The sequence below is a fragment of the Amycolatopsis dongchuanensis genome (assembly GCF_039542405.1).
Lineage (GTDB): Bacteria > Actinomycetota > Actinomycetes > Mycobacteriales > Pseudonocardiaceae > Amycolatopsis_E > Amycolatopsis_E sacchari.
In genome coordinates this window covers 1-54,965 of the sequence record NZ_BAABIB010000036.1, presented here as the reverse complement: position 1 = coordinate 54,965, position 54,965 = coordinate 1, and the positions used below count along the sequence as shown (strand labels likewise).

Sequence of the window (54,965 nt, the reverse complement as noted above, 5' to 3'; positions counted from 1 at the left end):
CGGTCGCGGACCGCTACGAGTTCGCGGTTGCCCCGGAGGCTTCCGCTCGATGTCGAGTTCCGTGCCGTTGGCCCGGAGGCGGGTGGTCATCGGTTCCCCGGGCGCGTGTATTTCCCCCGTTATCCCGGAATGCGTTTCCCGATCGGCGAGCACGCAGAGCAAGAAAGTGCAGACCGGGCGTCGAAATAGCCGTCCGGAAAACTTTCGAGGCGCTGATCGGTCAATTCCGGGTAGCGGACGCCCGGCCGCGCGGAGTTCCGTTCGGTGAGTTCGATCATGTCGGCGGAAATGTCGCAGCCGACGACCTCGCAGGAGAAGTGGTCGGCGATGTGTGAGGCGACCAGGCCGGGGCCGCGCCCGTAGTCGAGCACCGGACTGCGTGTGCGGGCATCGAAACCCAGGTGCCGGAACAGTTCGGGGTAGGCGACGCGCCACTCCAGCGGGTTCCCCAGTGCGGCGTAAACGCTCGCTTCGCTGCGCGAATTCCACCACGACACCTTTGTCATCCAGGCCTCCCCAAGAACGTTTTCACCGGGTTTCCGGTGAACCGATCTGAAGCCATCTCGCAGATGGGCCGGTCGAGGCGCGTCGCGGGAGGGCGATCTAGACTCGCGCGATGGGGACCGGCAGGAGAGCCCGCGTGCAGGACGTGCACGACCTGGCGATGGGGATGCCGCACGTGGAGCGCGTCCCCGGCTCGCAGGGCAGGCCCGTCTACCAGGTCGGGCGCCGGTCCTTCGTGTTCTTCCGCAACCCGCGGCCGGACGCGGTGGATCCGGAGACCGGCGAGCGCTACGACGACGTGATCGTGTTCTGGGTCGGGTCCGAGGCGGACAAGGAAGCCCTGGTCGCCGACGAGCGGACCCCGTTCTTCACCACGCCCCACTTCGACGGGCACCCCTCGGTCCTGCTGCGGGAATCGCGCATCGGCGAGCTCAGCTACGACGAGCTGGCCGAGATCGTGCAGGACGCGTGGCTGGCCCGGGCGTCACCGAGGAGGGCCCAGGCCTGGCTCGAGGCACACGGCCTTTAGTCCACAAAGGACGCCCGTGTCGGCGTTCACCGCCCGGCGGCTGCTTTCGCGGCTCGCTCGACCTCCGCGCGCCGTGCTGCCCAGAAGGCCGCGTCGCGTTGCGTGTTCGGGTAGCCGGCCGCGACTCCCGTCGCGCCGTCGAGCTGTTCGCGCAGGATGTCGGCGTGCCCGGCGTGCCTGCTGGTTTCGGTGAGCATGTGGACCAGGACGTTGAACAGCAGGACGTCCGGGCGTGGCCACCAGGGCACGTGGCCCGGCGCGTCGAGGGCGAGTTCGGTGATCGTCGCGTCGGAGTGCTCCCACACGCGCCGGTAGCGCTCGGTGATCTCCTCGCGCGTCTCGTGCTCGCTCGCCCACAGGTCCCTACCGCGTGCCCCGGTGTCGTCCCACCGGGGGAGGGGTTCGGGGAAAGGACGGCCGAAGACCTCGCCGAAGTACCGGGACTCCCACACCGAAAGGTGCTTGACCAGGCCGAGGAGGTTGGTTCCCGTCGAGGTCAGCGGGCGGCGGATGTCGTACTCGCCGAGCCCGTCGAGCTTCCAGAGCATCGTCTCGCGGATCTCTCGCAGATCACCGTGCAGGTACTCTTTCGCGAAGTCGTCGATCACGGGGCACGAGCCTGGCACGCGCCGGCTGCCGGGCTCAACCCGCGCCCGGGTCCTCCGTGCTCACAGGGCTGTCGCTGCCGGACGGCGGGTTCGCCGAGGACGCTTGGGCGGCCACCAGCGCGGACACGACGGCGACGACACCGGTCAGCACGTAGGCGTTGCCGATCCAGTGCTGGTCCGGGGGCCACTCCTGCCCGGGCCGGTCGAAGGAAGGCAGGTGGCGAAAGGGCGCGAGCACGAACACCGCACCCACCGCGGCCAGCAGGGCGGGGGCGATCCACACCCAGTGGTGCGACCACGAGATGGGGGAGACCAGCACGGCGGCGGTGGCGTTGAGCAGGAGCGCCACCACCGGGTGGGCGCGGCGCACGGTGACCGCGACAGCCGCCACGACGGCGCCGGAGATCCCGAGCCAGGGCGCCGTCGTGAGGCCCGGCGCGGGCCCGAAGCGGGCCAGGGTGGCCAGGACGGTCTGGTTGGTGCGGAACGTGGAACCGCTGAGACCGGAGGCGCCCGCGAGGCCGCCGAGCCAGTAACGCCGACGCGTCCGGGGCCACGAGTCAGGAAAGCCCGGTCACTCCCGCGAACGTGGCGATCGCGGTGCCCAGCGCCCGGTGGTCGCGGCGGACCAGGAAGAACAGCAGGAACGCCAACGGGGTCAGCTTGATCGCGGCCGCCAGTCCGACTCCGGTCCCGCGCGCCCGGCGGCGCGCCAGCAGCACGTCGGCGGTGACCAGGCCCATCAGGAGCAGGTTGACCTGCCCGAAGTCGAACGTGCTGTGCACGGGTTCGAGCCACACCAGTGTCACCGCGGCAGGGCGGGATCGTCCGGCTGTCCCCGTTCGCGCTGCCCGGTGTGGTGGCCGGGGAGCGGCGGGGCATCGGAGGCGTTGTCCGGCCGCAGGGCGGTCAGGATCTCCTGGGGTGAGGTGAGCAGGTGCGGGTGGTGGTCGAGGAGGAGTTGCTGGGCGGCGGTGAGCTGGTGCACGGCGACCGTCCACTCGACCTTCACGATGAGCAGGGCGCCCACCCGGATCACCGCGTCCTTGGTCGTGTGCAGTGCGGCGAGCACCGGCCCGAGGTTCTGCATCATCGTCGCGGTGACGGTGGCGTCCTGGGCGAGCACGAGACGCGAGTCGAGCACGTGCGCGGCGGCGGCCGCGGCTTCCCGGCCGGGGCGGGAGGTGGCGGCGGCGCGTGTCCTGGCGCGCATCCGCCGGAACCACGAGCCCCGCACGGGGTCGTCCCGGTCGGCGATTTCGGCCCCGGCCAGGTCGAGCAGGTCCTCGACAGCGGCCTGGACCCGTTCGTGGCCGGATTCGTCGCCCAGGTAGATCGTGACCGGGAACGTCGTCCCAACCTCGCCCACGGTCTCCGCGGGCGGAGTGGCCTGGAGCCGGTACCCGACCCCGCGCACGCTTTCGATCCGCGCCGGCGGACCGAGCTTCGTGCGGAGCCGGGCGATCACGGCGTCCAGGGCGGGGCCGTCGAACTGGCCGTGCAGCCGTTCCTCCAGAGCGGCGCGCGGCACCACCTGGTCCTGGCTTGCCATCAGCGCTTCGAGAACGGCGAATTCGGTGGAGGTGAGGGTGAGCGGCACACCGTCGCGGTGCACCTGGTACCGGGCCAGGTCGAGTTCGAGGCTCCCGGCTCGCAGCACGTCCGGCGCGAGGAGCGCCGCGCGGCGGCTCAGGCCGTGCAGCCTCGCGATCAGCTCACCGGGGTCGAACGGTTTGACCAGGTAGTCGTACTCTTCGGGGGACCGCAGGACATCCAGGCCGACCGCCTGCCCCTCGACGAGGAACAGCACCGGCATCGGCCACCCCGCCGCCCACCGGGTCCGCACGTGGTCCAGCGCGTCACCGCCGGGCAGGAAGCGCTCGACCACGACGCAGTCGTAGCTCCCGGTGGCCAGCGCCCGGTCGGCCTCCAGCAGGTCGGCGGCGGTGTCCACGTCGATTCCCCTGCGGCGCAGCGCATCCGCCAGGGTCAGGCGGAGTTCGTCATCGTCCTCGACGACCAGGACCCGCATCCGCAACACCTCACCTCACGCCGGGCGGAGTCCCATCATCCACCACGTCCGGGCGCCGGTGATCACCCTGCCGCAGACGGCGGTCGAAAATCCCTGTTGCGGCCGCTTTTTCCGGTTCTCAGCAAGTGCTTGAACGGCGTAAAGCGAGGTGACAGCCGGAAGCCGCCCGCCGTTCCGCGAACGTTCACCGACTGCCCCTCCCCGCATCACTTGCTGTGCCTAAGTTCCTGACAGCTCGAGAAGAGAGGGGCTCATGGACACGACCTCAGCGGTCCGGGCGCGCGGGATCGGCAAGTGGTTCGGGGAGGTCATCGCCCTCGACGGGGTCGACCTCGACGTGGCGCCGGGGCAGATCCACGGGCTGGTCGGCCCCAACGGCGCCGGCAAGACCACCCTGCTGGGCCTGCTGCTGGGCCTGGCCGTCCCCGACGAGGGCGGCCTCGAAGTGCTGGGCACCCCGGTCGGGCGCGCGCTCGCGGCGCCGGAGGGGGTCGCCGGTTTCGTCGACGGCCCCGGCCTCTACCCCTCCCTCACGGCGAGGCAGAACCTCGCCGCACTGGCCGCGTTGCGCGGGACCGGGACGGACGCGATCGACGACGTGCTCGAACAGGTCGGGCTCACCGACGTGGCGGGCGACCGGGTCCGCGGCTTCTCCCTCGGCATGCGCCAGCGGCTCGGGCTCGCGGCGGCGCTGCTGACCCGTCCCCGGCTGCTCGTGCTCGACGAGCCGGCCAACGGCCTGGACCCGGCGGGCAAGAAGCACGTCCACGGGGTGCTCACCCAGCTGGCTGCCGACGGGGCGACCGTCGTGCTGTCCAGCCACCGCATGGACGACCTCGAAGCGCTGTGCTCGGAGGTCACCATCCTCGCCACCGGACGTGTCGTGTTCTCCGGCCCCCTGAGCAAGCTGTCGACCGAAAACCGCGAGCTCGACTACCGGCTGCGCACCTCCGACCCGGAGGCCGCCCGGGAGCTGATCGCCGGAGCACCCGGCGTCCGGCTCCTCGACGAGCCCGGGGCGCGGCAGGACGGCGAGGTGCTCGTGGTGCGCACGCTCGTGCCCGCGCTCGACGAGCTGGTCGCGCGGCTCGTGCGGGCCGGCATCGGGGTGCGCGAGCTCGCCCCCGTGGTGTCACCGCTCGAAGCCGCGTTCCTCGCGCTCACCGAACAGGAAGGCGCCACCCGATGACCGCGACCGTCGCCGACGCGCCCGCCCGCCCCGTTCCCGTCACCCGCGGGTACCGCTTCGAGCTGGTCAAGCTGCTGGCCCAGTGGCGGATCCGGCTGCTGGTCCTCGCCTGCTGGCTCGCCCCCGCCGTCTTCGTCGCGCTGGTGAGCCAGCAGAGCTCGCTGCCCACCGACACCACGTTCGGCCGCTGGATGCACGCCACCGGCTGGGCGGGACCGCTGGTGCTCCTCGGTTTCGCCGGCACCTACGCGCTCCCGCTGCTGACCTCGCTGGTCGCCGGGGACGTCTTCGCCGCCGAGGACCGGCTCGGCACCTGGCGGCACCTGCTGGTGGCCGTCCGCTCGTCCCGGCGGATCTTCGTGGCGAAGTCGCTGGCCAGCCTCACCGTCATCCTGCTGCTCGTGGTGGGGCTGGCGGTGTCCGGGATCGTCGGCGGGCTCGCGGCGGTGGGGAACCAGCCGCTGCCGGGGCTCGACGGCCACCTGCTGGCGCCGGGTGACGCGGCGGGGAAGGTCCTGCTGTCCTGGGTCTGCGTGCTCGCCCCGACGCTGGCGCTGGTGGGGATCGGGCTGCTCGGCTCTGTCGCGTTCGGACGGTCGCCGATGGGGCTGCTGCTGCCCGTGGTCGTCGCGCTCGCGATGGACCTCGCGCAGATGCTGCCGCTGCCCGTCGCGGTGCGCTTCGCCCTGCCCAGCTACGGCTTCATCGCCTGGACCGGCCTGTTCACCGATCCGCCGCCGCTCGGCCCGCTGCTCATCAGCACCGCGGTGAGCCTGGTGTGGGCGGTGGTCGCGACGGCGCTGGCGTACCTGCTGTTCCTGCGCCGCGACTTCACCAGCCACACCTACGACGGCTCCGGCCGCCGCGCGCTGACCGCCGGAGCCCTCCCGCTGGCCGGGCTCCTCGCGGCCACGGTCGGAATCCTCGCGGCTTCGACCCCGTCGCTAGCTTCGGGCATCGAGCAGGACAAGGTGCAGGATTCGGTCTCCACCGCGTTCGCGCACCTCTACCGCCTCCAGACCGAGCAGCTGCACCGGCCCGACATCACCGAGGCGCAGCTGGCGGCGACGACCGCGTGCACCAAGGGCGACGGCCTGGTCGCCCCCGAGGGGCCCGGCAACGACTGGCGCTGCGTCGTCTCGTGGCACCTGCCCGGAGTCACGGCCACCGGCCAGGCCATCTACCAGCTCGACGTGACCCCGGACGGGCGGTACGTCGCCGACGGCGACGGACCGAAGGAAGTGAACGGCTACTTCCAGGTGCGCACCCCCACCGGGGACGAACCGAACCCGCTCTGGCAGTTCGACGGCACCGTCGACCTGCTCCCCACCACACCGAAGGGATGACCCCATGCAGGTAACACGCCGCAGACGGCGTGCCGGGAACGCGAAACCCCGCCTCCTCGCGCACCGCGGCGGTCGCGTGCGCCTCGCGACCGCCGGCACCACCACCCTCGCGCTCGTCGCGGTGGGCGGCGGTGTCGGCGCCGCTTCGACGCAGCAGTTCGGCGACGAGCACGTCGGCCAGCTCACCGACAAGGGCCAGGTCGTCTCCAGCGACCAGTACATCGACCCGATCGGCGACCGCCTCGTCGTGAACAACGGCAAGATCATGGCGTCGGCGGTGAGCCCGGACGGCGGTCACCTCGCCGCGCTGACGACGGACGGCGGGATCGCGCTCACCATCGTCGACCTGAAGAACTGGAAGGTGCAGCAGCTCGTCGGCAACTCCGCGACGGCGAACCTCAAGATCAGCGGGAACGACGTCGGCCAGGAAGGGCCCACGTACTCCCCGGACGGCAAGACGCTGTGGATGGCGCAGACCGACGGCTACACCCGGTTCACGGTGAACCCCGACGGCACCGTCGCCAACCCGACGTCGATCAAGATCCCGGCCGACGGTGACAAGCACGCGCTCGTGGCCCAGGCCCTGTTCTCGCCGGACGGGTCCACTGTGTACTCCGCGGTGAACGGGCAGAACCGCGTGGTCGCCCTCGACGCGGCGACCGGCGCGGTCCAGCGGAGCTGGGCCGTGGGCAACGCCCCGCGTGACCTGGCGCGCGTCGGGAACAAGCTCTACGTCAGCAACGAAGGCGGGCGCCCGGCCGGTCCGGGCGACAGCACGCTGAACTCCTACGGCACGCAGGTCCCCGCCGACCCGTTCACCGGCGCCACCACCACCGGCACGGTCAGCGTCATCGACCTGGCGAACCCCGCGGCCGCACCGAGGAGCATCGACGCCGGCCTGCACCCGACCGCGCTCTACGCCAAGAACGGCGCGTTGTTCGTCGCCAACACCAACAGCAACACCGTGTCCGTCATCGACACCGGCCGCGACAAGGTGGTGCAGACCATCGCGACGCAGCCGTGGCCGGAGGCGACGGTCGGCTACGAACCGGACGCCATCACCCTCACCGACGACGGGCACCTGCTGGTGACGCTCGGGCGCGCCAACGCCGTGGCGGTGTACCGCTACAGCCGTGCGCAGGAGCCGGTGAGCTACGTCGGACTGCTGCCGACGGACTACTTCCCGACGGCGATCACGACCGTCGGCAAGGACGTCGTGGTGTCCAACACCCGCGGGATCGACGCGCTGCGCCCCACGACGGCGGCCGGGCACACGACCCACGACACCACGTCGAGCGTGCAGCGGTTCCGGCTGCCGAACGACGGCGCCATCCACGGCTACACCGCCAAGGTCTTCCAGCAGAACGGGTGGACGCCCAACTCGGTGCGGGTGGCCAACGGCAAGGGCGCCAAGAAGCCGGTTCCGGTGCCGGACAAGCTCGGTGACCCCTCGACCATCAAGCACGTCTTCCTCGTGGTCAAGGAGAACCGGACCTACGACCAGCTCTTCGGCGACGACCCGCGCGGCAACGGCGACGCGGCGCTCGCGCAGTTCGGCGAGAACGTGACCCCGAACCAGCACGCGCTGGAGCGGCAGTTCGGGCTCTACGACAACACCTACGACATCGGCACGAACTCGGCCGAGGGGCACAACTGGCTGATGCAGGCCGACAACCCCGAGTACACCGAGTCCTCGGCCGGTGAGTACCTGCGCAGCTACGACACCGAGGACGACGCGCTCGGCCACCAGAGCTCCGGCTTCCTGTGGACCGGTGCGCAGGCGGCGGGCAAGACCGTGCGGGACTTCGGGGAGTTCCACCAGTTCCTCACCAAGCCCGCGGCCGCGACGTGGCAGAACCTGTACTGCGACACCAAGAACATGGCGGCGACCGGGCAGAACACCGCCTACCCGCTGGTTTCGTCGTCGCCGATCCCGTCGCTGAACTCCGTGTCGGTGCCCGGCTTCCCGAAGTTCGACACGTCGGTGCCGGACATCTACCGGTACCAGATCTGGAAGCAGGACTTCGAGAAGAACGGCCCGGCCGACCTGAACATGTTCTGGCTGTCCAGCGACCACACCGGCGGGCCCGCGAACGCGGCCGCGCAGGTGGCCGACAACGACCTCGCGCTCGGTCAGATCGTCGACACCATCTCGCACAGCCAGTACTGGAAGGACTCGGCGATCTTCGTCGTCGAGGACGACTCGCAGGCCGGTCTGGACCACGTCGACGGGCACCGGGCGCCGGTGCAGATCATCAGCCCGTACGCGCAGCACGGGGTCGTGGACAGCCGGTACTACTCGCAGATCACCATGATCCGCACGATCGAGCAGATCCTCGGCATCAAGCCGATGAACCAGAAGGACAGCGCGGCCACGCCGATGAGCACGGCCTTCACGGCGAAGCCGGACTTCACCCCGTTCACGGCGGTGCCGAACCGGACTTCGCTGACGCTGGGCGTTTCGCCGCAGCCGACGTGCGGCCCGGACGTCGTCGCGCCGCAGGACGCCGCCGTCCAGCCGTCGGCCACGGTGCCGGCGGACAAGCAGCAGGTGGCGGCCCAGTGGCAGGCCTGGCAGGCGCGGCAGCGCCTGACCGGCCCGGACGCCGTGGCCGACTACGCCAACCCCGCGCAGATGGACCACTTCACGTGGTACCAGACGCACGGGTGGGCGCAGCCGTACCCGGGTGAGGACCGGATCTACGCCCCGGAGCAGGTGCCGGGCGCGTACATCCCGTCCTCGGATTCCGACTGACGTCGCTGGTGTGAGCAGGGCCCCGGCCGCCGGCCGGGGCCCCGGCCGCCGGCCGGGGCCCTGTGCCGTGCCACCCTCGGTGTCTGCTGTCCGGGAAGTTCAGCCGCGACGAGGAACGGGTGTGGAACGTGCTGGAAGTGCTGAGGCCGACCGCCGGCGCCCACGGCTGCGGGGATCGCGCCGGCCTGGGGGCCAGGCGGCTCGCCCAGCTCCAGGACAACCTCGCCGCGGTCGACGTCGAGCTGCGGGAGGACGAGATCCGGCGACTGGACGAGGTCAGCGAGCTGCCGCCCGAGTACCCGGGCCGGATGCTCAGCACGCAGGGAGCGGACCGCTGGGGAGTGACGGATCTCTGGCGGGACCGGGTTGCGCCGGTGGCGGGATTGGACCTCGCCCCGGAGGGTGCTCGTCACCGCCGACCGGATTCGCTCCCGTGCCGGGTGATCCGGCGGCGGCAAGCCCTCGCAGGGCGCGCCGCGGATCGGTGATCGATCGGCCGCGGGCGGCGGCCGCCTCGGCGAGCAGTGCGGGCACCGTCGCCGCCGGTGGGAGGCACCGCGCCGCGGCGGCCGTCAGGTAGTCGGCGGCGATGAGGCGCGCCTCCCGGCGGGGGATGCCTTCGAGCGAGGTGAGGCGAAGGGCCAGCGTGGTCTGCCGTTCGGTGGCCTCGCGCAAGCGGTCCGGGTGCAGCCGCAGGTGGTCCAGCAGCCCGGTGAGCAGGTGCAGCGCCTCCGCCGTGTTCCGGTACGCCGTCGTCGCGTCGGTGCCGAGGTCCGCCGAGAGGCGCCGGACCCGGCCCAGCGCCGGGTAGTACCGCTTGCCGGGCAGGGCGGGGGAGGGGGCGGCGAACTCGTCCGGGAGGTCGGCGAACCCGTATCCCGCTTTGGTCCAAGCGTCGAGATCAGCCGCGAACTCGTGCACCGCCGCGACGAGGACCGACAGTTCGGCGGTGTGCGCCGCCTCCCGCGCACGTGCCTCGAGGTACTCCGTGACCGTGACTTCTTCGCCGGTTGCGGCGTAAGCGGGCAGGGGCCAGTCCGCCGAACGCGCCGCGAGGCGGCGAGCGGCAGCGGCGAGTTCGAGCAGGTGCCCGGTCACCGGCTCCGTGGCGAGCGAGAGAGCGCGTCGTCTTCGTCCCGAACTAACTTGCTGCACAGCCAGCAAGTTACCAGGGAAGCCGCCGTCCGTCCACGGCAGGCCGGCGTGGAGGAGTTCGCGTCAGGCACAGCGCCGGGCGGCGGCCATCGAATGGTCCTCGTTCACCGGCTCTCCGGCGGTGTGCGGCGGCGACGGCGGAAGGCGGCGGCGAGCCGGGAGTGGGGCTGCCAGTTGAGCCCGTTGGGCAGGTTCCAGCCGAACTTCAGCGCGGCCAGCCGGAACAGCAGCGCGCCCACGACACCGATCGCGAACCCGGCGACCGGCGCGCCGAGGTAGGTGCAGATGACCATGGTGGCGGCCACGGCCGCCGCGACCGTGCCGTAGAGCGGGGTGCCGCCGAAGACCGCCGGTACCCGCCGCAGGAGCACGTCGCGCAGTGCGCCGCCGCCGACGGCCGTCGTGGTCCCCAGCAGGACCGCGGGCAGCCAGCCCAGCCCGGCGGCGAGCGTCTTCTGCGCGCCGCTGACGGCCCACAGCCCGATGACGGCGGCGTCGAGCGCGGTGAACACGCGGTCCCAGGCCCGGGCGCCGATGGAGACGGCGAACGCGACGAACGCCCCGGCGAGCGCGGTCGGGAGGTAGGCGTAGTCGGTGAGCGCGACGGGTGTTCCGTGCTGCAGGAGCGTGTCCCGGATGACGCCTCCGCCGAGCCCGGAAATACTGCCCACCACGAGGATCCCGAACAGGTCCAGCCGTTCGCTGCGCCCGACCGCCCCGCCCAGGATCGCGGCGGCGAACACCCCGGCGAGGTCCAGGTACCGCGCCGCCTGGTTGATCGCTTCCACAGTGGTGTCACCCGCCATGGTCGAAAACCATAGGACCCGCGAAGACCTGGGGCTCGCCCTACGGCGTGGTGGCGTGGATGCCGGCCAGGACGACGTCGACGATCTTCTCCGCCACCTCACGGGTGAAGGGGCGGCGTCGCCGGTTGATGTAGAGGTACACCGGCCCTGACAGCAGTTCGGTGAGGAAATAGCTGTCCACAGGGGGGATCTCGCCCTTGGCGACGGCGCTGTCGAACCGCTTGCGGACGGTGGAGAGCCGGTGGTCGTAGGCGACCCGGACCGCCTCGTCGAGGTCCGTGTTCCCGGGAGCGGCGACGGCGGCCTGCACCAGGGCACGGTTGATCGGGCTCGACTGGCGCTCGGAGAACGCCATCAGGAAGTCGACCAGATCGCGGCGAAGGTCGCCGGAGTCGTGAAAAGGGGCCGAGTCCTCCGCGTACCGCAGCAAAGCCTCGCTGACGAGTTCGGCGCGGTCCGGCCAGTTGCGGTAGACGGTGTTCTTGTTGACACCGGCGACTTTCGCGACTTCTTCGTAGCGAAGGCCGGCCACGCCGTCCCGGGCGACGAGCTCCGTCGTCGCCGCGAGGATCCGCGACCGCACCCGGGCGTTGCGGCCGCCCGGCCGCGCCGCCGGTCGCGCGCCGGTCGTCTCCCCGTTCTCTGGCACGCCTCCGATCTTCCCATCCACCCGGCCGTGGACACCGAGGTGGAGCGGGGGCAAGTTAAAGAGGCAATTAGCCTCTTTGAGAAGGTGAGCGTTGTGGAGTCCGCCGCGCAGAACCCCGGCGACACCACCGCCACGCACTACATCAGCGAGCGCTCGCCGAGCGAGCACCGCCTGCCGGGGGAGACCAACGGCCGCGGGACGTTCGTCGGCGGGAACGCGGAGGTGCGGGCATGAGCGCCGCGCTGAAGGCGGTGAAGGCGGGCGAGATCGAGATGGCCTACGCGGAGTCCGGGGCCGGTGAACCGGTGGTCCTGCTGCACGGCGGCGAAAGCACCCACATCCAGTACGACACGTTCCGGCCCCTGCTCGGGGACGGGATCCGGGCGATCGCCTACGACCGGCGCGACAGCGGAGCGCCGGTCAACCCGCCGGAGCCCTACGGCATCCCCGACTCCGCCGAGGACTGCGCCGCGCTCATCAGGGGACTGGGCTACGAACGGGCGCACCTGTTCGGCTCCTCGTTCGGCGGCTTCATCGCCCTGCAGGTCACGGTGTCGGTGCCCCAGGTCGTGCAGTCGCTGACGGTCGGCGACACCTTCTCCGACGCCTCGGCCCTGCAGGTACCCGTGGCCTTCGAGATCGTCGGACAGTCGCCGTCGGAGCGCGATGCGCAGATGCTCGCCTTCGCCCTGTCGGAACGCGGGCAGGCGGACGGGAAGGTGGTGGCCGAACTCAAGTCGATGCTGGTCCACCGCTCCCCGGAGGCCGACGCGCGGCGGCTGGCCGCGATCCCGGGCTACGACCTCACCGGCCGCCTGCCCGGGATCACCGCGCCCACCCTGCTCATCTACGGCCAGGAGGATCCCGCGGCCACCCCCGGGACCGGGCGGAAGATCGCGAACGCGATCCCCGGGGCGAGGCTGGAGGTGATCCCGGGGGCACGGCACGGGATCACGGTGGAGTTCGCGCGGGAAACCGCCGGGTTGCTCCGCGAGTTCGTGCTCGCCCACCCGTCTCTCACCCGGCGGTGACCTACGGCGTGCGAGGTCGTCGTGTCCCAGGAGGATCGCCGCATCCTCCGCCTGGATCCCGGCGGCCTTCGGGTGCGCGATCCACCTCGCGGCCCCGGTCACCCGAGGAGGTAGCGCCGTGCCATGTCGGTCAGCATCGACAGGAAATCCTTGTCCGCCAAGGGGTTCGTGGTGAACGCCGGTCCGTACGCGGTGCGGAGGACGAGTGTCGAGAACAGGGTGGTGAAGACCAGGCGGACCGCGCCCTCGGGATCCTCATGGCGGATTTCGGCGCGGCAGCGCAGCAGCAGGCTGGTGAAGCGGTCTCCCACGGCCCGGCTGTACTTGGCGCCGCGGCGGTAGACCTCTTCGTGCACCCCGGAGATCAGCACGACCGAGCGCAGGAACGCGGCGTGTTTGGCGAAGATGCCTGCCAGCTCCCGGACCGCCTGGTCGACGAGGCGGTCCGGGGGCACGCCGTCCCAGCGTTCGCCCTCGAAGACCGCCTCGTCCGCGCGGACCCGGGCGATCCCGTGCTCGTACACGGCGAGGAACAAGGCGTCCTTGTCGTCGACCCGGTCGTACACGGCGCGCGGGGCGACGCCGGCCTGCTCGCAGACCGCGGCGATGGTGAAGGCTTCGTAACCCCTGGTCTCCATGATCGTCACGCCGGCGTTGAGGATGCGCTCCCAGGCTTCGCGTGACCGCTTCTGCAGGGGAGGGCGGACCATCGGCAGGCTGGGCGCCTCACCGCCGGGTGCCGGTCTGCTCATGGAATTCCTCACCGCGTGGACTGAACCGTAGCGCTCGCTACAGTATCAGCGCCCCTCGTCGAGTCAGGGGGACAGCTCCTCGAGGACCCGGCCCTTGGTCTCCACCGCGTGGCGGATGGTGACCAGACCACCGACGAGCGCCACGACGGCGAACGCGGCGAAGACGTAGCGGATACCCAGGCCGGCGACGACGAAGCCGACGAGCAGCGGCCCGGCGGAGGAAGCGGCGCGCAGCCAGGCGCTGCCGAAGCCGGTGCCCACGGCGCGCAGCCGCGTGGGGTAGAGCTCGGCGGAGTAGAGGTAGAGCGAGAAGGCGATGGTCTGCAGGATCGCGTAGGCGATCGGGGCGAGGACGACCACCTGGGTGGCGGTCGTGGCGCCCAGGGCCGTGAGGATCACCAGCGGCACGGTGGCGGCCAGGAAAGCGATGGCGTACCAGCGTTTGCGGCCGACCTTGTCGATGTAGAGCGCGCAGAGGACGGAGGCGACGACGCCGACGGCCGAGGTGATCCAGCCGTAGAGCAGGCTGGTCTGCAGGGGCAGGTCGAACACCTGCCGGTAGAGCGTGGGCAGCCAGGTCACCAGCCCGTTGTTGATGACGTAGACGGTGATCCACAGCGCCCACAGCATCAGGGTGCGCTTGAGGTAGATCCCGCGGAACAGCTCGCGCCACCCAGCGCCCGCGGCGGGTGCGGTGACCGGGCGCGGGACGGGATCGGGGAGCGGTTTGCCCTCCTTGACGGCCTCCCGTTCGAGCATGGTGACGACCTTGTCGGCGCGGTCGAACTTCCCCTTGGCGGCGAGCCAGCGCGGCGATTCGGGCATGAACGCCCGCAGCGGGATCATCAGCACGGCCGGGACGAGCCCGACGACGAACAGGGCGCGCCAGCCGAACTCCGGCACCAGGAAGTACCCGGCGAGCCCGGCGAAGAGCAGGCCCACCGGGAAGATGACCTCGTAGAGCAGGAAGAACCGGCCGCGTTTGCGCGCGCCGACGAACTCGTTGATGTACGCGCTGGCCACCGGCACCTCGCCACCGGTGCCGATGCCCTGCAGGAAGCGGAACACCAGCATCGAGGCGCCGCTCCAGGCGAACAGGCACGCGATGTCCATCGACACGAACAACACGATCGTGATGAGCAGGGTGCGCAGGCGGCCGACGCGTTCGGCGAGCCAGCCGAACAGGATCGCGCCGGCGAACTGGCCGACGTAGCCCGCGGAGAGGATCAGCCCGACCCACGCCGGGGTGAGGTGCCATTCGGTGACCAGCTTGGGCATCGCGAACGCGATGACCAGCACGGTGTAGGCGTCGAAGAAGGTGGCGGTGCCGATGATGACGCGGATCATCAACAGCCGGCGCGTGACCGGGAGCCGCTCGAGCCGCGCCACGAGCGCGGCGTGGGCCTTGGCGGGCGCGCCGGAGCTGCCGGCGGCGAAAGTCGTCATGGTTTCGTTTCCTCGCCCTCCGCTGCGGTGCGGAGTCGTCGGGACAGCATTGTCGCCGGTCCCGGCGGCGGGGGCCGCCGCCGGGACGCGAGTGGGGTCAGACGAGTTCGGCGCTCTTGAGCGCCTGCACGATCTCCTCTTCGGCCTCGGGGGAGAGGTCGATCAGCGGGGAGCGGACGCCGGCGTGCTCGAGGATGCCGCGCGCCTTGAGGCCGAGCTTGAGGGCGACGGTGCCCTCCATGTGCGAGCCGCGGTGGTAGACGGCCTTGGTGACCGGCAGCAGGCGGTCGTGCACGGCGCGGGCCGCGGGGTAGTCGCGGGCCTTGCCCGCCGCGATGAGCTCGAGCAGGGGCTCGGGAGCGAGGCCGCCGTAGCCGACGAGCAGGCCGTCGACGTCGAACATGGTGTGCAGCAGGTACTCGTCGTGGCAGGACAGGATCTGCAGGTCGGGGTGCTCGCGGCGGAGCACGGGGATCTCGGTGTCCCAGCGGCGCATGTTGCGCACCCCGTTCTTGGTGGCGAAAACGCCCTCCTGGGCGGCGATCTCGAGCTGGGTGTCCAGGTCGTAGGTGGCCTTGGTGTTGTCCGGGTACTGGAACAGGATGCAGGGCAGACCGGACTCCTCGTAGATCGCCCGGTAGCGGTCCTGCGGGGCGCCCGCCTGGTAGCCGAAGCGCAGCCAGCCGTGTGAGGGGTAGATCAGCCCGGCCTTCGCACCGGCCGCGACCGCGCGTTTCGCCTCGGCGACCGCGACCGCGGTGCCCTCGCCGGTGATGCCGGCGATCACCGGCACGTCGACGGCTTCGACCAGGTTCGCGATGGTGGCGACCTGCTCCTCCTGGGTGAGGAACGTGCCCTCGCCGGCGTGGCCGAGGATCACCAGGCTCTTCACGCCGTCGTGGCCGGCCAGCCACGTGCCGAGCTTGGCCATCGCGGCGTGGTCCACCTCGCCGTCCGGCGTGAACGGCGTGACCGGCGCCGGGTTGAGGCCGCGGAGGTCGAGTGTCATCGCGAGGTGCTCCTTCTCGTCGGGAACGGTTGCGGGAACGTTCCCATAGGATGCGCCGCGTGCTTCCCGCCGTCAACAGTGAGTCCGGAAAGTCCTCGCCGGCCAGTAGCCTGGCCCCCGTGGTGACCATCCTCGACGTTGCCCGGGCCGCCGGGGTCAGCAAGTCCACCGTGTCCCGTGTCCTGGACGAACGGCTGCCGCACTCCACCAGCCCCACCGCGGAACGGGTGCGCCGCGTCGCGGCCGAGCTCGGCTACGTGCGCGACCCGCTGGCCTCCGGCCTGCGCCGGTCGGGCACCAACACGGTCGGCGTGATCGTGCCCCGGCTCACCGACACCGTGATGGCGATGCTCTACGAGGAGATCGCGGCCGCCGCGGGGAGCCGCGGGATGTTCGCCATCGTCGCGACCACCGAGGACAAGCCGGACACCGAACAGCTCGCGCTGCAGACGCTCGTGCGGCGGCGGGTCGACGGGCTGATCCTGACCACCGCCCGGCTCGGCACGCCGACCGCGCGGGACGTGCCGCACGCGCTGGCCCTGCGCACCGACGGCACCGGGCCCGCCTCGGTCGGCGACGACCGGCTCGGCGCGCACCTGGCCGTCCGGCACCTGCTCGACCTGGGCCACCGCCGGATCGGCCTGGTCGGCGGCCCGGCCTACGCCTCCAGCGCGATCGAGCGGCTCGCCGGCTACCGCGAAGCCCTCGACCAGGCCGGGATCGGCTTCGACGACCGGCTGGTCGCCGGGGACGCCTTCTCGATCGAATCCGGGGAGATCGCCGGGCGGGCCCTGCTCGACCGGGCGGACCGGCCCACCGCGATCTTCGCCGTCAACGACAACACCGCGATCGGCGTGCTGGCCGCGGCCCACGCGCTCCGGCTGCGCGTGCCCGAGGACCTGTCGATCGTCGGCTACAACGACATCCCCATCGTCAGCCGGCTGCCCGTGCCGCTGACCACCGTGCGCGTCCCGTTCGGGCAGATCGCCGCCGGGGCTCTCGAGCTGCTCAAGGAATCCGGGCGCGGCGAGCCGCCCCGTACCCTCGTCGCCGCGCCGACCCTCATCCCGCGTCGTTCCACCGCGCCCGCCGGCAGCTGACGTCGCGTTGACAAAACCGTAGCGTCCACTACGCTCTTGCCCACCTAACCGGAGTCGGCACTACGGTTTCTCAGTGAGGAGAACGACGATGACGTCACCCAGACGGGGCCGCGTCGCGGTCATCGGCGCCGGGCCGGCCGGCATGGCCACGGCGCTGTCGGTCCACCAGGCCGGTCACGAGGTGACCCTCCTGGAGCGCTACCCGCAGGCGCGGCCGGCGGGCAACATCCTCAACCTGTGGCCCCCGCCCATCAAGGCACTGGGGCTGCTGGGTGTCGACACGGCGGACCTGGGTGCCCCGTGCTACTCGGAGTTCCGCAGCGCCAGTGGGCGCACCCGTGCCCGCGTGGAGCTGCCGCGGCACGTCGTCGACGCCTACGGGGGCGGGTTCATCGGGCTGCTGCGCCCGGAGTTGTACGAGCGGTTGCTGTCGGCGCTGCCGCGCGGTGTGCTGCACGTGAACCGGCCGGTCGAGCGGTTCGAGCAGGATGAGGCGGGGGCGCGGCTGTTCCTGGCCGACGGCGAGGTCGTCGAGGCGGACGTGGTGGTCGGCGCGGACGGGATCGATTCGCTGGTGCGGCGCACGCTGTGGGGCGAGTCGCCCAAGCGGGAGCACAACCTGCACATCTTCGGGGGCTTCACCCTCGACGAGGAGGTGCGTGCCGAAGCCGGTCTGTGCATCGTTGCGCACGACCGCACGGTGCAGGGCAGCTGGACGTCGATCCGGCACAAGGGGCGCGACGGGTTCCAGTGGTGGGTGCTCGGTGCTCACGACGCGGCGACGGAGTTCACGGGGGACCTGCACGCGACGGCGACCGCGATGGGCGCCGGCTTCGCCGACCCGTTGCCGCGGCTGATCGCGGCGACGGCGCCGGAGAACGTCCAGCGCTGGGTGCTGCGTGACCGCAGACCGCTCAAGCAGTGGTCGAAGGGCCGCGCGACGCTGGTCGGCGACGCGGCGCACCCCACTTCGCCCTACGCGGCCTACGGCGCGGGAATGGCCACCGAGGACGGCTATTTCCTGGGCCGCCACCTGGCCGGGGTCGACCTGGGCGACTACGCGGCGGTGCGGCGGGCGCTGGAGGCGTTCGAGGCACCGCGCAAGCCGCACACGGCCCGCCAGTCGCAGCAGGCCTGGGTCCTCGGGCAGGTCTTCCACCACGCGCCCCGGCCGCTGCGCCCCCTGCGCGACCTGGTCCTGGACCGGACTCCACTGCTGCAGAAGGTGGTCGGCGAGTCGTCGCCGCGCGAAATCCTGGAGCAGCTCGGCGAAATCGACAAGGCGGAAGCCAGGATGCGCGCCGTCCTCGCGTGACGACGGCGGTCAGTGGTCCGCGATGTCGAGGGTGACCTCCGAGAGCGGGCACCCCACGCACGTCAGCACGTAGCCGTCGGCTTTTTGTTGTGGCGTCAGGCAGTTCGGCTCGTTCTGCGCGATTTTCCCGGCGCGGAGCCGCACCATGCATTCGCCGCAGTTGCCGACCGTGCAGGAGTAGGGCATGGGCAGTCCGGCCGCCAGTCCCGCGTCGAGGAGTGTCTGGCCGGGTTCGACCGTCACCGTGCCGACCGGCCGGCCCCCGTCCTCGACGATCATCTTCTGTGGCTCGGTCACGGTCGTCACGGGGTCCGCGCCGCTGGAGTAGCGCTCCTGGTGCACCTGGGCGTCGGGGACGCCCAGGTCGGCCAGGACGTCCCGCGCCGTGTCCATGAGCGGTTCGGGGCCGCAGAGGTAGTAGTGGGCGCCTTCTGCCGGAGCGCGTTCGGTGATCCAGTGACGGACGCGGTTGGCGTCGAGGCGCCCGTCGCGGCGGCTCAGCACGTGCGTGACCGACAGCCGGCCGGGCTGCTCGGCCTCCAGCCGGGCCAGCTCGCCGGCGAAGATGATCTCCTCCTCGTCGCGGCTGCTGTAGAGCATCGCGATCCGGTCGCCCGCCGCCCGGTCCGCGAGCCGGGTGCGGATCATGCTCATCATCGGGGTCACCCCGCTGCCCGCGGCGATCAGCACGACCTCCTCCGGAGGCTGCGGTGGCGCGTGGAAGGAGCCGGACGGGCCGCGGACCCAGAGCCGGTCCCCGGCCCGCAGGTGCTGGTGCACGTGGGTCGAGAACCCGCCGCCCTCGACCCGCTTGACGGTGACCTCGAGCCGCGCGGACCCGGGCGCGCAGGAGGCGGAGTAGGCCCGCCGGACCTGGCGGCCGCCGACGTCGGCGACCAGCGTGAAGAACTGGCCGGGCCGGAAGTCGAACGAGCGCGGCTTGCTCCCGGCGTCCTCCAGCACGAGGGTGACGGCACTCGGCGTCTCCTTGCGCACCTCGACGACGCGCACCTCCCGCAAGGGGTTCGCCGTCCCGCTGTCGTCGGGGGAGCGGCGGCGCCGGAAGCCACGACGCCGGGGGCCGCGCCCGAGGTCGTCGTAACCCTCCTTCCGCAGGCCAGAGCGGTAAGCCCGGTCCATCACGACCCGCATCACACTGTCGATTCCCGGGATCGCTCCGAGGACCTTCAGCAGGAGCGCGGGCGGGCCCCCTTCGCTTTTCGCCGAATTGGCGGCCAGGTGCTGTGCCGCCACCGCGGTGAGGCTCGGCATCGGGCCGTCGTCGAGATACGCCTCGGGCGTCCACAGCCGCGAGCGCGTCACGGCGTCGTTGGCCCGCACCTCGGCGTCTTCGACCTCGATGACGAGCGCGAGCTGCGGGGGCATGCCCCGCAGGGCCATCGTCTCCAGCAGGGCGGGATCGTCGGTGATCGTGCAGCGGCCGCGGCCGTGCAGCACGCCGCTGCGGCCCGGCACGAGCGCGGCGAAGGACAGCTGGTTGTCCTGGAGCAGGTTGTGCAGCGTGTCGGCGCGCTTGTTGCCCTTGCGGTCCGGGATGACGAGGGTGCGCCCGTCCAGGATCCGCGCGACCGCCTCCTGGTCCCCGCGCGGGCTCGTGTCGCTCCCGCCGGAACCGTCCCATGAGGACAGTGCGAGGAACGGTGCCGCGGCGACGAACTCGGCGATCCCTGGGCGGCACAACGGCCCGTCCCCGCTGATCCCGGTGACGGCGGGTTCGACGCGGACGGCGGGCTGCCACAGGCGGGAGCGCATCACGGCCTGCGCGCAGTGCACGTAGGCCTGCTCGATCCTCACGGTCGTCTCCGCGCCCTTCCGCGCGGTCGCCACGCCGTTGACGCGCAGGATCTCCCCGACGCCCGGCAGGAGGAAGAAGAACGAGACCGGACCCTCCGGTGCACCGCCTCCGGGCACGGCGAAGGAGATCCGCGTGGGTGAATGGACGCGCACGAAGCCCGGGCTGCCGCCGATGAAGGTCGTCCGGCTGACGCCGTCGGCGTCGCGGTAGCCGAAGGCCGCGATCGGCGACCGGGCCAGCACGGTCCGGCACCCCTCGTCGAGCGCGCTGACCTCCTTGAGCGTGATCATCGGAGCCGGGCGGCCCACCGCCGCCTCGATCTCGTCCGCCGTGGTCAGCCGGTGGACGGTAGTATTACCGCTGCTCATGGCTCAATTATGAGCAATCACTCGCATCTGTGGCTACTCGCTTTTCGGGGTTCCGTGCCGTGCGCTGGGGCACGCGCTGTCCGGCCAGGTCGCGGCCGCCGCCGCGGACGGGGCAGAATTCCGAGCAACAGCTCAGTTCGGCGGCTACTCGCTTCCACGCCCTCAGGAGGGGAGTCGTGACCTCGGAACAACGCAGGCTCGAGCCGCGCAAACAGCCGCGGCAGGTCCGTGCCGAGCTGACCCGGCAGCGCATCCTCACCGCCGCCGGGCAGGTCTTCGCCGAGTACGGCTACGCCGCGGGCACCACGAACCGGATCGCCGAGCGGGCGCGGGTCTCGATCGGCTCGCTGTACCAGTACTACCCGAACAAGGACGCGATCCTGGCCGAGCTGCTCGTCCGCCACCTCGACGCCGACGGGGCCACCGCGGTCCTCGAACGGTTCAAGGACCGCGCCGAACCGCTCGAGGACGTCGTCCGGGTCTTCGTGCGCACCGTTATCGACAACCACCTGGACGACCCGCAGCTGCTGCGGATCATGATCGAGCAGGCACCCCGCTCGGGGGAGCTGCTGCAGCGGGTCACGCGGCAGGAGTGGGAGATGGTCGGCCACCTGAGGGAGCTGCTGGAGCGGCACCCCGAAGTCGGGGTGCGGGACAAGGAAACCGCCGCCCGGCTCGTGACGTCCACTGTGGAGCTGACCGTGCACCAGCTCGTGGCCGCGCCCGGTTCGATCGACACGGACCGCCTGGAGCACGAGCTGGTGGCCATGGTCACCGGTTATCTCCGCGCCGGCACCTGAAACCCCCTGTTTCTCAGGTAGCATGTCCTGCATGTCAGGAAAAGATGCCGGGCGGACTTCGGGTTACCGCGAGCGGAACTCCACCGCGGACCGCGCGCTGGACATCCTCGGCATCTTCACCGACGACCGCGCGGTGGTGTCGGGGACGGAGGTCGCCGAGCACCTGGGGACGTCCCGGTCGACGGCCTACCGCTACCTGCAGAGCCTGGTGACCAACCGGTTCCTCGAAGAGGCACCCGGTGGCGGGTTCCGGCTCGGGCTGCGTGTGCTCGAACTGGCCAGGGTGGCGCGGCGCGCCTACGGGCTGTCCGACATCGCCCTCCCCGTCATGCGGCGCCTCGCCGCCCAGACGCGGGAGTCGGTGCTGCTGACCCGGCGGTCGGGGGACCGAGTGGTGTGCCTGGACCGCGCCGAGTCGGTGGCCCACCCGGTGCGGATCTCCTACGAGCGGGGCAGCGCGCTCCCGCTCAACGCGGGCGCGTCGGCGCTGGTGCTGCTGGCCTGGGCGGACCCGGTCGAGATCCGGACCCTGCTCGAGCACGCCCACCTGAGCTCGTTCACCGGTGCCACCCTGACCGACGTGGACGAGCTGATGACCCGGCTCGAGCGGATCCGCCGGGCCGGCCATTCCGTCACCCGCGGCGAACTGGACAGTGACGTGCTCGGCATCGCGGCGCCGATCCGCGACGAGTCGGGCGCCGTCGTCGCGGCGGTCAGTGTCGCGGCGGTGGCCTCGCGGGTGCCGCCCGCCCGGCAGCCGGAGGTCGTCGCCGCGGTGCGCGCGGCCGCCGGTGAGATCAGTGAGCGTTTGACGACGGTGGCCGGCTGAGGCGCCGTTCGCCTCCGCCGGCCACGCTGGTCAGGCTTCCCGCCGCACCCTGTTGGTGAGGGAGCCGATGCCGTCGACTTCGACAGTGATCTCGTCGCCGTCGTGGAGGAACACCTGCGGGTCCCGGCGGTAGCCGACGCCGCCGGGGGTGCCGGTGAGGATGACGTCGCCGGGCAGCACGGTGGTGAAATCCGAGACGGTGGCGATGAGCGTCGGGATGTCGAAGATCAGCCGGGAGGTGTCGGAGTCCTGCAGTTTGCGTCCGTTGTGGATGGTGCGGATTCCGGCGGCGGAGACGTCGGCCTCCTCCGGGGTGACGAGGTAAGGGCCGAGTGGTGTGGAGTGGTCCCAGGTCTTGCCCTGCAGCCACTGGTGGGTCTTGTACTGGTAGTCCCGCATGGTCACGTCGTTGGCCACGGTATAGCCGAGGATGTGCTCGGCGGCCTGGTCGCGGGGGATGCGCCGGCCGGCGCGGCCGATCACGACGGCGAGTTCGGCTTCGTAGTCCACTTGGGACGATTCGGCCGGTAGCAGGATGTCGTCGCGGGGACCGATGAGGCTGGAGGCGAACTTGGTGAACATGACGGGGTAGTCCGGCAGGTCGCGACCCGTCTCGCCGACGTGGGTGAGGTAGTTCAGGCCGACACAGATGATCTTGTCCGGTCGCGGGACGACCGGGCAGAGGTACACGTCGTCCACGGACACGGCCTGGCCGGGCAGCTCGACCGCGGTCGTGAGCGCGTCGGCGGGGGTGTCGCGGCCGAGTTCGGTGAGGCCGGCCAGCGGGATCAAGCGGTCGCCGGACACGCGGCCGACGCGGCGGCGGCCCTGGTGTTCGTAGGTGGCGTAGGGCACGGGTCAGTTCCCTTCCGAGGTGCGGCGCCATTTCGCGAGCTGTCCGCCCCAGAGGTTCACGCTGGTGGGCACGGGTTCCCACCGGCGGGGGACGTAGGTGACGCGGTCGTCGTGGAACTTCTCCATTTCGGCGGAGAGTTCGACGTGGTTGCCCGCGGGGTCGTCGAAGAAGATGAAGAGGTTGTTGCCGGGGCCGTGGCGTCCGGGGCCCCAGACGACGTCGACCTCCTGTTCGGTGAGCCGGTCGCACCAGGCCTTGAAGTCCTCCCACTCGGCCAGGTCGTAGGAGTAGTGGTCCAATCCGGACTGTCCGGTGTGGACGACGGCGAGGGTGTGGTGGTCGCGGTCGGAGCGCAGCCAGGCGAAGCGGCCGTCGGCGAGCTGGTCGGAGATGCGGAACCCGGCGACGCCGGTGTAGAAGGCGACCATGGCGGGCAGGTCCGCGGTGGCGAGGGTGACGTGCTGGTACTTGATGGGGCGGCGCCCGGTATCGGCGGCGTGCTCGCCGGCGCGGCGGACCGGGGTGTGGAAGTGCACGGTGTTGCCGTCGGGGTCGGTGCACACCAGGCCCCGGGGTTCGGTGCCGGTGGCGTCGTCGAGGTAGGACGGGTCGAGTTCGGTAACGGTGTGCCCCGCCTCGCGCAGTCGCTTCTCCAGCGCGGCGAGGCCGTCGGCGTCGCGGACCTCGAACCCGATGTGGTCCAGGCCCGGTTCCCCGGGCAGCAGGTCGATGACGTGGTGCCCGAGCCCCCAGCCGAGGCGCCGGCCGCCGCCGGGGAGGTCACCGTGCGGGGTCAGGCCGAGGATGCGGGCGTAGAACTCGGCCGCGGTGGCGACATCGGGGACCCGGAGGCCGATGTGGGAGGTCGCGGTGCGGCGCAGGGTGCCGGCGGCGGCGGGTTCGTCGAGCACGACACGGTTGGGGCGGGACACGGGTTCCTCCTTGGTCTGGGGGTCAGGCATGGGCTGGGGTGGCGAGGTGCAGCGCCCCGGTGAGCGCGGGCAGGTGGCCGGGCGGCCAGGACGCGGCGATGAAGTGGTCCGGGCGCAGCAGCACGATCCGGCCGCGGTGAGGCGTGAATTCCTGGTCCATACGACCGTCGACGTCCACCAGGAGGCGCCCGCCACCGGCGGGAAGACGGTTGTCGACGGCGATCCGCGCGGTCGAAGGCGCCAGGTGCCCGAGTGGCTTCGCGGCGTCGTCGAGGTCGGCCGCGGACGTGCCCACCGCGAGCAGGGCCCAGCCGGTGCCGAGCGCGTCGTCGAGCAGGCGGATCGACGAGGTGGCGGTGTCGAAGACGCGGGGCTGCCCGATCATCGTGCCCGCGGGGGGAACCAGCAGTCCCGTCCGGTAGGTGTGCGGTGGGCGGTACCGCATTTCCTCGAAGAAGGCGCGTTTGGCCGGATCGCGGAGGATCGTGGTGAAGTAGGCGTCACGGCGGGCGGCCCACCGGGCGTCGGTGCTCATCACGATCCGGCCCAGCCGTTCCGACAGCCGGACGGTGGCCTCGGCGTGCGGACGGCGTTCCAGTTCGTAGGTGTCCAAAGCGGACTCGGTCAGCCTGCCCGCCAGGACGTCGGCGATCTTCCAGCACAGGTTGGCGGCGTCGCGGACACCGGAGTTCAGGCCCTGTCCGGCGAACGGCGGCATCATGTGCGCCGCGTCGCCCAGCAGGAACACCCGGCCCGCCCGCCACCGGTCGGCGACGAGACCGTGGAAGCGGTAGATCACGGCCCGCTCGACCTGCCGCGGGGTGATCGGGCGGAACGGCGCGAGCAGCCGCCGCACCAACGCGAAACCGGGATGGTCGTCGGGGCCGCCTTCGCCCTCGTGCAGCAGGAACTCGTAGCGGCACCGGCCGTCGCGGCCGGGCACGATGACGTGCGGTCGGCGGGGGTCGCCGTGGTGCATCCCGTAACGCTCGTCGTGGTGGTCGCCGAGCACGTCGGCGACCAGCCACGACTCGGGGTGGCTGCGCCCGGTCATCCCCACGCCCAGCAGGCCGCGGATCGTCGAGCGGCCACCGTCGCAGGCCAGGACGTACTCGGCGTGCACGGCGCCCGTCGTCCCGTCCGCCCGCCGGTACCGCACCTCGGCGCCGTCGCCGTCCTGGTCGAGCGCGGTGACCTCCGCGCCCATCCGCACCGTGACGCCGCGGTGCGCCACCAGCGAGGCGTGCAGTTCGCGTTCCAGGTCCGGCTGGGCGAACGGGTTCTTGAACGGGTAACCGAACCGGCCCGGCTGCGGCGCGCGAGCCTGCAGCACCGGGCGGCCCAGCGCGTCGTAGTACCGCGTGCCGATGCCGGGCACGATGACCTTGAGGATCCGCTCGGCCAGCCCTGCCGACTGGTACACGCGCAGAGCCTCGTCATCCAGGCTGATCGCCTTGGGCGCGTCGCTGGTCGTCGCGTTCCGTTCCAGCACGACGACCCGCACCCCTCGCGCGGCCAGCAGCGCTGCCGCCGTCATCCCCACGGGCCCGGCGCCCACGACGGCCACCTCGGCGCGGAGCGACTCCATGTCCACCCTCATGCGCCGACGCTGTCTCCCACGCACACGCCGGGCACGGCGATCCGAGTGAAGAGGTGCGGTGAGATCGTGCAGGTGTCGGGGTAGCGGGCGAGCAGGCCCTGGAACTCCTCGGAAGCGAAGGCCCGCGCGAGGGCCTGGGCGTTCTCCCAGAGCGCGATGTTGACAAAGCTGGTGCTGCCCTCGGTTCCCTTGTGCATCTGCGCCGACAGGCACCCGTGCGAGAGCATGTACGCCGCGTCCTCCCGCCAGAGGTCGAGGAACTCCGCCTCGAAGCCCGGCGGGACGGTGAAGCGGTTGATCAGGACCACCGGGCCGGTCCCGCTGCCGGCCAGCTGCTGCTGGAAGGTGGTCGCGGGATCGAGCTGGACCATTTTCATCAGGGGTCTCCTTATTGCTGGGGGTGTCAGGCGTGCACGGTGACGGGCAACGATTCGAGGCCACGGAGCACGTTGTTGAAATGGCGGACCGGTTCGCCCGCTTCGATCCGGGAAACCCGGCGCAGCAGTGCCCGCAGGAGCGCCTCCCCTTCCAGGCGGGCCAGCGCCTGCCCGGCACAGCCGTGCAGGCCGTAGCCGAAGGCGAGGTGGTCGGCGTTGTTCCGCGTGATGTCGAAGCGGTCGGCGTCCGGCCATTTGCGCTCGTCGCGGTTGGCGGATCCGTACAGGACAGCCAGCCGGGCGCCTTCCGGGACGGTGATGCCGTCGACCGTCCACGCGGTTCGCGCGGTGCGGCCGAAGACCTGGACCGGCGATTCGTAGCGCACGATTTCGCGGAACGCCTGCGGGACCAGGGACGGGTCGGCGCGCAGCGCGTCCCACTGGCCGGGGTGCCGGGCCAGGAGCCAGATCGTGTGCCCGATGGAGTGCACCGTGGTGTCCATGCCCGCGACGACGTAGGTCATCAGCAGCCACGGGGCGGCCTCCGCCGGGAGCTGCCCCGCGTCGACCGCGTCGAACACCGCCCTGCCCATGCTGCCTTCGGTGAGTTGGTCGCGGGCCGCGTGGGTGACCACCCACTCGGCCAGCGTCGGCAGCCGCGGCACGGATGCCCGGGTGCGGTCGTTGTCCGGGCCGAAGCAGTTGAAGTTCGCGTCGATGAGGGGGAGGAGCTCCTCCCGGCCCTCCTGGGGGAGGCCGATCAGGTCGCCGACGACCTCGACCGGGAACCGCCGCGCGAGGTCGCCGACCGCGTCGAAGGAACCCCGTGCGACGAGCGCGTCGACTATCTCTTCGGCGCGGCGGTCGATCTCCGGTTGGAGTGCCCGCAGCGCAGGACGCGCCAGGCGCCCGGCCAGGACGTTCCGCTGCGCTTCGTGGAGCGGGGGATCGGAGCGGATGATGCCGTCGCCGATGTAGTGGTTGAACTGCGTGTTGAGCGCGATGTCGGCCGAGGAGAACGATTCCCAGTCGCCGAGGACGTGGCGTGCTTCCGCGTACCGGGGGACGGCGAACACGTCGAAGCGGTCGAGGTGGACGACCGGTCCCGCGTCACGGAGCTCGCGGAAGACGGGGTAGGGGTCGGCCATGACGTCCTCGCAGAACAGATCGACGTCCGACCGCGGTGCGGTGGCGATCGCGTGCATCGCGTTCCCTTCAGTGGGTGGGCAGTTGCTGGGCGAGCTTGGCGAGTTTCGGCGCCGGGGCGGGAAAGTTCACCGCGGCCGCGGTGCCGGGCCAGACGAGCAGGGCGCGCCGGCCGGCGAGGGACCCTTCGAGCACGGTGGGCTCACCGGCCGGCGGCAGGTGCCCGGCCAGGCGGATCTTCAGGCCGAAGGCCTCGGTCCAGAAGAACGGCACGTGCCCGCGCGCGGGACGCTCCGGCTCGCGGCCGAGCAGTGCGGCGGCCGCGATCTTGGCCTGGGACAAGGCGTTCGACCAGTGGGGCGTCCGCACGTGCCCGCCGTCGCGGCGGACGGAGGTCACGTCGCCGGCGGCGACGATGCCGGGAGCGACGCGGCACGCCTCGTCCGTCACGACCCCGTTTTCGAGGGGGAGACCGGTGCCGTGCAGCCATTCCGTGTTGGGAACGTCGCCGACCGCCGTCACCGCCAGGTCGGCATCGACGGAAAACGTGCCGTCGGCGGACGTCAGCCTGCTGGGCCGGCCGTCGGTGAAGCCGACCCGGAGGCCTGTGCCGGTGACGCGGACCCGGACGCCGTGGTCCGCCGCAGCCTCCAGGCACAGGGCGGACAGTGCCGGGCCGAGCCGGGAAAGCAGCGGCGTCACCACGTCGACGACCGTGACGGACTTGCCGAGCGCCGCGGCCGATGACGCCAGTTCCATCCCGAGGAAACCGCCGCCGGCCACCGCGACGTCGCGTGCACCAGCGAGGCTCGTCCGCAGGGCCACCGCGTCGTCGAGGCCGCGCAGGGTGATCTCGCCCTGCCCGGGGTCACCCAGCAGGCGCGCCCGGGCGCCACTGGCGATGACCAGGCCGTCGTAGCGGAGCTTGTCCCCGGTGGTGAGTTCGACGAGGTTCTTCTCGCGGTCGAGTCCGATGGCCCCGACCCCCGTGAGCACTTCGGCGTCGCCGGGAACCGGCAGGAACACGCTGTCGTCCGGCTCCGAGCCGACCAACACGCCTTTCGACAGCGGGGGCCGCGTGTAGGGCGGGTGCGGCTCCGCGCCGACCATCGTGATGTCACCGTCGAAACCCAGCCCCCGCAAGGCATTCGTGCACGCACAGCCCGCCTGGGAAGCGCCCACGACGACCACGTGGCGCCGAGTGGTCACGACCGCACCGGCGAGGCGGAGATCCTCAGTGCCGCGACCGGACAGGCGTGCACCGCGGCCTCGGCGAGCGGCTTCTGCCCGGGCGCGACCTCGGCCACGTCGATGACCAGCTCGTCGTTCTCGTCGAGGTGCACCAGGCCCGGCGCGGCCTGTTCGCACATGCCGTAGCCCTCGCACCGGCTCCTGTCGACCGTGAGCCGAGCGGATTCCCCTTGCTCCATCGCAACTCCTGAACAGCCTCGGGCCGGGCGGCGAACGCTGCGGCTCCGGCGGGTGATCTCACGCTAAGAGCGGATAGACCTGATTGTCAAACCACCTGTCCCGAATATCAGGACAGTTTGAGTGTCCTATTTATCAGGATCACGATTTTGAGTCATAGGACCATGCGCTAGTGTGGTTCTGGCACACCACGACAAGGAGGTCGCCATGCCGGTCGTCGAGGACGTCATGGTGCTGGGAGCCGACGCTCCACTGAGGAGCGTCACCCGCGACGAGAACCTGTTGCTGTCGCCGCCGCACCCGCCGAAGGTGCCGCTCAAGTTGTGGCGTGACCATCCGCTGCTGAGCGTCGTGCACTTCCCGCAGGAGTACCGCGCGCAACCTTTCGCGCCGCCGCGCGGGGTGTACGAGAACGACGAGATCCGGGTCGAGTGGCAGACGATGGACAACCGGCAGCCGTTCTACCACCGCAACTGCGACGTGGACGAGATCTCCTACCAGATCGCCGGTGAGCGCACGCTGATGACCGAACTCGGCGTCATCGAACACCGGCCGGGCGAGTTCTCCCGCATTCCGCGTGGGGTGGCCCACGACAACTACGGGCGGGCGGAGAGCCATCTGTTGTTCTACCTCCCCGCGCCGGTCGCCGAACTGGCACCGCCCGACCGAGAGTCCGGGCCGGTGTTCCCGCCGTTCCCCGGCTGGCAGCCGGGTGCGGTGAACGAGGCGGTCACGCAGTGCATGGGCACGCCCGGGCACGACATCACCGTGTTCGGTGCCGACGAACAGCGGCTGCTGGAACAGGTGCACGCCGAGGACGAACGGATGACGGTGCTGCGCGCCGATCCGGGGCTCGCCACCACGTGGCTGTACGGCACAGATCGCATCCGGCTCGGTGTGGTCACCACGGCTCCCGGCGGGCGGCGCCGGTACCGCCGCACACTGGACGCGGACGAGATCCAGTACCAGGCACGCGGTACCCGGACGTTGATCACCCAGCGTGGGGTCGTCGACCTCGGGCCCGGCGATTTCGTCCGCATCCCACTGGGGATCTCCCACGCGAGCGTGGCCAGCGAGCCCGGCGAGTACCTCAGTCTGCTCTCACACCGCGAGCTGCCGCAGATCGGCGAAACCTCGCGCACCGCAGAGCCCTGCTCGGCCGCACTGCTCGACAGCCTGGACGCGGAGGTCCGCGCATGACCACCATGCTCGCCGTGCGCGCCCACCGCGGCGCCGACGCGCTCGTGCTGGAAGACGTGCCGGTGCCGGTACCGGGTCCCCGGGACGTGCTCGTCAAGGTCGCCGCCGCGGGGCTGGCGCCGGGCATGGTGCGGCTGCTGGCACAAGGGGCGTTCAAGCACCTGCCCACGACCCTCGGCCACGAAGCGGCCGGTACCGTCGCGGCCGTCGGGAGCGAGGTGGGCGGGGTCGCGGTCGGCGACCGGGTTCGGGTGCACCCGAACCTGAACTGCCGCGAGTGCGGGTACTGCCGGTCCGACCGCGACATGATGTGCGCGCAGCAGGCCATGCTCGGCCACGCCGCCTGGTCCGCCGTCCCGATGCCGCTGTACGAGGAGTACCACGACGGCGGGCTCGCGGAGTACGTCCGCGTCCCGCACTGGCTGATCGACCCCCTGCCCGATTCCGTCGGCTTCGACGTCGCGGCCAAGGTGCACGACCTCGCGAACGCCGTCCGCGCGCTCAAGTGCGCCGGCCTCCCGTTCGGCTCGACCGTGGTGGTCACGGCGGCGACCGGGACCATGGGAACCGCGACCGTCAAACTGGCCGAGCACTTCGGCATCGCCCGGCTCGTCCTCGTCGGCCGGGACAGCGCACGGCTCGAATCCGTGGGTCGGCTCAGCGGCCTGCCCGCGGACTTCGTCGCGTTGAACGACCTTCCCGGGGACTGGGCGACCAGCGGGGCGCTCACCCGCCGTCTGCGCGAGCTGGTGCCACACGGGGCGGACGCCGTCGTGGACTTCCTCCCCGGCGGGCCGGGCGCCGTCCAGGCGATGGCGGCACTGGCCACCGGCGGCACGCTGGTCCACATGGGAGCGAACACGGATCCGCTGCGGCTGCCCCCGATCGCGCTCATGGTCAACTGCTGGCGCTTCGTCGGCACCCGCGCCTGCACCCGCGCCGACGCCCGGGAAGTCCTGCGGCTCCTGGAAACCGGTGCACTCCAAGCCGATGACCTGATCACCCACCGCTTCCCCCTCACCGACGCGATCAAGGCCGTCGACGCGATGCAACGCCGCGACGAACCCATGTGGATGACCGTCGTGAACCCCTGAGCCCATTCCGAACCGACCCCTACGAGAGAGCGACGTCCTTGGTCTCCTTGGTGCACAGCGCGATGACCAGGCCGCTGCCGAGGCACAGGCCGACCAGGTACACCATCAAGGCCGTGGTGGACCCGTGCGTGTTCGCCGCGAGCGCGGCGACGACCAGCGGGGTGAAACCCGCGCCCACCACGCTCGCCGTCTGGTACCCGAGCGACACACCCGTGTACCGCACGTGTGTCGGGAACTGCTCGCTGATGAAGGCCGCCACCGGGCCGAACGCCACCCCCTGACACAAGGCCAGTGCCAGGACCAGAGCTGTCAGGACGAGTGCGAAGCGCCCGGAGCCGAGCATGAGGAACACGGGGTAGGTCAGCACGACCATGCCGGCGAGACCGGCGAGCATGATCGGCCGCCTGCCGTACCGGTCCGACAGCCACGCCGCCCCGAGCGTGCCGGGGATCGCGAGCGCCTGTGAGATCGCGAACGCGAGCAGCGCCGCCGATCTCGTCAGCCCGTGGCCCGCCGAGTACGTGACCCCGTAGGTCGCGAACATCGCCTGGATGGCGAAACCGGCCAGGCAGGACAGAAATACCACGATCACGGCGCGCGGCCTGCGCAGAACCTCGATGAACGGCGGGCGCCGCCTTTCCGCCTGGGGCGCGGCCTCGCGGAACACCGGGCTCTCCGCCACCTTCGTCCGGACGAACAGCCCGACGGCGAGCAGAACCGCGGAGAACAGGAAGGGAATCCGCCAGCCCCACGACAGGAACTGGTGCACGGGCAGCAGCCCGGCCAGCGCCAGCGCGACGGCACCCAGAACCGTGCCCGTCGGCGACCCGGCCATGGTGAAGGAAGCGGCCAGACCACGCCGGTGCTCCGGCGCGTGCTCGGCGGAGAGCAGAGCGGCGCCGCCCCATTCGCCGCCGATCGCCACACCCTGCACGACCCGCAGCAGCACGAGCAGGGTCGCGCCCCACGTCGGCACCGCGGGGATCACGCCGATCAGCGCGGAGGCCGCTCCCATCGCGGTCATCGACACGACGAGCATCCGCTTCCGGCCCAGCCGATCGCCGAAATGCCCGAACACCAGCCCACCGACGGGCCGGGCGACGAACCCCGCGGCCAACGTCGCGTAGGACGCCACCGTCGCGACGAGCGGGCTCAGGGACGCGAAGAACACCGGGCCGAACACCAGGGACGAAGCCGTGGCGTAGAGCGCGAAGTCGTAGTACTCGATCGTGCTGCCGAGGAAGCTCGAGAGGACGGCGCGGCGCGCGCCGGTGCCTCGCCGGGTCTGTTCCGCTGTCGTGTTCGCAAGCGCCATTGCCGCGATTCCTTTCAGGGGCCGGCCCGCGTGGTCAACTGCCCGGGAGGTTGCGCACCAGGTAGTCCCACACCTGCCGGATCGCACCGGGGGAGTAGATGTGCTCTCGTTTGGACAGTGCCTCGGACTCGCCGGACCAGGTGGGCCACCCGCCGTAGCCGTGGGTGAGAAGTTGTTGCTGCGCGGCCCTTTCCAGGAGGATCGCGGCGACGGTGGCCTCTTCGAGGTCCTTGCCGACGGTGACGATTCCGTGGTTGACCAGGAACACCGCACGGGCGGAACCGAGCCGCTGGGCGAGCCGCTCGCCCAGCCGCGGGGTCAGGATCAGGTCCGCTGTCTCGGTGAACCGCGGGACTTCCGGGGGTACGAAGAAGTTGGCGGCGTGGCTGACCGGCCGCAGTGGCTGTCCCGTGGCGGCGAGCGCCAGCGCGTAGGGGGAGTGGGTGTGGACCACGCCGCCCACGTCCGGCCGTGCCGCCATGATCTCGGTGTGGATGGGGTACTCGCTGTGCCGGGGGCCGCTCCCGGCGACGACCTCGCCGCCCGCGTCGACGAGGTGGACCTGGCCGGGCCCGACTTCTTCCAGGCCGAGCCCGGCTTCCTTGATCCACACGCCGCGTCCTTCCGGGTCACGCGCGGAGGCGTGGCCCCAGACGAGGTCACCGTGGCCGGCGACGCCCAGGACGCGGGAGGCGGTCGCGACGAGTTCGCGAACGTGGTCCGGCATCGGGGAAAGCTCCTGTCTCTCGGGCCGGTTTCAGCCGGCGTCGGGCCGCCGTGCCGGGATGGTGGCGGTGAGTTCGGTGTCGACGCCGAGCGGCTCGATCAGCGAGGCCCCGCCGGGCGACTCGAGCGGCTCGTCCCGGCCGGGCAGCGGCTCGTCGAAGAAGCGCTTGTTGTCCTCAGCCCACCCGGGAGCGGCGTCGGGCGGGCCGGCGGTGATGGCGCTGACCGGGCAGGCCGGCAGGCAGTTGCCGCACTCGATGCACTCGTAGGGGTTGATGTAGCGCTTGCGGGCGCCTTCGTAGATGCAGTCGACGGGGCAGGCGTCCACGCAGGACCCGTCGAGCTCGTCGACGCACTCGGCGCCGATCACGTAGGGCATGGGAAGTCTCCTTCGCCGTCAGGTGGCGGCAGTGGTCATCAGTTCGGTCGAATGACCGGGGAACACGGCCTCGCCGGGGCGCAGCCCGGCGGCCAGGTTGTTGATCGCAGTCGCTGCTTCCCCGAAACCGACGGCCATGATCCGGACCTTGCCCGGGTGCGTGGTGACGTCGCCGACGGCGAAGACGCCGGGAACACCGGTGGCCATCCGCTCGTCGACCACGATCTGCCGGGCCTCCAGCTGGAAACCCCATCGAGCCAAGGGGCCGAGGTTGGCGGTGTGGCCCAGTGCCGCGATCAGCGCGTCGGCGGGAAGGTGCTCCTCGCCGCCGTCGCGGCGGCGAACGGTGACGCCCTCCAGGCGGCTCGCCCCGTGGGTGGCGACCACCTCCGCGTCGAGGACGAAGCGGGCATTCGTCTCCCGCAGCGTGCTGACGGAGCGCGCGTGGGCGAGCATGGTGCGGCGCCGGTGCACCACGGTGAGCGAGCGGGTGACCGGTGCGAGCATGAGCGACCAGTCGACGGCGCTGTCCCCGCCGCCGACGACCACCACGTGCCGATCCTGGTACTCCTCGAGATCGCTCAGGGTGTAGCTGACTCCGCGGCCGAGGTGGGTCTCGGCGGCCGGGAGCCGCCGGGGCTGGAAGCTGCCGATACCGGCCGCGACGACCGCGCCGTCCGCGTGGACCCGGCGCCCCCGGTCGGTGGTGACGGTGAGGCGGCGGGAGCTGCCCGGCGAGTTGTGCGTGAGCGTGGTGGCCTGCTCGCCGAGCACCCACGCGGGGTTGGCGAATTCGGCCTGCTTGACCAGCGCGCCGGTCAGCTCGGCGCCGGTGACCTCGGGCAGCCCCGCGACGTCGTAGATCGGTTTCCCCGGGTAGAGCGCCATGAGCTGCCCACCTGGCGCGGGCTGGGAGTCCATCAGCACCACCGACAACTCCCGCATCCCGGCGTAGTAGGACGCGAACAAGCCGCTCGGGCCCGCGCCGACGATCAGCACGTCGGTGTCGAGGTCGGCTTCCCGGTCCTGGCCGGTCATGGCCGCCCCTTCCCGATGGTCTCGGCGAGGAACGACGTCGTCAGCTGCCACGCTTCCCGCGCCGCCTCCTCGTGGTACATCGCGGGACGCGCGTCGCAGTGGAAGGCGTGGCCCGCCCCGGGGAAGACCCTGATGCGCAGGTCGACACCGGCCTCGTCGGCGGCGGCGCGGAGCGCGTCCCGGTGCTCGGCCGGGATGGTCGGGTCCTGGTCGCCGACGAGCACCAGGACGGGCCCGGAGATGTTCTCGACGCGGTCGAGGACGGCGTGCGGCCCGGCGACGACCCCGGGTCCGTAGAACGCGACGGTCGCCCCGAGCCCGAGGGTGCTGGTCGCGGCGGTGATCGCGGCCCGGCCACCGAAGCAGAAGCCGACGACGGCGCAACGCTGGACGGGGATGTTCTCGGCGTCGAGGACGTGTTCCAGCACCGCGACGACGTCGGTGTCGATCTGGTCGGGGGAGATGGCGTCGATCAGCCCCATCGCGGTGTCCCGGTCGGCGTAGTCCACCGTCCCGCCGCCCGTGCGGTGGAACAGTTCCGGGGCCAGCGCGAGATAGCCCTCGGCGGCGACCCGGCGGGTGACGTCCTGGACGTGTTCGTTGACGCCGAAGGCTTCCTGCAGCACCAGGACGGCCGCCGGCGGGCTGACCGGGTCGGCGGGGCGCACGCGATACACGCGCATCGGACCGTCGCTTGTGGACACTTGCAGCCAGTCGCCCGCCGGTTCGGGAGCGGCGTTCATCGTGGTCGTACTCCTTCTCTCAGGCCCACATCAGGGCGCCGGACGCGTCCGCGCCATCACCGAGCGCCGAGTAGGTCTTTTCCGCGGCGGGGTGCAGCGGGATCGGGGCGGTGGCGATCGCCCGCGGGTCGAGCGGGTACGTGACCGGGCTGCGGTCGGCGGGCAGGTGGCGGTACTGCACCTCGAGCGCTTGCCGGGTGCACACCAGGCACCAGGCGATCAGGGCCGCGATGTCGTCGGGCAGGTCCTCGCGGCACACGAGCAGGAAATCGGAGAACTCCAGCGCGGTGAGGTCGTGGGCGAGACCGGGCAGGTAGCCGGACGGCACCGTCGCGGTGGGCCAGTGCCACCGCGCGAACGCCTCGGTCACCGCGGGATCGACGTCGAGGTAGGTGACCTCCTTCCGCTCGGTCACCCGCTGCCAGGCCGGGGTCATGATCGCTTCGTGGATCAGCACGTTGGCCGTCCCGTCGCGGAACGCGGCGATGGCCGGGAAGGGGCGTTCCGAGTAGACGAACCCGCCGCCCGCCTCGTCCAGGCGGGCGGCGGACACGCCGATCGCCTCCAGCTGGCGGTGAGCGGCCGCGCCGATCAGGTTGACGCCGTCGTCGGGGCTGGTCGCGACGCGCAGCTCCGGCAGCAGCTCCGCCAGCTCGCTCATCCGCGACACGCCCAGCGAGGCGTCGACACACGTGACCAGGCGGTCGCGCTGGGGAAGGGTGCCGAGGGCCCGCAGCCGTCCGGCGTCCGCGACGGCCAGCGGCCCGGTGCCGGCGGGCAGGCCCGCGGCCGCGGCGACCGGGGTCAGCAGCGCGGCGTCGACGTCGTGCGCGAGCACCGCGTGGACCGCGTCGGCACCACCGCGTCCCGACCAGATCCCGAAGCGGGAGCCTGGTGGGCAACGGTCCCCGAGCTCCTGGGCCAGCCAGCCGCAGATGCGGTGGAGGTTGGCCTGGCCCCAGTCGCCCTGGAAGATCAGCGAAATCTCCCTGTCGATGACGGGGGCGTCCTGGTTCGTGGTCACGAGGCGGCTCCGGCGACCATCGCGGCCAGCCGGCCGGCATCGAGGACGAAGTCGATTTCGTGGATTTCTTCGAACGGGAAACCGATCCGCTCGAACTCCTCCTCGAGCGCGTTCTGGTCGTCGGCTTCGTACACCGTCACGATGAACCCGGAGACGGTGTTGACGTAGAGGTTGCCGAACCGGGCGTGCACGCCTTCGGCGACGTCGGGTGCGTAGCCCGCGATCTCCTCGGGGGAGAGCCCGGGCGCGCGGTGGAGGGTCAGGAAAGTGGCCATGGTCATCTCTCTCAGGTGGTGGTCGGCTCGGCTTCGAGCGAGTGTGCGATGTCCGTCCAGGCGGAGAACGGGGTCAGGTCGACCGGGTCGTGCGTGGTGCCGCACCCCTCGCAGTGGCGCAGCGTGTCCTTCTCGTTGAACTCGGCGCAGGCGTCGTAGTAGGCCTGCTGCGAGATCGTGTCGGCGGTGTCCCACTCGACGCGGTGCAGCTCCCGGTCGCAGCCCGGGCAGTACCAGGCCACCCCCTCCAGCCCGGGAACCCGGGCCTTGTACCGCAGTTGCACGCCCTCCTCGGTGGGCACGATGCGGTGCGGTGTGCCGGCGGGGATGTAGACGTGGTCGCCGATCTCCATCGAGAACCGGAGGACCGAGGTCTCCTTGAGGTGCACCACCGCGGTGCCCGACAGCTGGGCCAGGACGTTGTCCTTGCCGCAGATCAGCCAGAACGGCTGCGCGACCGTGTTGCGCGACAGGTGCGCCTGCGGGTCGACGTTGGCCGGTAGCACCGGCACATCGGCGTAGTCGCCGAGGTCCTGCGCCGCCTTGAGCCCGTTCAGCATGCGCCGCCGCTTCATGCCCGCACCGCCTTCTTCGCGTCGCCGAGGGCTTCGATCGCCGCGCGGAGCGCGGCCTCGGACCGGTTCGCCGTGCGGGTCTGGTCCACCCAGCGTTGCCAGCCCCACTTGGGTTCCGGGAACTCGTCGTTCACCTGACCGCAGTTGCCGCACGTGCGCACGGATTCGTCGTTCAGCCGGGCCGCGGCCTCGGCGCTGCCCCAGATCGTGCTGAACACCGGGTACTCGTCGTCGGCGCTGCCGCCCCACTGCGCGGGGTCGTGCCCCTCGACACCCCGGGGTGTCGACTCGTAGTCGAACCGCACGAGCTCTTCGTGGCACTTCTTGCAGCGGAAGATGATCGCTTCGTGTTGCCGCTCGTCGTCGGACTGGCGCTGGGTGATCGTCATGACCGCGTAGGAGCCGGGGTCCTTGGGGTCGCGGAGGAAGGAGTTCACCCCGTGCAACGACTGGTTGGCGAAGATCTGTCCGGTCTGGAGCATGGCGCCGCTGGCGCCGTAGACCACGGTGAGTTCTTCGACGGTGTTCCAGTGGAAGAAGTGCCCGAACTCGCCGTCGTCCGGCTCGCCGGTGAAGATCGCGCCGCAGGGCACCACGGCGCCGGCGTCGTGGTACGGGAACAAGGCGAGCAGCTGGCACGAGGCGTCGGCCATGCGCTGGAACACGTTCGCCTTGAGTGGCTCACGGCGGCCGTCTGGTGGGGGGATCCGGTGCGCTGTCTCGGACATCGTTGTCTCCTGGAATTGCCGGTGACCGGTGCTGGGAACCATTGTTGTCAGGTAGCTGACAAGAAGTCAAGTACCTGACTACATGCCTCCGGATGACACTGTGTGAACATGCTCCGGTGACTGATGAGGGATCGACGCGCATCGGCGACGCCGTCACGCGGCTCGTGCTCACGACGTTCCGGGCCAACGGGGTCTTCCTGGCGGCCGGGGACCGGCTGGTGGCCGGCCAGGAGCTGACCTCCGCGAGGTGGCAGGTGCTGGGAGCGATCACGCTGGCCGAGCGCCCCTTGACGGTGGCGCAGATCGCCCGGCGGATGGGGTTGTCGCGGCAAAGCGTGCACGCGACCGTCCGGCGTCTCGTCGAGCGCGGCCTGGTGACGTTCGCGGCGAACGAGGACCACCGCCGCTCCCCGCTGGTGCGGATCACCGACGCGGGTGCCGCGGCTTACGCGGAGGCGGGGCGCAAGCAGGAGGACTGGGCGAGGTGGCTCGGCGCCGGGATTCCGGTGGCGGACCTCGAAGCGGCCGAACGGGTCATCGGGGAGTTGTGCCGGCGCCTGGAAGACGGAGGTCCGGGAATGGACGGCATCGATCCGTCGCGGGAGGAGGCCTGACGTGCAGATCACGGCTCATGGCTGCCTCCCTGGACGGTACCGGGCTCTCTCGCACGATAGCCGGGTTCCAGAACCGGCGGCCCGGAATTCTGTCGTGCGGAACAACCGGTGGTTTCTATTGTGGACAGTCCGGTGGTTGCCGTCCGGCGACGACCTCGTGCAGTGCTTCCAGCAGCTCGCCGGGAACCTCGCACAGGTCGTCGCCGGTGCCGTCAGCGGGGGGCATGCTGCCCGGTCATCAGCTCGGCCAGGTCGTCCGGCTGCAGGAACGACGGAGGCGGCGGCGGGCCCCAGTTGAACAGGCCCTTGGCGCCTTCCCACACCTCGGGTTTCCAGATGTCGTCCTCGGGGATGCAGTCCATGTCGGAGTAGTACTCCGAGAAGTTGCCCGCGGGATCCTTGAGGTACCAGAAGAAGTTCGAACCCGCGTGGTGGCGGCCCAGCCCCCACACGTGCCGCTCGGGGTGGCCTTCGAGCATGGCGCAGGCACCGCGGCCGACGTCGTCGACGTCGTCGACCTGCCAGCTGGTGTGGTGCAGGAAGTTCACCGGCGCCGCCATGGCCAGCACGTTGTGGTGGTCGACCGAACAGCGCATGAACGCGCCCTTGTCGCCGATGTAGTCGCTGACCTTGAACCCGATGCCCTCGGTGAAAAAGCCCATCGTCGCCTGGAGGTTGGTCGTGCCGAGCACCGTGTGGCCGAGTTTCTTCGGCTGCACACGGGTCGTCCGGACCACGCCGGGAGCCCGGCCCGACCGCTCCAGCCGGCCGGGACCGTTGTACGGCGTGGCCGGAACCGGCGTCTGTGCGATGCGCGGCGCGACCTCGACCCGGACGACCGCACCGGTGATGGGTTCGGTGGCGCGCAGCACGTTGCTGTCGAAGTCCCTGGGCACGCCCAGCCGCTCCAGCCGCACCGCGATCCGGGCGATGTCGTCGGAGTCGTCGACGCCGACGCCGAGCTCCACGAGCCGCCGGACGGGCGTGCGCACGAGGCGAAGCTGCTCGCCGCCGTCCTGGGTGGCGAACACCCCCTGGCCGCGGTGGTCGAGCCCGAACTCCGTGTAGTACGCGATCGTGGCCTCGAGGTCGGGTACCCCGATGGTGACGCTGGTGAGTCTGTGCAGGCTCATGTCATACCTCCCGTGCCTCGGTGAAAGTCTGGTTGAGCTCGCCGATGCCCTCGATCCAGCTGTGCAGCTTCTCGCCGGGCCGGATGAACCGCTGGGGCTGCCTGCCCTGGCCGACTCCGGCGGGAGTGCCGGTGAAGACGAGGTCGCCGGGGTGGAGCACGATCGTCTGCGAGAGCTTCGACAGCAGCTCGGCGACCGGGAAGATGAGGTCCTTCGTGCGGCCCTGCTGCACGATCTCGCCGTCGAGCGAGCAGCCGAGTTCGAGATCGTCCTTGTCCGGCACCGAATCGGGGGTCACCAGCCACGGGCCGACCGGGGCGAAACCCGGGTAGGACTTGCCGAGGCTGAACTGCGGCGCGGGCCCCGCCAGCTGGGAGACGCGCTCGGACAGGTCCTGTCCGACGGTGAGTCCCGCGACGTGGTCCCAAGCCTCCTCGACACCGGCCTTCGCCATGCGCTCCCCGATGACGACCACGAGCTCGACCTCCCAGTCGGTGTGCCCGCCCGGCGGGAGCACCACCTCGGTGTCGGGCCCGCTGAGGCTGCTGTCGAACTTGGTGAACACCGGCGGCAACCGGTCCGGCACGGCGAACCCGGACTCGGCCGCGTGCTCGCGGTAGTTCAGCCCGACCGCCACGATCTGCCGCGGTTGGGGTGAAGGCGACCCCAGCCGCGCGCGGGTGAAGGGCGCGGCTCCCGAGGTGTCGGCCGACTCCGCCCACGCGCGGAAACCCTTCCAGTCCTCGTAGAGCTCCGGCAGGCCGGGGCCGAACTTGCCACCGCTGGCGGACTCCACGTCCACCCCGCGGTCGTCGGCGGTGAGCAGGACGGCACGACCGTCCACATTGGCCAATCTCATGCGTTCTCCTGGCTCGGGTCGGTGGTCACGTCGGCGAACTGGACGCCGTGTCGTTCGGCGACCATGGCGGTGACGTGCCGGGCGATGATGTCCTTGTGTTCCGGGTGGTTCAGGTAGTCGCGCAGCGCGTCTTCGCTGTCGAACGCCGCCGTGACGGCGAAGTCGCCGTTGCCCGCGCGGAGGCCGAGGTCCGCTCCGCAGGCGTAGGAGACGACACCGGGAAGTGTTCCGGCGAGCTCGCGGAGTTCCTTCGCCAGCACCGCGACCTCGGCGGCGGTGACCCCCGGTTTCATCCGGAACGCGACGACGTGGTGGTACAAGGTGATCACCTCACACCAGGGGGGTGATGGTCTCGTCGACGCCGAGCAGCGCCTTGCCGTAGACCTCGTAGCTCACGGCGGGGCTCACGACGGCGTGGCGTGCCGCGGTCGCGGAGTCGCGCCAGATGCGCTGCAGCGGGTTCACCTCGGCGAACGATCCGGCGCCGTGCGCGTACAGCAGGATTTCGATGGCGCGGGTGATGCATTCCGCGACGTAGCCGGTGTCCGATCGCACGCGGGCGCGGGTGAGGAGGTCGGGGTAGACACCGCGCGCGGCGGCCTCGTCGATGTCGTCGGCGGCCCGGTAGGCGTGCAGGTGCGCGGTGTCGATCAGCCGCGCCGCTTCGGCGATCTGGAGCTGGAACGCCGTCGAGTCCTGCTGCGCGGCGAAGAACGTGTAGGAGATCGGCTTCTTCGCCGCCTTGCCCACCACCAGCTCCAGCGCGGCGCGGCCCATGCCCAGCTGCGGCCCGACGAGCACCAGCGCGAGCACGGGGACGAACGCGGACCGGTAGAGCGCCTCGGTGTCCTTGTGCTCGGTCGGGTACTCGCCGACGATGGCCGCCGGCACCCGCATCACGCGGTGCTCGGGCACGAAGACGTTCTCGGCGACCAGGCAGTTGCTGCCGCTGGACCGCATGCCCGCGACGAACCAGGTGTCCTCGAGATCCAGGTCCGCCCGGGGGATCAGGACCAGGGCCTGGTCGACCACTTCGCCCGTCTCGTCGGTGAGGGGGACGCCCAGCGCCGCCCAGGTGGCGTGCCAGGAGCCGGAGTTGTAGTACCACTTCCCGGTCACCCGCCAGCCGCCGTCGACCTTGACGGTCTCCGCGGTCGGGGTGAGCACGCCGGACACCTTGGCCTCCGGGTCGGCGCCGAACACGTCGTCCTGGGCCCGCGCCGGGAACAGGCCCGTCAGCCAGGCGCACACGTTCGTCAGCGTCAGCACCCACGAGGTGCCCCCGTCGGCTTCCGCGACCGCCGCCGACACGTCGAGCATCGTGCGCATGGACGTCTCGTATCCGCCGTAACGCCTGGGCACCGCCAACTTGAACAACCCGGCGTCGGTCATCGCCTGGATGCTCTCCTCGACGACCCTGCGGTCGGTCTCACCGGCGGCGGCGTTCTTGCTCAGCAGCGGCTTGAGGTCACGGGCGCGCGCGACGAGTTCGGACGTGCTGGGAACGGCCGGGGCGGGGGAGGTGGTCTGTGCTGTCATCGGTTCTCCTGGGGTCCTTCCGGTGGCTGTCTCAACAGGACAGTGCGGCGATGTGGTCGGCGATCGGCCGTCGTGGCCGGCTGCTGAAACGCGAGTGGGTGCCGAAAGTGCGGTAGCCGTAGACGAGCGGCGCGAGCTGGACGGACGCCGCGTGGGTCACGCGGCCGACGAGGATGAGGTGATCACCGGCCTCGACGGTCTGCCAGAGATCGCACGCGGCCCAGCCGGCGGTGCCGTCCAGCCGCGGTAGCCCGTGGGAGGTGGACCAGCCGGTGACCGCGAACCGGTCGACGTCCCTGCGGGCGAACGCCGTCGCGACGTCCTCCTGGCCCGCGTTGAGCACGTTGATCCCGAAGCGCCCGCTCCCGGTGATCCTCGACAGCAGGCTGGACCGCCGGTCCAGCGCGATCGACAGGAGCGCCGGCCGCAGCGAGACCGAGGCCAATGAGCTGACCGTGGCGCCGTGCGGGCCGTCCTCGTCGGAGGTGGTGACCACGGTGACGGGAGCGCAGACCCCCGCCATGAGATCGCGGAAGTGCTGGTCGAGCATGTGTGCCTCCATTGGCAAGCACGGGGAAATCCACCATGCTGAATTCTGTCCGCAAGTCTGGGAGGGGGACTGTTCACCTGTCAACAGTTCTGGCAAAATTCGTCATGCTGGATTTGGTCCGACGGGCGAAGGGTGCTACCTGCGATGACTGCCGACATCCCCGCGCTGCGCAGGGAGGACTGGGAGCCGCGGCGCTGGCGCACCCTCACCGCGCCGGAACGCGCCGCGGAGGAGATCGCGGCGCTGGCCGCGAACCTGAAACCGGGCGACCGGCTGGGCACGAAGGACGACATCCGGGCCCACTGCGGGGTGTCGGTCGGCACCTTCAACGAGGCCCTGCGGATGGCGCAGCAGCGGGGCATCGTCCGGGTGAAGTCGGGTCCCGGGGGCGGACTGTTCGTCGACCACCAGTCGCCGCTGGTGCGGCTGGGCAACTCGATGCTGGCGGTCGACCAGGACGCCGCTTCGGTGGCCGACGCCATCCGCCTCCGCGACGCGCTCGACCCGCTCCTCGTCGAGGACGCGCTGAAGCACGCCTCGGCCAAGGACATCGCGGCGATGCGGGCCGAACTCCGGAAGATGAAGGAGGCGGCGCAGGACTGCGACGGGACGGCGTTCATCCGGGCGAACTGGGCACTGCACGCGCGGATCGCCGAGGTCAGCCCCAGCCCGATCCTGCGTCCGCTCTACCTCAACCTGCTCGAGATGGTCGAGGCGCACCTGCTGTCGGTGCAGCCGGGTGAGGGGCAGCCGCTGCCGGAGTTCATCGAGGACCGCTACCGGCTGCACGCGGCACTGGTCGACGCGATCGCCGACGGGGACGTCAAGGCCCTCGACATCATCGCCGAGCACAACACGACCCAGCGGTTGTCGAACCACGTTCCCGGCCCCGCCTGATCACGCCGAGAGTTCGCCGGCGACCGCGGTCGCCGTGGCGGACAGCGCGGCGACCCAGGCCGGGAGCAGGTCGTGGTCGAAGCGGGCCGAGGGTAGCGCCAGGGACAGCGCAGCGGCGGGGGGCTGGCCCGCCGGCCAGGGGATCGCGACCCCGACGGCGGTGAGGCCGAGCTCGGTCAGCTGGTCGTTGATCGCGAAGCCGCGCTTGCGCACCAGCCCCAGCTCGCGCCGCAGCCGGGTGAGGTTGACGTCGGTGCCGGTGTACCGGTGGGTCAGCTCGGCGGGCGGCAGCGCGGCCAGCACGGCCTTGCCGCCGGAGGTCAGGTGCGCGGGCAGCACCCGCCCGGCCCGGTCACCGACCCGCAGGACCTGGTCGCACTCCACGGTCGCCAGGAACCGCACCTCGGTACCGGCGAGGACCTGGAGGTTGACGGTTTCCCGCAGGCGCGCCACCAGTGCCCGCAGGTGCGGCATCGCGGCCTGCCGCAGCACCGCGACCGGCGCGGCGACGGGGTCCGCGGGCCGGAGCACGGGACCGGCCTGGTACCGGCGGTCCGGCCCCTGCTCGGCGAAGTCCCGGTACACCAGCATCGCCAGCAGCCGGTGTGCCGTGGAGCGGGAGACACCCAGCCGCTCCGCCGCTTCCGACACCCCCATCGGCCCCTCCTGCTGCAGCAGGGTGGCGAGGTGGAGCGCGTGGTCGACCGAGTCGATCGCGTAAGGAGGCTTGTTCTTCACAGCAGAATCCTAGATCCCTTGGCCCAGAACGTGCCTTAAGTTTCCCTCCGGTACGCCAGGAAGGAGCCGCCACGTCATGGCCAGCAACCAGCCGGACCCGTCCCCGGAGCTCGACGAGCTGTACCGGGGCTTCGAGAAGGAACTGCTCGTTCCACTGTGGACGGAGATCGGGGATCTGATGCCGGCCTCCCCGTCGCCGGCGATGCGCCCGCACGTGTGGCGGTGGCAGACCCTGCTCCCGCTGGCGGAGAAGGCGGGTGAGCTGGTGCCGGTCGGCCGTGGCGGTGAGCGCCGTGCCATCGCACTGGCCAACCCGGGTCTCGGGGGCGCGCCGTACGCGACCCCGACGCTGTGGGCGGCCATCCAGTACCTCGGCCCGGGCGAGAACGCCCCGGAGCACCGGCACACGCAGAACGCCTTCCGGTTCGTCGTCGAGGGCGAGGGCGTGTGGACCGTGGTCAACGGCGATCCGGTCGCCATGCGGCGCGGGGATTTCCTGCTGACCCCCGGCTGGCACTTCCACGGCCACCACAACACCTCCCGTGAGCCGATGGCCTGGATCGACGGCTTGGACATCCCGTTCGTGCACTACACCGGCTCGGCCTTCTTCGAGTTCGGCCCGGACCAGGTGTCCAGCACCGAAACCCCGGACCGCTCGCGGGCGGAGCGGCTGTGGGGCCACCCCGGCCTGCGCCCGGTGTCGCAGCCCGCGCCCGCGGTGAGCTCGCCGCTCGCCGCCTACCGGTGGGAGCACACCGATGCGGCGCTGAGCGACCAGCTGGCACTGGAGGACGAGCACCACCCCGGGGTCGTGGAACCCGGTCACGCCGCGGTCCGCTTCACCAACCCGGCCACCGGGGGCGACGTCATGCCCACGATCCGCGCGGAGTTCCACCGGCTGCGTGCCGGGGTCGAGACAGCCCCGCGGCGTGAGGTCGGCTCGTCGGTGTGGCAGGTGTTCGAGGGGGCAGGCACCGTCCGCGTCGGTGACGCGGAATGGGCTGTCGACCACGGCGACCTGTTCGTCGTGCCGTCCTGGGCCGAGCTGACCCTGGCCGCCGGCACCCAGCTGGACCTGTTCCGGTTCAGCGACACCCCGGTCTTCGAGCGGCTGCACGCCGACCGGGTGCAGGTGGGAGGACAGCAGCGGTGAAACTCGCGACCCTGCGCACCGCCGAGGGCACGCGGGCCGTCCGTGTCGAGGGCGACCGCTACGCCGAACTCGGTGCGCCCCACGTGGGGGCCTGGCTGAGCCAGGAGGACTGGCGCGCCCGGGCCGAGGCGATCACCCCCGAGCGGCCGCTGGCCGGTGCGGACCTGGCCCCGGTCGTGCCGCGACCGGGCAAGATCCTGTGCGTCGGCCTGAACTACCGCACCCACATCCTCGAGATGGGCCGCGAACTGCCGCGCCACCCGACGCTGTTCGCCAAGTTCCCCGAGGCGCTGATCGGCCCCGCGGACCCGATCGCCCTGCCGCCGGAGTCGGATGCGGTGGACTGGGAGGCCGAACTGGCCGTCGTCCTCGGTGCCACCGTGCGGCGCGCGAGCGAGGCGGAAGCCGCCGGGGCCATCGCCGGGTTCAGCGTCCTCAACGACATCACCACCCGGGACTGGCAGTACCGGTCGCCGGAGTGGTTGCAGGGCAAGACGTTCGAGGGCACCACGCCCTTCGGCCCGTACCTGGTGACGCCGGACGAGCTGCCCGGTGGTACCCGGCCCGCCCTGGACCTCAGCTGCTCGGTGGACGGTGAGCAGGTGCAGAAGGCCGGCACCGACGACCTTGTGTTCGACCCCGTCCAGCTGGTCCGGTACGCGTCCACGATCGTCACGCTGCGGCCCGGCGACGTCATCGCCACGGGCACTCCTGGCGGTGTCGGGCACGCCCGCAAACCGCCGCGCTACCTGTCCGACGGGGTGCGGGTGGTGACCGAGATCAGCGGCCTGGGCCGCCTGGAGAACGTGGCCCGCGATGAGCGGCCGTGAGTGGCTGGACGAGGCCACCCGGCTGGTGCTGACGACGATCGACGGACTCGCCGACGAGGAGTTCGACGCCCCGATCCCGTTGCCGGGCTGGACCCGCCGCCACCTCGTCGCGCACCTGCACTACAACGCCGAAGCGTTGCGGCGCCTGGTCAGCTGGGCCCGTACCGGCGTCGAATCCCGCATGTACGCCGGCACTGAGCAGCGCGGCGCCGAAATCGAGGCGGGCGCCAGGCTGCCCGTCGCCGAACTGCGTCAGATGGTGCGCGAATCGGCGGACGCGCTGGCCGCGGATCTGGACGCCCTGCCCGAGGCGGCGTGGGCGAACCAGGTGGTCACCGCGCAGGGCCGGACGGTCCCGGCGACGGAGATCGTCTGGATGCGCACTCGCGAGGTCGCCGTGCACGCGGTCGACCTCGACCGCGGGGTGGGGTTCGAGGACCTGCCCGGAGACCTGGTCGAGGCCCTCATCGGCGACACGCTCAAGCGCCGCATCGCGCAGGGACACGGGCCGGCTCTCGCGCGCTGGCTCACCGGACGCACCAGCCGGCCGCCCGAGCTCGGCCCCTGGCTGTAGGAGGAGAAGACATGACCGACACCGATGTCGTGGTGGTGGGTGGCGGGATCGGCGGGCTGGCCAACGCCCTCGCGCTGGCCTCCGCCGGCCACCGCGTCCGCGTGCTGGAACAGGCGCCCGCGTTCGCCGAGGTGGGCGCCGGGCTGCAGCTGGCGCCCAACGCCACCCGGATCCTGCGCGAGTGGGGGCTGCTCGACGAGGTCGTCGCCCGCGGTGTGCTGCCGCGGCGGCTCGTCCTCAAGGACGCGCTGGACGGCGCTGAGCTGACCTCGCTCGACCTGGGCCGGGACTTCGTGGACCGGTACGGCGCGCCGTACGTGGTGATCCACCGCAGCGATCTGCTGACGATCCTCCACGACGCCTGCCAAGGCGTGGGAGTCGAGCTGCTTGCCGACCACAGGGTCGACGCGGTCGAGCTGATGCCCGGGGAGGCTCGCGTCCGGGCAGGGGAGCGGGAGTTCGCGGCGGATGTGGTCCTCGCCGCGGACGGGCTGTGGTCGTCGCTGCGACGGCGGGTGTCCGGCGACGAGCCGGTGTGCTCGGGTTACGTCGCCTACCGGGGCACGCGGCCGGTGTCCGAGGTGACGGGGCTGGATTCCGACGTCCTCACCGACGTGGTCGTCCACTTCGGACCGAAGTGTCATCTGGTGCAGTACCCCTTGCGTGGCGGCGAGCTGCTCAACACCGTCGCCGTGTTCGCCTCGCCTGCCTATGACCGCGGAGAAGCCGAGTGGGGCGGCCCGGAGGAACTGGACGCGGCGTTCGAAGGCACGTGCGATGCCGTGCGTCGCGGCCTGGCGTGGCTTTGGCGCGACCGGCGGTGGCCGATGTACGACCGGCTGCCGGTGGACACGTGGGTGGACGCGCGACTGGCCCTCACCGGCGACGCGGCGCACCCGATGCTGCAGTACCTCGCCCAGGGCGCCTGCCAGGCCCTGGAGGACGCGCACACCCTCGCCGGCGAGGTCGGCAAGCAGGAAGCAGGATCCACTTTGGACTGGCCGGCCGCGCTCGCGGCCTACCAGCACGCGCGCACCCCCCGCACCGCCCGCGTGCAGTCCAGCGCCCGCGTGTGGGGCGAACTGTGGCACTGCGACGGTCTCGCCCGCCTGCTGCGCAACACCTACCTCACCGAACGCCGGGTGGACGACTACCGCTGGACCGACTGGCTCTACCAGCCCTGACGGAGGGGGTGCCCTGCCCGAGGCCGAACGGAACTCGGCGTGGCTGCTGTTCCTGGACGAAGAGATCGCGGCCCGGCACCGCGACTGGGAGGCGTCGGCAACGCGGCACCGTCGGCATCCTGAGAAAGACCGCCGGCGAAGATCCCGGCAACCCCCGGCTGGCCGCGCTGGTCGGCGAGCTGGCCGTCCGGAGCGAGACGTTCCGACGGCTCTGGGCCGAGCACCACGTCTTCGAGAAGACCACCGGGATCAACCTCGTGCGCCATCCCGACGTCGGTGACGTCGACCTTTCCTATGTCGCTTGGACGACGCCGGGGGCGCCGGACCAGATGCTGGTCACCTACATGGCAGAGCCGGGCTCGAAATCCGCGGAAGTCCTGCGGATCCTCGGGTCGATGCCCGCTCCTACCACGGCAGCGGCGACCTTCGTACCCAACGACGCGCGGCCGGGAAACGAAACACGCGATCAGCGGCCCGCTCAAGACGAGGGCGTGTTGCCCTGCCGGATCTGCCGGAGGGCGATTCCTCTGCCGCGTCCGGCTGGTCTCCACTCACATGACAGAAACGACCAACACAGCGCCGACGGCTCGGGGCGCCGCGGCCGGCGGGGTGGCGGGTGCCCACCGGTGGACCCTGGTGCTCGCCGGCCTCGGCGCTTTCCTGGCCTCGCTCGATGTCGTGGTGGTGGCGACGGCGTTGCCGACGCTGCAGTCCCGGCTCGGCGCGAGCCTGTCCGATCTCGAATGGACCATCAACGGCTACAACCTCGCCTTCGCCTGCCTGATCCTCACCGGGTCGGCGCTGGGCGACCGGTTCGGCCGGCGCCGGATGTACGTCCTCGGCGTCGGGGTGTTCAGCCTCGCTTCGGCGGCGTGCGCGTTGTCGTCGAGTGCCGCGGTGCTCATCGCGGCGCGTGTGGTGGAAGGCGCCGGGGCGGCTGTGGTGCTGCCGCTGAGCCTGACCCTGATCAGTGACGCGTTCCCGGCCGAGCGCCGCGGGGTGGCGATCGGAGTGTGGGGCGGGATCACCGGGCTCTAAGACGACGCGTGCGTAGTACGCAGAAACACTGTCCCGTCCGGGACGGCCACCGACGTCGGTGGCTCGCTGCGCGAGGTGAAACGGAGAATCGTGGTGCTTGCCGCTGGCATGCGGGAATTCGGTGGCCCGGTCGAGCTGCTCGACCTGCCGGAGCCAGCCGGCCCCGGTTCAGCCGAAGTGGTGATCGACGTCTCGGCGGCCGGTGTCGGCAACTGGGACGACATCGTCCGTTCGGGCGGTTGGGACGTCGGGCTGACACCGCCGATGGCGCTCGGCGTGGAGGTGGCCGGGACGGTGGTCGCGGTCGGCTCGAACGTCACCGGCTTCCGGCCGGGTGACGAAGTCCTCGGCCATCCGCTCCCGTTGCGGCACCAGGGCTGCTGGGCCGAACGGGTGGTGGTCGACGCCGGACTGGTCGTGCCGAAACCCCCTGGCGTGCCGTGGGAGACGGCGGCGGCGTTCCCCGTGCCCGCCCTGACCGCCGAGCAAGCGCTTTCCGAATCCCTCCGAGTCGCCGGGAACGAGACGCTGCTCGTCCACGGCGCGGGAGGCGCGACCGGCGGACTCGCCGTGCGGCTCGCAGCCCTGCGTGGCGCCCGGGTGATCGCCACCGCCGGGTCGGCGAGCGCGGATCGAGTGGGACGGGCCGGCGCGGTCGAGGTCCTCGACTACCGCGACCGGACCTGGCCGGAGCGGATCCGCGAATGGACCGGCGGCGCCGGAGTCGACAGCGCCCTCAACGCGGTACCCGGCGGCAGTGCCGACACGGTCCGGGCGGTGCGCGAAGGCGGCCGGCTGGCGACGATCACGGGCGACCGGCGGCCGGCCGGGTCGGGCGTCAGCTTCGCGGACGTCTACGTCCGCCCGGACTCCGCGCAGCTCACGAAGCTGAGCGCACTGCTCGGCGAGGGCAAGCTCTCCCTCCCGGTGGGCGTCACCCTGCCGCTCGCCGAGGCGGCAGCCGCGCTCGAGCGCGCGGTCCGGGGCGCCAACGGCGGTCCGGTCGTCCTGCTCACGGGCCGGCGGCCGTCGAACCCCTGAGTCAGCCGACGGGAAGCTGACGCAGTCGGCTGTCTACCAGACCGGCGGTCACGTGTGCCGGTCGTCTTCGGCCGCGACGGCCGGGTCCTGCTCGCGGAGTAAGACCGGCTCCGGCCGCGACACCAATGCAGCATGAGCTCACCGACCACGCCGACCAGGGGCACCGGCGCGCTCGGCCGGCGCCTCGGGGAGGCCGCAGGCCACGCGGACCGGCGGTACCACCTGGCCAAGGGCCTGCGGCACCAGCTGAACAAGGTGTTCCCGACCCACTGGTCCTTCCTGATCGGCGAGGTGGCGCTCTACAGCTTCCTCCTCGTCATCGCGACCGGCGTGTACCTCACGCTCTTCTTCGACCCCTCCAGGCAAGAAGTCGTCTACCACGGCAGCTTCACCGACATGCGGGGCCTGGCGATGTCCCAGGCCTTCCGCACGACGCTGGACCTCTCCTTCGACGTCCGCGGCGGGCTCTTCGTGCGGCAGCTGCACCACTGGGGTGCGCTGATCTTCATCGCGGCCTCGCTCCTGCACACCTTCCGGATCTTCTTCACCGGTGCCTTCCGGCGCCCGCGGGAGGCCAACTGGGTGCTCGGGGTGCTGCTGCTCCTGATCAGCATGTTCGAGGGCTTCTTCGGCTACTCGCTCCCGGACGACCTGCTGTCCGGCACCGGCATCCGCGCGACCCTCTCGGGCATTGTGCTGTCGGTGCCCGTGATCGGCACCTGGCTCCACTGGGCCCTGTTCGGCGGCGAGTTCCCCGGCGACCAGATCATCCCGCGGCTCTACACCCTGCACATCCTCGTGCTGCCGGGCATCCTCCTCGCCCTCACCGGTGTGCACCTGGCGCTGGTGTGGTTCCAGAAGCACACGCAGTTCCCCGGCGTGCGGGCGAACGAGACCAACGTCGTCGGCATCCGGATCATGCCCGAGTTCGGCCTCCACGGTGGCGCGCTCGCCGTGCTCGTCACGGGTGTGATCGCCCTGATGGCGGGGTTGTTCCAGATCAACCCGGTGTGGAACTTCGGCCCCTACAACCCGGCGCAGGTGTCCGCGGGTTCGCAACCGGACTGGTACATGGCCTGGGCCGACGGCATGCTCCGGATCTGGCCGGCCTGGGAGGTCTACCTCGGGGACCACACGATCCCGGCGGCGTTCTTCCCCGGCGTGGTCGGCATCCCGCTGCTCTTCGGCATCCTGACCCTCTACCCGTGGATCGAGCGGAAGCTCGCGAAGGACACCGGCCACCACAACCTGCTCCAGCGGCCGCGCGACGCCCCGGTCCGCACCTCGCTGGGCGTGATGGCGCTCGGGTTCCTCCTCGTCATCGAGCTGTCGGGCTTCAACGACATCATCGCCGACCAGTTCCACATCTCGCTCAACGCCACCACGTGGGCGGGCCGCATCGGCGTGCTGCTCGTGCCGCCGATCGCCTACCACGTGACCTACCGGATCTGCCTCGGCCTGCAGCGGGCCGACCGCGAGGTGCTCGAACACGGCATCGAGACCGGCATCATCGAGCGCCTGCCGCAGGGCGCGTTCATCGAGATCCACCAGCCACTGGCCGCCACCCCGCTCGACTACCGGGGCGCGCCGGTGCCGAAGAAGATGAACAAGCTGGGGTTCGGCGGCCGGCCCGTGCCCGGTTCACTGTGGACACCGGACCCGCCGGAGGAGACCGCGGCGCTGGAACAGGGACGGTCCAAGTGACCGAAGACAAGCCCGATCGCACGGCGAGCAGGTCGGGGTCGCCGACGTCGACGAACTCGAGCAGGCCAGGGAGAACGGCATCCGGTCCTGGAAGGAGTCCCGTGCCCCGAGCGCTGGAGTCGCTCAGCCCCGCTGATGGCGAGCGAGTGGCCGCGGAGAACCTCGTCGCAGCGCTGACGGCCGGCCGGATCGTCTACGACGACGGCGCCGAACAAGTCTTCGACGCCGACGGCGTCACCACCTACGTCGAGCGGGGCCACCCGACGCGCGGTGAGTGGTACGTCGACAGCCACGGTCGCTTCGCCTCGTTCTGGCCACCCAGCTACCGCGCGTCGTACGACTTGCGATGGCTGGTCGAGGACGGTTCGATCGTCGGCCTGCGCTTCACCCACACCGAAGGCGGTTCGGAGTTCTCCGGCCGCTACGCCTGAGCGCGGGCGGTACGAACCGGCGGTAAGAAGTCCGGCCGACCCGGCGCCAAGCAACCATGACGAACGCGGTGAACGGCAAAGCGGTGCTCCGCCTGCCCCGGTTGGCCGGGAAGGTGGACCGGGTGCTGGCGGCCGTGGTCACGGTGCAGGCCGTGCTCGTGCTGGCCGGTTTCTTGTTGCTGGGGCTGCTCGCCGGGGGTGTCGCCCTGCTGGAAGGGGCGTGTCTCACCGTGTCCGGTGTCGTCGGTCCCGCGATCGGCATCACGCGCCACTTCCGGGTCGCGGCCCGGCACGGAGTGGCTCTCGTCCTCGCTTCGGCGTCCGGCTCGCTGGTCCTGGGCGTGCTGTTCCACTTCGTCCTCGCTGGCTCCGCCCGCCTCCGTGTCGTCGTGGGTTCCGGAGGCGGCGCACTGGCCCGGGTTCCCGAAGTCTGCGCGACGCTCCAGGTGGCCGCGAGCGCGGCGGCGGTGCTGGTCGCCGTGCTCGTCTTGGGCCGTCGGACGTCGATCTTGTCCCTCGGCCGGCTTCCCCGGTGAGGCGGGACGCCGTGCGCAAGATCTTGATCGTCGGCGGCGGCTACGCGGGCTTCTACGCCGCCTGGAAGCTCGAAAAGAAGCTGCGGCGGGGACAGGCCGAAGTCACCGTGGTCGACCCGCGGCCGTACCTGACCTATCAGCCGTTCCTGCCCGAGGTGGTGGCCGGCTCGATCGAGGCACGCCACGCCGCGGTTTCGCTGCGCCGCCACCTGCACCGCACGCGCGTCGTCACCGGGATGGTCACCGCGCTCGACCACGAGCACCGGGTGGTCACGGTCCGGCCAGCCGACGGCGACGCGTTCGAGCTGAGCTACGACCTCGTGGTGGTCACCGCGGGTGCGGTCACCCGGACGTTCCCGATCCCCGGCATCGCGGAGCAGGCGATCGGGCTCAAGCACGTCGAGGAGGCGGTCGCGATCCGCGACCGGCTGCTGACGTCCTTCGACCGGGCGGCCACGCTCCCGCCGGGGCCGTCGCGGCGGAAGCTGCTCATGGTGACCTTCGTCGGCGGCGGCTTCTCCGGCGTCGAAGGCTTCGCCGAGCTGCTGTCGCTGGCGACGTCGCTGCTGCGGCGCTATCCCGAACTGGACCGCGACGAGCTGCGGTTCCACCTGGTCGAGGCGTCCGGCCGGATCCTGCCCGAGGTGACCGGCGCACCCGGCCGCTGGGTGGTGGGCTTCCTGCGGGGGCGGGGCGGGCGGGTGCACCTCAACACCCAGGTCGAGTCGGCGACCGGCGGGCGGGTGGTGCTGTCCACCGGTGAGACGTTCGACTCGGGGCTGATCGTGTGGACGGCGGGCAACGCGGCGAACCCGGTGGTGGGCAGGCACACCGACCTGCCGGTGGACGAGCGCGGGTTCCTCGTCGTCCGACCCGACCTCCGGGTCGGGACCGACCTCGAGCCGGTCCCCGGTGCGTGGGCCGCCGGGGACGACGCGGGGATCGAGGACCTGACCGCGCCGGTCCCGGGCACTCGCACGGTGCCCAACGCCCAGCACGCCGTCCGCCAGGGCAAGCTGCTCGCCCGGAACATCGCCGCGACCCTGCGCGGTGGCAAGCCGAAGAACTACCGGCACCGCAGCCTCGGCGCGGTCGCGACGCTCGGCATCGGGCACGGCATCTTCCAGTACCGGCGGCTGGTGCTGAAAGGACCGCTCGCCTGGCTGCTCCACCGTGGTTACCACGTGCTGGCGGTTCCCAGCTGGGAACGCAAGGTCCGGGTGCTGGCGATCTGGCTGACCGCCGGGGTGTTCGGCCGCGACATCGTCTCGCTGGCGTCGGTACAGCAGCCGCGCACCGCGTTCGTGAACGGCGGGGAACCGCCCGGAAACTCGTTGTCCAGTGGGAGAAAACCATGAAGACCACCGCCCCCCGCCCCCTCGCCACGCGGCCCCACCCGGTGCGCCGTCCCGTGCAGGGCTCGGCGTTGCTGCGGCTGGTGCGCACCACGGATCACAAGCAGATCAGCGTGATGTACCTCGTCACGGCCTTCGCCTTCTTCATGGTCGGCGGGGCGATGGCCATGCTGGTCCGCTCCGAACTCGCGCGGCCCGGCCTTCAGTTCCTCTCGCAGGAGCAGTACAACCAGCTGTTCACCATGCACGGCACGATCATGCTGCTGATGTACGCGACCCCGATCCTCTTCGGGTTCGCGAATTTCGTCCTGCCGCTGCAGATCGGTTCGCCCGACGTCGCTTTTCCGCGGCTGAACGCGTTTTCGTACTGGCTCTACCTCTTCGGTAGCCTGATCGTCGTCTCGGGCTTCCTCACCCCCGGCGGCGCGGCGGAGTTCGGGTGGACCGGCTACACGCCGTTGTCCGAAGCCACGCACACCCCCGGCCCCGGCACCGACCTGTGGATCATGGGCCTGATCGTCAGCGGCCTCGGCACGATCCTCGGCGCGGTCAACATGATCACCACCGTGATCTCGCTGCGCGCGCCTGGCATGACGATGTACCGGATGCCGGTCTTCACCTGGAACATCCTGGTCACGTCGATCCTGATCCTCGTCGCGTTCCCCATCCTCACTGCGGCGTTCTTCGGACTGGAGGCCGACCGCCGGCTGGGCGCGCACGTGTTCGACCCCGCCAACGGCGGCGTGATCCTGTGGCAGCACCTGTTCTGGTTCTTCGGCCACCCCGAGGTCTACATCATCGCGCTGCCGTTCTTCGGCATCGTGTCGGAGATCTTCCCGGTGTTCAGCCGTAAACCGCTCTTCGGCTACAAAGGACTGATCTTCGCGACGCTGGCGATCGCCGCGCTTTCGTTCTCCGTCTGGGCGCACCACCTCTACGCCACCGGTGCGGTGCTGCTGCCCTTCTTCTCCTTCATGACCTTCCTGATCGCGGTGCCGACCGGCGTCAAGTTCTTCAACTGGATCGGCACGATGTGGAAGGGGCACCTGACCTTCGAGACGCCGATGATCTTCTCGATCGGCTTCCTGGTCACGTTCCTCTTCGGTGGCCTGACCGGCATCCTGCTGGCGGCGCCCGCGATCGACTTCCACGTGTCGGACAGCTACTTCGTCGTGGCGCACTTCCACTACGTGCTCTACGGCACGATCGCCTTCGCGACGTTCGCCGGGATCTACTTCTGGTTCCCGAAGATCACGGGCCGGATGCTGGACGAGAAGCTGGGCAAGCTCCACTTCTGGACCACGTTCATCGGCT

Annotated in this window: 59 protein-coding genes and 1 pseudogene; 26 read left to right on the top strand and 34 right to left on the bottom strand. The window is 71.2% G+C overall.

Annotated features, from left to right (window positions below; genetic code table 11):
- Positions 1–119: 119 nt before the first annotated feature.
- Positions 120–506, bottom strand: coding sequence for a class I SAM-dependent methyltransferase (locus ABFX51_RS07195; RefSeq protein WP_091515773.1), 387 nt, complete (start codon positions 504–506; stop codon positions 120–122).
- Between the two features lie 110 nt (positions 507–616).
- On the opposite strand from ABFX51_RS07195, the gene ABFX51_RS07190 reads away from it, so the two are divergent.
- Positions 617–1,033 (top strand): MmcQ/YjbR family DNA-binding protein, encoded by a 417-nt coding sequence (locus ABFX51_RS07190; RefSeq protein ID WP_091515771.1) that lies wholly within the window; start codon positions 617–619, stop codon positions 1,031–1,033.
- Between the two features lie 26 nt (positions 1,034–1,059).
- Here ABFX51_RS07190 and ABFX51_RS07185 read toward each other — a convergent pair whose 3' ends face one another.
- The 4 genes from ABFX51_RS07185 to ABFX51_RS07170 form a co-directional block, all read right to left on the bottom strand.
- A complete protein-coding gene (locus ABFX51_RS07185; protein WP_091515769.1) occupies positions 1,060–1,641 on the bottom strand; it encodes a DinB family protein in 582 nt (193 codons plus the stop codon).
- Between the two features lie 34 nt (positions 1,642–1,675).
- Positions 1,676–2,032, bottom strand: a complete 357-nt coding sequence (locus tag ABFX51_RS07180) for a hypothetical protein (protein WP_177228974.1) — start codon at positions 2,030–2,032, stop codon at positions 1,676–1,678.
- Between the two features lie 169 nt (positions 2,033–2,201).
- Entirely contained in the window at positions 2,202–2,450 is a 249-nt protein-coding gene (locus tag ABFX51_RS07175; RefSeq protein WP_177228973.1) for a glycosyltransferase 87 family protein, read from the bottom strand.
- Complete coding sequence (locus tag ABFX51_RS07170; protein WP_346052929.1) at positions 2,447–3,673, bottom strand: response regulator transcription factor; 1,227 nt, start codon at positions 3,671–3,673, stop codon at positions 2,447–2,449. Before ABFX51_RS07170 ends, ABFX51_RS07175 begins: the two co-directional genes overlap by 4 nt.
- A gap of 253 nt (positions 3,674–3,926) precedes the next feature.
- Here ABFX51_RS07170 and ABFX51_RS07165 point away from each other — a divergent pair, with 253 nt between their 5' ends.
- Genes ABFX51_RS07165 through ABFX51_RS07155 form a run of 3 tightly spaced genes read left to right on the top strand, consistent with a single transcriptional unit; the run spans position 3,927 to position 8,963 of the window.
- Positions 3,927–4,862, top strand: coding sequence for an ABC transporter ATP-binding protein (locus ABFX51_RS07165; RefSeq protein WP_346052927.1), 936 nt, complete (start codon positions 3,927–3,929; stop codon positions 4,860–4,862).
- Positions 4,859–6,208: an ABC transporter permease gene (locus tag ABFX51_RS07160; protein WP_346052925.1), complete on the top strand. Its 1,350-nt coding sequence runs from the start codon at positions 4,859–4,861 to the stop codon at positions 6,206–6,208. The genes ABFX51_RS07165 and ABFX51_RS07160 overlap by 4 nt, the downstream gene beginning before the upstream one ends.
- 4 nt (positions 6,209–6,212) lie before the next feature.
- Complete coding sequence (locus tag ABFX51_RS07155) at positions 6,213–8,963, top strand: alkaline phosphatase family protein (protein WP_346052923.1); 2,751 nt, start codon at positions 6,213–6,215, stop codon at positions 8,961–8,963.
- 312 nt (positions 8,964–9,275) lie between these two features.
- Here the strand turns inward: ABFX51_RS07155 and ABFX51_RS07150 are convergent, their stop codons facing one another.
- The 3 genes from ABFX51_RS07150 to ABFX51_RS07140 form a co-directional block, all read right to left on the bottom strand.
- The gene (locus tag ABFX51_RS07150; RefSeq protein WP_143250001.1) at positions 9,276–10,118 is read right to left on the bottom strand and encodes a hypothetical protein; all 843 of its coding nucleotides are present in this window, start codon (positions 10,116–10,118) and stop codon (positions 9,276–9,278) included.
- 104 nt (positions 10,119–10,222) lie between these two features.
- Positions 10,223–10,924 (bottom strand): trimeric intracellular cation channel family protein, encoded by a 702-nt coding sequence (locus ABFX51_RS07145; protein WP_091515757.1) that lies wholly within the window; start codon positions 10,922–10,924, stop codon positions 10,223–10,225.
- 40 nt (positions 10,925–10,964) lie between these two features.
- A complete protein-coding gene (locus tag ABFX51_RS07140; RefSeq protein WP_091515754.1) occupies positions 10,965–11,573 on the bottom strand; it encodes a TetR/AcrR family transcriptional regulator in 609 nt (202 codons plus the stop codon).
- A gap of 84 nt (positions 11,574–11,657) precedes the next feature.
- On the opposite strand from ABFX51_RS07140, the gene ABFX51_RS07135 reads away from it, so the two are divergent.
- Positions 11,658–11,807, top strand: coding sequence for a hypothetical protein (locus ABFX51_RS07135; RefSeq protein WP_177228978.1), 150 nt, complete (start codon positions 11,658–11,660; stop codon positions 11,805–11,807).
- Positions 11,804–12,604: an alpha/beta fold hydrolase gene (locus tag ABFX51_RS07130; protein ID WP_218153597.1), complete on the top strand. Its 801-nt coding sequence runs from the start codon at positions 11,804–11,806 to the stop codon at positions 12,602–12,604. The genes ABFX51_RS07135 and ABFX51_RS07130 overlap by 4 nt, the downstream gene beginning before the upstream one ends.
- A 98-nt stretch (positions 12,605–12,702) precedes the next feature.
- Here the strand turns inward: ABFX51_RS07130 and ABFX51_RS07125 are convergent, their stop codons facing one another.
- The 3 genes from ABFX51_RS07125 to ABFX51_RS07115 all read right to left on the bottom strand — a co-directional run bounded on the left by ABFX51_RS07125 (position 12,703) and on the right by ABFX51_RS07115 (position 15,811).
- A complete protein-coding gene (locus ABFX51_RS07125; protein WP_346052920.1) occupies positions 12,703–13,356 on the bottom strand; it encodes a TetR/AcrR family transcriptional regulator in 654 nt (217 codons plus the stop codon).
- A gap of 63 nt (positions 13,357–13,419) precedes the next feature.
- Positions 13,420–14,802 (bottom strand): MFS transporter, encoded by a 1,383-nt coding sequence (locus tag ABFX51_RS07120; protein WP_346052918.1) that lies wholly within the window; start codon positions 14,800–14,802, stop codon positions 13,420–13,422.
- Positions 14,803–14,899: 97 nt separating this feature from the next.
- The gene (locus tag ABFX51_RS07115; protein WP_091515748.1) at positions 14,900–15,811 is read right to left on the bottom strand and encodes a dihydrodipicolinate synthase family protein; all 912 of its coding nucleotides are present in this window, start codon (positions 15,809–15,811) and stop codon (positions 14,900–14,902) included.
- A gap of 119 nt (positions 15,812–15,930) precedes the next feature.
- Here ABFX51_RS07115 and ABFX51_RS07110 point away from each other — a divergent pair, with 119 nt between their 5' ends.
- Positions 15,931–16,911 carry a LacI family DNA-binding transcriptional regulator gene (locus ABFX51_RS07110; protein ID WP_346052916.1) on the top strand — a complete coding sequence of 327 codons (981 nt, stop codon included), beginning with the start codon at positions 15,931–15,933 and terminating at the stop codon, positions 16,909–16,911.
- A gap of 88 nt (positions 16,912–16,999) precedes the next feature.
- Positions 17,000–18,226 (top strand): FAD-dependent oxidoreductase, encoded by a 1,227-nt coding sequence (locus ABFX51_RS07105; protein WP_091515743.1) that lies wholly within the window; start codon positions 17,000–17,002, stop codon positions 18,224–18,226.
- A 9-nt stretch (positions 18,227–18,235) separates the two neighbouring features.
- Here the strand turns inward: ABFX51_RS07105 and ABFX51_RS07100 are convergent, their stop codons facing one another.
- Positions 18,236–20,410, bottom strand: coding sequence for a 2Fe-2S iron-sulfur cluster-binding protein (locus tag ABFX51_RS07100; protein WP_091515740.1), 2,175 nt, complete (start codon positions 20,408–20,410; stop codon positions 18,236–18,238).
- 176 nt (positions 20,411–20,586) lie between these two features.
- On the opposite strand from ABFX51_RS07100, the gene ABFX51_RS07095 reads away from it, so the two are divergent.
- Positions 20,587–21,210, top strand: coding sequence for a TetR/AcrR family transcriptional regulator (locus ABFX51_RS07095; protein ID WP_346052913.1), 624 nt, complete (start codon positions 20,587–20,589; stop codon positions 21,208–21,210).
- A 31-nt stretch (positions 21,211–21,241) separates the two neighbouring features.
- On the top strand, positions 21,242–22,039 hold the full coding sequence (locus tag ABFX51_RS07090; protein WP_346052911.1) for an IclR family transcriptional regulator: 798 nt from the start codon (positions 21,242–21,244) through the stop codon (positions 22,037–22,039).
- A 30-nt stretch (positions 22,040–22,069) separates the two neighbouring features.
- Here the strand turns inward: ABFX51_RS07090 and ABFX51_RS07085 are convergent, their stop codons facing one another.
- From ABFX51_RS07085 to ABFX51_RS07055, 7 genes are read right to left on the bottom strand one after another with little or no spacing between them, the layout of a single operon-like run.
- Entirely contained in the window at positions 22,070–22,894 is an 825-nt protein-coding gene (locus ABFX51_RS07085) for a fumarylacetoacetate hydrolase family protein (protein WP_346052909.1), read from the bottom strand.
- 3 nt (positions 22,895–22,897) lie between these two features.
- Positions 22,898–23,827 carry a VOC family protein gene (locus ABFX51_RS07080; protein ID WP_346052907.1) on the bottom strand — a complete coding sequence of 310 codons (930 nt, stop codon included), beginning with the start codon at positions 23,825–23,827 and terminating at the stop codon, positions 22,898–22,900.
- Positions 23,828–23,849: 22 nt separating this feature from the next.
- The gene (locus ABFX51_RS07075) at positions 23,850–25,427 is read right to left on the bottom strand and encodes a bifunctional 3-(3-hydroxy-phenyl)propionate/3-hydroxycinnamic acid hydroxylase (protein ID WP_346052905.1); all 1,578 of its coding nucleotides are present in this window, start codon (positions 25,425–25,427) and stop codon (positions 23,850–23,852) included.
- Positions 25,424–25,804, bottom strand: a complete 381-nt coding sequence (locus ABFX51_RS07070) for an antibiotic biosynthesis monooxygenase family protein (RefSeq protein ID WP_346052903.1) — start codon at positions 25,802–25,804, stop codon at positions 25,424–25,426. The genes ABFX51_RS07075 and ABFX51_RS07070 overlap by 4 nt, the downstream gene beginning before the upstream one ends.
- Positions 25,805–25,830: 26 nt before the next feature.
- A complete protein-coding gene (locus tag ABFX51_RS07065) occupies positions 25,831–27,009 on the bottom strand; it encodes a cytochrome P450 (protein ID WP_346052901.1) in 1,179 nt (392 codons plus the stop codon).
- Between the two features lie 10 nt (positions 27,010–27,019).
- Complete coding sequence (locus tag ABFX51_RS07060) at positions 27,020–28,159, bottom strand: NAD(P)/FAD-dependent oxidoreductase (protein WP_346052899.1); 1,140 nt, start codon at positions 28,157–28,159, stop codon at positions 27,020–27,022.
- A complete protein-coding gene (locus ABFX51_RS07055) occupies positions 28,156–28,380 on the bottom strand; it encodes a ferredoxin (RefSeq protein ID WP_091515802.1) in 225 nt (74 codons plus the stop codon). Before ABFX51_RS07055 ends, ABFX51_RS07060 begins: the two co-directional genes overlap by 4 nt.
- Before the next feature lie 205 nt (positions 28,381–28,585).
- Between ABFX51_RS07055 and ABFX51_RS07050 the strand changes: the two genes are divergently transcribed.
- Both ABFX51_RS07050 and ABFX51_RS07045 read left to right on the top strand, forming a co-directional pair.
- On the top strand, positions 28,586–29,578 hold the full coding sequence (locus ABFX51_RS07050) for a hypothetical protein (protein ID WP_346052897.1): 993 nt from the start codon (positions 28,586–28,588) through the stop codon (positions 29,576–29,578).
- Complete coding sequence (locus ABFX51_RS07045) at positions 29,575–30,672, top strand: alcohol dehydrogenase catalytic domain-containing protein (protein WP_346052895.1); 1,098 nt, start codon at positions 29,575–29,577, stop codon at positions 30,670–30,672. Before ABFX51_RS07050 ends, ABFX51_RS07045 begins: the two co-directional genes overlap by 4 nt.
- 19 nt (positions 30,673–30,691) lie before the next feature.
- On the opposite strand, the gene ABFX51_RS07040 is transcribed toward ABFX51_RS07045, so the two are convergent.
- From ABFX51_RS07040 to ABFX51_RS07000, 9 genes are read right to left on the bottom strand one after another with little or no spacing between them, the layout of a single operon-like run.
- A complete protein-coding gene (locus ABFX51_RS07040; RefSeq protein ID WP_346052893.1) occupies positions 30,692–31,987 on the bottom strand; it encodes an MFS transporter in 1,296 nt (431 codons plus the stop codon).
- 34 nt (positions 31,988–32,021) lie between these two features.
- Entirely contained in the window at positions 32,022–32,714 is a 693-nt protein-coding gene (locus ABFX51_RS07035; RefSeq protein WP_346052891.1) for a class II aldolase/adducin family protein, read from the bottom strand.
- Positions 32,715–32,744: 30 nt separating this feature from the next.
- A complete protein-coding gene (locus ABFX51_RS07030; RefSeq protein ID WP_346052889.1) occupies positions 32,745–33,092 on the bottom strand; it encodes a ferredoxin family protein in 348 nt (115 codons plus the stop codon).
- Positions 33,093–33,110: 18 nt separating this feature from the next.
- Entirely contained in the window at positions 33,111–34,130 is a 1,020-nt protein-coding gene (locus ABFX51_RS07025; protein WP_346052887.1) for an NAD(P)/FAD-dependent oxidoreductase, read from the bottom strand.
- Positions 34,127–34,873, bottom strand: coding sequence for a dienelactone hydrolase family protein (locus tag ABFX51_RS07020; protein ID WP_346052885.1), 747 nt, complete (start codon positions 34,871–34,873; stop codon positions 34,127–34,129). The genes ABFX51_RS07025 and ABFX51_RS07020 overlap by 4 nt, the downstream gene beginning before the upstream one ends.
- Before the next feature lie 19 nt (positions 34,874–34,892).
- Positions 34,893–35,897 carry a TAXI family TRAP transporter solute-binding subunit gene (locus tag ABFX51_RS07015; RefSeq protein WP_346052883.1) on the bottom strand — a complete coding sequence of 335 codons (1,005 nt, stop codon included), beginning with the start codon at positions 35,895–35,897 and terminating at the stop codon, positions 34,893–34,895.
- Entirely contained in the window at positions 35,894–36,172 is a 279-nt protein-coding gene (locus tag ABFX51_RS07010) for a hypothetical protein (protein ID WP_091515703.1), read from the bottom strand. The genes ABFX51_RS07015 and ABFX51_RS07010 overlap by 4 nt, the downstream gene beginning before the upstream one ends.
- Before the next feature lie 11 nt (positions 36,173–36,183).
- A complete protein-coding gene (locus tag ABFX51_RS07005) occupies positions 36,184–36,747 on the bottom strand; it encodes a cupin domain-containing protein (RefSeq protein ID WP_346052881.1) in 564 nt (187 codons plus the stop codon).
- The gene (locus ABFX51_RS07000; protein WP_346052879.1) at positions 36,744–37,475 is read right to left on the bottom strand and encodes a hypothetical protein; all 732 of its coding nucleotides are present in this window, start codon (positions 37,473–37,475) and stop codon (positions 36,744–36,746) included. Before ABFX51_RS07000 ends, ABFX51_RS07005 begins: the two co-directional genes overlap by 4 nt.
- Before the next feature lie 116 nt (positions 37,476–37,591).
- Between ABFX51_RS07000 and ABFX51_RS06995 the strand changes: the two genes are divergently transcribed.
- On the top strand, positions 37,592–38,089 hold the full coding sequence (locus ABFX51_RS06995; RefSeq protein WP_346052877.1) for a MarR family winged helix-turn-helix transcriptional regulator: 498 nt from the start codon (positions 37,592–37,594) through the stop codon (positions 38,087–38,089).
- Between the two features lie 212 nt (positions 38,090–38,301).
- Here the strand turns inward: ABFX51_RS06995 and ABFX51_RS06990 are convergent, their stop codons facing one another.
- Genes ABFX51_RS06990 through ABFX51_RS06970 form a run of 5 tightly spaced genes read right to left on the bottom strand, consistent with a single transcriptional unit; the run spans position 38,302 to position 42,170 of the window.
- Positions 38,302–39,222, bottom strand: a complete 921-nt coding sequence (locus ABFX51_RS06990) for a VOC family protein (protein WP_346052875.1) — start codon at positions 39,220–39,222, stop codon at positions 38,302–38,304.
- Position 39,223: 1 nt separating this feature from the next.
- Positions 39,224–40,081: a fumarylacetoacetate hydrolase family protein gene (locus ABFX51_RS06985; RefSeq protein ID WP_346052873.1), complete on the bottom strand. Its 858-nt coding sequence runs from the start codon at positions 40,079–40,081 to the stop codon at positions 39,224–39,226.
- Positions 40,078–40,410 carry a Dabb family protein gene (locus ABFX51_RS06980; RefSeq protein WP_346052871.1) on the bottom strand — a complete coding sequence of 111 codons (333 nt, stop codon included), beginning with the start codon at positions 40,408–40,410 and terminating at the stop codon, positions 40,078–40,080. Before ABFX51_RS06980 ends, ABFX51_RS06985 begins: the two co-directional genes overlap by 4 nt.
- Position 40,411: 1 nt before the next feature.
- A complete protein-coding gene (locus ABFX51_RS06975) occupies positions 40,412–41,620 on the bottom strand; it encodes an acyl-CoA dehydrogenase family protein (RefSeq protein ID WP_346052869.1) in 1,209 nt (402 codons plus the stop codon).
- A 31-nt stretch (positions 41,621–41,651) separates the two neighbouring features.
- A complete protein-coding gene (locus ABFX51_RS06970) occupies positions 41,652–42,170 on the bottom strand; it encodes a flavin reductase family protein (RefSeq protein WP_346052868.1) in 519 nt (172 codons plus the stop codon).
- Between the two features lie 144 nt (positions 42,171–42,314).
- Between ABFX51_RS06970 and ABFX51_RS06965 the strand changes: the two genes are divergently transcribed.
- Positions 42,315–43,067 (top strand): FadR/GntR family transcriptional regulator, encoded by a 753-nt coding sequence (locus tag ABFX51_RS06965; RefSeq protein WP_346052866.1) that lies wholly within the window; start codon positions 42,315–42,317, stop codon positions 43,065–43,067.
- Here the strand turns inward: ABFX51_RS06965 and ABFX51_RS06960 are convergent, their stop codons facing one another.
- Positions 43,068–43,805, bottom strand: coding sequence for an IclR family transcriptional regulator (locus ABFX51_RS06960; RefSeq protein ID WP_091515683.1), 738 nt, complete (start codon positions 43,803–43,805; stop codon positions 43,068–43,070).
- A gap of 76 nt (positions 43,806–43,881) precedes the next feature.
- Between ABFX51_RS06960 and ABFX51_RS06955 the strand changes: the two genes are divergently transcribed.
- The 12 genes and pseudogenes from ABFX51_RS06955 to ABFX51_RS06905 all read left to right on the top strand — a co-directional run.
- Positions 43,882–44,958, top strand: a complete 1,077-nt coding sequence (locus ABFX51_RS06955; RefSeq protein ID WP_346052863.1) for a cupin domain-containing protein — start codon at positions 43,882–43,884, stop codon at positions 44,956–44,958.
- Positions 44,955–45,788, top strand: coding sequence for a fumarylacetoacetate hydrolase family protein (locus ABFX51_RS06950; RefSeq protein WP_346052862.1), 834 nt, complete (start codon positions 44,955–44,957; stop codon positions 45,786–45,788). Before ABFX51_RS06955 ends, ABFX51_RS06950 begins: the two co-directional genes overlap by 4 nt.
- Positions 45,775–46,362 (top strand): maleylpyruvate isomerase family mycothiol-dependent enzyme, encoded by a 588-nt coding sequence (locus ABFX51_RS06945; protein WP_346052860.1) that lies wholly within the window; start codon positions 45,775–45,777, stop codon positions 46,360–46,362. Before ABFX51_RS06950 ends, ABFX51_RS06945 begins: the two co-directional genes overlap by 14 nt.
- Positions 46,363–46,373: 11 nt before the next feature.
- A complete protein-coding gene (locus ABFX51_RS06940) occupies positions 46,374–47,546 on the top strand; it encodes an FAD-dependent monooxygenase (protein WP_346052858.1) in 1,173 nt (390 codons plus the stop codon).
- A pseudogene (locus ABFX51_RS39600) lies at positions 47,435–47,875 on the top strand (MmyB family transcriptional regulator); the annotation flags it as partial. The gene ABFX51_RS06940 and the pseudogene ABFX51_RS39600, both read left to right, overlap by 112 nt.
- A gap of 226 nt (positions 47,876–48,101) precedes the next feature.
- Positions 48,102–48,584, top strand: coding sequence for an MFS transporter (locus tag ABFX51_RS06935; RefSeq protein WP_091515672.1), 483 nt, complete (start codon positions 48,102–48,104; stop codon positions 48,582–48,584).
- Between the two features lie 90 nt (positions 48,585–48,674).
- Positions 48,675–49,625 carry an NADP-dependent oxidoreductase gene (locus tag ABFX51_RS06930; protein ID WP_143250000.1) on the top strand — a complete coding sequence of 317 codons (951 nt, stop codon included), beginning with the start codon at positions 48,675–48,677 and terminating at the stop codon, positions 49,623–49,625.
- Between the two features lie 132 nt (positions 49,626–49,757).
- Complete coding sequence (gene qcrB, locus ABFX51_RS06925; RefSeq protein WP_091515667.1) at positions 49,758–51,329, top strand: cytochrome bc1 complex cytochrome b subunit; 1,572 nt, start codon at positions 49,758–49,760, stop codon at positions 51,327–51,329.
- A gap of 101 nt (positions 51,330–51,430) precedes the next feature.
- Positions 51,431–51,760, top strand: a complete 330-nt coding sequence (locus ABFX51_RS06920; RefSeq protein WP_091515664.1) for a hypothetical protein — start codon at positions 51,431–51,433, stop codon at positions 51,758–51,760.
- Between the two features lie 56 nt (positions 51,761–51,816).
- Entirely contained in the window at positions 51,817–52,296 is a 480-nt protein-coding gene (locus ABFX51_RS06915; protein WP_091515662.1) for a hypothetical protein, read from the top strand.
- An 11-nt stretch (positions 52,297–52,307) separates the two neighbouring features.
- On the top strand, positions 52,308–53,654 hold the full coding sequence (locus ABFX51_RS06910; protein WP_091515798.1) for an NAD(P)/FAD-dependent oxidoreductase: 1,347 nt from the start codon (positions 52,308–52,310) through the stop codon (positions 53,652–53,654).
- The coding region (locus ABFX51_RS06905; RefSeq protein WP_346052854.1) for a cbb3-type cytochrome c oxidase subunit I at positions 53,651–54,965 on the top strand (1,315 nt) is incomplete at its 3' end. The genes ABFX51_RS06910 and ABFX51_RS06905, both read left to right, overlap by 4 nt.

Coding starts and splice junctions, on each gene's coding strand:
- ABFX51_RS07195 (WP_091515773.1), bottom strand. CDS start 506: ATGACAAAGGTGTCGTGGTGGAATTCGCGCAGCGAAGCGAGCGTTTAC.
- ABFX51_RS07190 (WP_091515771.1), top strand. CDS start 617: ATGGGGACCGGCAGGAGAGCCCGCGTGCAGGACGTGCACGACCTGGCG.
- ABFX51_RS07170 (WP_346052929.1), bottom strand. CDS start 3,673: ATGCGGGTCCTGGTCGTCGAGGACGATGACGAACTCCGCCTGACCCTG.
- ABFX51_RS07165 (WP_346052927.1), top strand. CDS start 3,927: ATGGACACGACCTCAGCGGTCCGGGCGCGCGGGATCGGCAAGTGGTTC.
- ABFX51_RS07160 (WP_346052925.1), top strand. CDS start 4,859: ATGACCGCGACCGTCGCCGACGCGCCCGCCCGCCCCGTTCCCGTCACC.
- ABFX51_RS07155 (WP_346052923.1), top strand. CDS start 6,213: ATGCAGGTAACACGCCGCAGACGGCGTGCCGGGAACGCGAAACCCCGC.
- ABFX51_RS07145 (WP_091515757.1), bottom strand. CDS start 10,924: ATGGCGGGTGACACCACTGTGGAAGCGATCAACCAGGCGGCGCGGTAC.
- ABFX51_RS07130 (WP_218153597.1), top strand. CDS start 11,804: ATGAGCGCCGCGCTGAAGGCGGTGAAGGCGGGCGAGATCGAGATGGCC.
- ABFX51_RS07125 (WP_346052920.1), bottom strand. CDS start 13,356: ATGAGCAGACCGGCACCCGGCGGTGAGGCGCCCAGCCTGCCGATGGTC.
- ABFX51_RS07120 (WP_346052918.1), bottom strand. CDS start 14,802: ATGACGACTTTCGCCGCCGGCAGCTCCGGCGCGCCCGCCAAGGCCCAC.
- ABFX51_RS07115 (WP_091515748.1), bottom strand. CDS start 15,811: ATGACACTCGACCTCCGCGGCCTCAACCCGGCGCCGGTCACGCCGTTC.
- ABFX51_RS07105 (WP_091515743.1), top strand. CDS start 17,000: ATGACGTCACCCAGACGGGGCCGCGTCGCGGTCATCGGCGCCGGGCCG.
- ABFX51_RS07100 (WP_091515740.1), bottom strand. CDS start 20,410: ATGAGCAGCGGTAATACTACCGTCCACCGGCTGACCACGGCGGACGAG.
- ABFX51_RS07090 (WP_346052911.1), top strand. CDS start 21,242: ATGTCAGGAAAAGATGCCGGGCGGACTTCGGGTTACCGCGAGCGGAAC.
- ABFX51_RS07075 (WP_346052905.1), bottom strand. CDS start 25,427: ATGAGGGTGGACATGGAGTCGCTCCGCGCCGAGGTGGCCGTCGTGGGC.
- ABFX51_RS07070 (WP_346052903.1), bottom strand. CDS start 25,804: ATGAAAATGGTCCAGCTCGATCCCGCGACCACCTTCCAGCAGCAGCTG.
- ABFX51_RS07065 (WP_346052901.1), bottom strand. CDS start 27,009: ATGCACGCGATCGCCACCGCACCGCGGTCGGACGTCGATCTGTTCTGC.
- ABFX51_RS07055 (WP_091515802.1), bottom strand. CDS start 28,380: ATGGAGCAAGGGGAATCCGCTCGGCTCACGGTCGACAGGAGCCGGTGC.
- ABFX51_RS07050 (WP_346052897.1), top strand. CDS start 28,586: ATGCCGGTCGTCGAGGACGTCATGGTGCTGGGAGCCGACGCTCCACTG.
- ABFX51_RS07045 (WP_346052895.1), top strand. CDS start 29,575: ATGACCACCATGCTCGCCGTGCGCGCCCACCGCGGCGCCGACGCGCTC.
- ABFX51_RS07040 (WP_346052893.1), bottom strand. CDS start 31,987: ATGGCGCTTGCGAACACGACAGCGGAACAGACCCGGCGAGGCACCGGC.
- ABFX51_RS07035 (WP_346052891.1), bottom strand. CDS start 32,714: ATGCCGGACCACGTTCGCGAACTCGTCGCGACCGCCTCCCGCGTCCTG.
- ABFX51_RS07030 (WP_346052889.1), bottom strand. CDS start 33,092: ATGCCCTACGTGATCGGCGCCGAGTGCGTCGACGAGCTCGACGGGTCC.
- ABFX51_RS07025 (WP_346052887.1), bottom strand. CDS start 34,130: ATGACCGGCCAGGACCGGGAAGCCGACCTCGACACCGACGTGCTGATC.
- ABFX51_RS07020 (WP_346052885.1), bottom strand. CDS start 34,873: ATGAACGCCGCTCCCGAACCGGCGGGCGACTGGCTGCAAGTGTCCACA.
- ABFX51_RS07010 (WP_091515703.1), bottom strand. CDS start 36,172: ATGGCCACTTTCCTGACCCTCCACCGCGCGCCCGGGCTCTCCCCCGAG.
- ABFX51_RS07005 (WP_346052881.1), bottom strand. CDS start 36,747: ATGAAGCGGCGGCGCATGCTGAACGGGCTCAAGGCGGCGCAGGACCTC.
- ABFX51_RS07000 (WP_346052879.1), bottom strand. CDS start 37,475: ATGTCCGAGACAGCGCACCGGATCCCCCCACCAGACGGCCGCCGTGAG.
- ABFX51_RS06990 (WP_346052875.1), bottom strand. CDS start 39,222: ATGAGCCTGCACAGACTCACCAGCGTCACCATCGGGGTACCCGACCTC.
- ABFX51_RS06985 (WP_346052873.1), bottom strand. CDS start 40,081: ATGAGATTGGCCAATGTGGACGGTCGTGCCGTCCTGCTCACCGCCGAC.
- ABFX51_RS06975 (WP_346052869.1), bottom strand. CDS start 41,620: ATGACAGCACAGACCACCTCCCCCGCCCCGGCCGTTCCCAGCACGTCC.
- ABFX51_RS06970 (WP_346052868.1), bottom strand. CDS start 42,170: ATGCTCGACCAGCACTTCCGCGATCTCATGGCGGGGGTCTGCGCTCCC.
- ABFX51_RS06965 (WP_346052866.1), top strand. CDS start 42,315: ATGACTGCCGACATCCCCGCGCTGCGCAGGGAGGACTGGGAGCCGCGG.
- ABFX51_RS06955 (WP_346052863.1), top strand. CDS start 43,882: ATGGCCAGCAACCAGCCGGACCCGTCCCCGGAGCTCGACGAGCTGTAC.
- ABFX51_RS06945 (WP_346052860.1), top strand. CDS start 45,775: ATGAGCGGCCGTGAGTGGCTGGACGAGGCCACCCGGCTGGTGCTGACG.
- ABFX51_RS06940 (WP_346052858.1), top strand. CDS start 46,374: ATGACCGACACCGATGTCGTGGTGGTGGGTGGCGGGATCGGCGGGCTG.
- ABFX51_RS06935 (WP_091515672.1), top strand. CDS start 48,102: ATGACAGAAACGACCAACACAGCGCCGACGGCTCGGGGCGCCGCGGCC.
- qcrB (WP_091515667.1), top strand. CDS start 49,758: ATGAGCTCACCGACCACGCCGACCAGGGGCACCGGCGCGCTCGGCCGG.
- ABFX51_RS06915 (WP_091515662.1), top strand. CDS start 51,817: ATGACGAACGCGGTGAACGGCAAAGCGGTGCTCCGCCTGCCCCGGTTG.